Source organism: Streptomyces sp. AMJ-169 (assembly GCF_055597585.1).
The window spans coordinates 992702-1048623 of record NZ_JBVLTJ010000001.1; the positions used below are offsets into that span (position 1 = coordinate 992702).

A 55922-nucleotide genomic window follows, 5' to 3' on the forward strand; every position below is an offset into this window, starting at 1 on the left:
GCCACCCGCATCATGTTCGAGTTCAGCCAGATCTACCGGCGCCTGGAGAGCGCCATGACCGAGTCCGCCCAGTTCACCGAGCTCCTGTTGGAGCAGCCGACCGTGGTCGACGCCCCGGCCCCGAAGGAGCTGGAGCGCGGCCGGGCCGACGTCCGCTTCGAGAACGTCAACTTCTCGCACGGCGGCGGGAAGAAGCCCCTCTTCGAAGGGCTCGACCTCGATGTGCCGGGCGGCACCAAGGTCGGGCTCGTCGGCAGGTCCGGCGGCGGGAAGACCACCCTCACCCGGCTGCTGCTGCGGATGACCGACCTGCACGGCGGGCGCATCCTGCTCGGCGGCCAGGACATCAGCGGGCTGCGCCAGCGCGACCTGCGCGGGCAGATCGCCTACGTCCCGCAGGACCCGGCCATGTTCCACCGCAGCCTGCGCGACAACATCGCCTTCGCCCGCCCGGGCGCGAGCGACGCGGAGATCCGCCGGGCCGCCGAAGCCGCCCATGTCACCGAGTTCGCCGACGGCCTCCCCGACGGCTTCGACACCATGGTCGGCGAACGCGGCATCAAACTCTCCGGCGGCCAGCGCCAGCGCGTCGCCCTCGCCCGCGCGATCCTGCGGGACGCGCCGATCCTCCTGCTCGACGAGGCGACCAGCGCCCTCGACTCCGAGAGCGAACTCCTCGTCCAGGACGCCCTCTGGCGGCTCATGGACGGCCGCACCGCCCTGGTCGTCGCCCACCGGCTCAGCACCGTCGCCGGCATGGACCGGCTGATCGTCCTCGACCGGGGCCGCATCCTCGAACAGGGCACCCACCAGGAACTCCTCGACACCGGGGGCGCCTACGCCAAGCTGTGGCAGCACCAGTCGGGCGGGTTCCTGAAGGAAGACCCCCTGGGCGCTCAGGAGGAGGCGGACGTGCGCTGAACCGATGCGCCGGCTGTGGATTCCTGAGCGTTCCCTGAACCCGGGGGCGCCCCGCGCGGGCGCGCGCCAGGATCTGACCCCATGGACCACCCGCCCAGGAGACACACCAAGAACCGCCTCCCGCCGAAGACGGACCACCGGAAACGACGGCCCGGCCGCCCCGACGACTCGGTCACGACCGCCCTGGCGCTCGCCGCCCGCGACGGCGACCGGGCCGCCGGGGAGGCCTGGGCCCGCACCCTCTACCGTGACGTCCTGCGCTACGTCACCCACCTCGGCGCCGACCCCCAGACCGCCGCCGACCTCACCCAGGACACCTTCCTGCGAGCCCTCGGCGCCCTGCCCAGCTTCGAGGCCCGCTCCTCCTCCCGTACCTGGCTGCTCGCGATCGCCCGGCACGCCGTCCAGGACACCTACCGCCGGCCGTCCCCGCCTCTCGGCGAGGCCCGCCCCGAACCCGGCTTCGAGGAGAGGGTCGCCCTCACCGCGCTCCTCGACCGCCTCCCCGCCGACCGCCGCGAGGCCTTCGTCCTCACCCAGCTCGCGGGCTGGACCTACGCGGAGGCGGCGACCCGCGCGGGCTGTCCCGTCGGGACCATCCGCTCCCGGGTCGCCCGCGCTCGCGCCACTCTCGCGGAACTGGTCGGCTAGCGCCGCGTGTTGGTGAGCTGGCGCCGTGCGTTGGTGAGCCAGCGCCGCGCGTTGGTGAACTAGCGCCGCGAACGCACCCGTTCGCCCCGAGGCGGCTTGATGAACTGCAACTCCAGGGCCGCCGGAGCCGGGGCCACCCCCGGCCCGCCCGCCTCGGCCCAGCCGATCAGCTCCTCGGTGCCGTCGTCGTCCATGTTGAACCCCACCCACACCGCCCGCGCCCCGGCCAGCCGGGCTGTGGAGGACGGCTGCACGACGATCACGTTCGCCTGGTCGCAAGGGCCCAGGCAGTCCGTCGTGCGGACCGCGAAACCGCCCCCGGCGGCTGCCGCGCGCAGGCGGTCGAGCTGCCAGGCGTGGTCGAAGCCGGGGTGCTTGCGGCGGTCGCCGCAGCAGCAGCCCCTGCACACCACGAGCGTGCAGGGGGCGCCACGCTGGAACGGCAACGGCATCAGGAGGCCGACAGGCCGACGTGGGCGAGGGCCTGACGCAGCAGGAAGCCGTGACCGCCGGGCATCTCGCTCTGCACGGCCGGGGACGCCGCCTCCTGCGGCTCGAACCAGACCAGGTCGAGCGCGTCCTGCCGGGGCTGGCAGTCACCGGTCACCGGCACGATGTACGCGAGCGACACCGCGTGCTGACGCGGGTCGTGGTACGGGGTGAGACCCTGCGTGGGGAAGTACTCCGCCACCGTGAACGGCTGGAGCGCGGCCGGCAGCCGGGGCAGCGCCACCGGGCCGAGGTCCTTCTCCAGGTGGCGCAGGAGCGCGTCGCGCACCCGCTCGTGGTGCAGGACCCGGCCCGAGACCAGAGTGCGGCTGACATCGCCGTCCGGTCCGATGCGCAGGAGCAGGCCGATGCTGATCACTTCGCCCCGGTCGTCGACGCGGACCGGGACGGCTTCGACGTACAGGATGGGCATCCGGGCGCGGGCCAGTTCGAGCTCGTCCTGGCTCAGCCAACCGGGCGTGGTCTCGGTCATGTCTGACATTGCTTGATCATACTTTCAAAAGCGGGTCGGACGGCCTGTAGACCTCGCGGGAGTTCTCCACGGCCGGTCGCGGGACGAGTGGAACTCACCATAAGCGCCCGGGGTGTACAGAAGCCTGTCGAATGATGTGATCTCCGGCGCGCTGCCTCAGTAGACCCACCGGTAGGCGGCGGCCACCTGCTCGTCGTCCAGCCCGCGCACCGCGTCCGACTCGCCCCGCCGGACCGCCAGCACCGCGTCCGCGAGGACCGGGCCGAGGGCCTGGCGCAGCACCTTGTCCTCGCGGAACGCCGCGACCGCCTCCGGGAGCGAGGCCGGCAGCCGCCGGTCCGCGGCCCCGGGCAGCCGGGCCGGGTCGCCGCGCGTCTCCTCCGGCAGCGTCAGGCGCGTGCCGAGCCCGTCGAGCCCGGCCGCGATCAGGCAGGTCAGCGCCAGATACGGGTTCGCGGCCAGGTCCACCGGCTTCACCTCCAGATTGGCCTGCTCGGCCCGGTGCCCCGCCGTTCCCGGCACCAGGCGTACGGCCGCCTCGCGCGTCTCCAGGCCCCAGACGGCGAACACCCCGGCCCACTGCGAGGGCTTCAGCCGCAGATAGCTGGCCGGGCTCGGGGCGGTGACCGCCGTCAGCGCGGGGAGCCGGGCGAGGATGCCGGCCGCGAAGGACTCGGCGTCCGGGGTCAGGCCGTGGCGGTGATCGCCCCCGGTGTGCAGATTGCGGCCGTCGCTCCACGCCGACAGGTGCACGTGCCCGCCGTTGCCGACGCCCTGCGCGGTCACCGCGGGCGAGAAGGAGACCCGCAGCCCGTGCCGCCGGGTCACCGCGCGGATCGTCTGCCGGACCAGCACACTCAGATCGGCCGCCGCGACGGGGTCCGCCGCGGCCACCGAGATCTCGAACTGGCCGGGCGCGTACTCGGGGTGCAACTGGTCGACGTCGATGCCCTGCGCCGCGCAGGCAGCGAGCAAGTCGGCCGTGTAGTCGCCGAGTTCGACGAGCCGGGCCGCCCCGTACGCCGGCCCCGCCGTCGCCGGCACGAACTCGCCGGGCGGCGCGGAGTCCAGGCCCAGCACCCACTCGACCTCGATCCCGGCCCGGAACACCAGACCGTGCTCCCGCTCCGCCCGCTCCACCGTGCGGCGCAGCGCGGTGCGCGAGCAGCCCGGGTGCGGGTCGCCGTCCTGCGTGATCCGGTCGACCGGCGCCCACGCCCAGCCGGGCTGCGCGGCCAGCACCGTGAACCGGTCGAGGTCGGGGTAGAGCCGCAGATCGCCGTCCGGGCCGCCCAGGACGTCCGTCGTGACGATGTGATCGTCGGCCAGGAACGTGTCGAACACCGGGGACATCCCCACGCCCCAGGCCGCGGCCGACGCCAGCTTCGCCGCCGGGACCGCCTTGACCCGGTGCACGCCGGCCGTGTCGACGTACGCGAGGACCACCCCGTGCACCCGCTCCTCGGCCAGCCGCTCCGCCAGCGCGGCGGCCCGCTCGACATCGCCCGGACGGCCGCCGGGGCGGGGGTCGGCGAGAGTGGTCATAGGGGGTCCTCCTCGGACAGAAGGGGCTGTCGGGGGGAAGGGTTTCATGGGGGGAGGGGGGAACTGGGGGAGTGGGGTTGGTGTGTTGGGGGGTGTCGGGGGCGTGCGGGGCGGGGGCCAGGGCCCTTGATCGGGTGGCCGGTAGGCTGACAATCGGATCGCTCCCGTACATGAAGGCAGGACATGCCCCATTCCGCCGACCCCGCCGCCGACATACGCCTCGTCGTCACCGACATGGACGGCACCCTGCTCGACGACCACAAGCGGACACCCCCCGGCCTCAAGGAACTCCTGGTCCGCCTCCAGGACCGCGGCATCCTCTTCACCCCGGCCAGCGGACGCCAGTACGCCACCCTGGAACGGGACTTCACCGGTCTCGCCGACGGCATGGTCTTCATCGCGGAGAACGGTGCCTACGTCGTCCAGGACGGCCGCGAACTCAGCTCCGCCCCGCTGGAGCGGGCCGACGTGGTCCGCGTGGTCGAAGCGGTACGGCGGCTCACCGCGGGCGGGGCGGACGCCGGAGTCGTCGTCTGCGGCAAGCGCGCCGCGTACACCGAGCGCGCCGACGAGGCGTTCCTCGCCGAGGTCCGCCGCTACTACCTGCGCCATGAATCCGTCGCGGACGTCACCGCCGTCGACGACGACATCATCAAAGTCGCCGTCTACGCCTTCACCTCCGCCGAGGAGACGGTCGCCCCCGCGCTCGCCGGGTTCCGGGCGAGCCATCAGGTCGTCGTCTCCGGCCAGCACTGGGTCGACATTATGAACCCCGAGGCCAACAAGGGAGCCGCACTGCGCCGGCTCCAGCGCGAACTCGGGATCACCCCGGCCCAGACCATGGTCTTCGGCGACTATCTCAACGACCTGGAGATGCTGGACGCCGCCGAGTGGTCGTTCGCCATGGAGGGGGCACATCCGGAGGTGATCGAACGGGCGCGGTACATGGCGCCGTCGAACAACGAGAACGGGGTGCTGCGGACGGTCGCGCGGGTGGTGGGGGTGGAACTGGAGGGCTGAGGGGGATACGACGGCGCGGGCGCGGGAGTTTCGCGGCGGACTCGGTCGGCCCCGGCTCGCGGCGAGGTCAGTCCGGCCGCCGCACCTTCTCGTTCTGCCACGCCCACGCCGCGATCTCCACCCGGTTACGGCTGCCCAACTTGGCCTGTGTGCTGGCGAGATGAGTCTTCACGGTGGAGAGGGAGACGTACAGCTCGGCCGCGATCTCGGCATTGGTACGGCCGAGGGCGACAAGCCGTACGACCTCCAGCTCGCGCTCGGTCAGAGGGTCGGCCGGGGCGGGGGCCTGGGGCCGGCTGACGGGGCCCTCCTCCTTCTCCTTCAGATGCTCCAGCAGACGGACCGTGACCGACGGGGAGACCAGCGAGTCACCGGCCGCCGCCGCGCGCACCGCCTCCGCGAGCAGGGTCGGCCCGGAGTCCTTGAGCAGGAAGCCGCAGGCGCCGCCACGCAGGGCTCCGTACACGTATTCGTCGAGGTCGAAGGTGGTCACGACGACGACGCGCAGCGGATCGGCGACATCCGGGCCCGCCAGCAGCCGGGTCGCCTCCAGGCCGTCCAGCTTCGGCATCCGGATGTCCAGCAGGCACACGTCCGGCCGCAGCCGCCGCGCCAGCGCCACCGCCTCTTCCCCGTCGGCCGCCTCCGCGACGACCGTCATGTCCGGCTGCGCGTCCAGGAAGAACCGGAAGCCCGTACGGACCATGTCCTGATCGTCCGCGATCAGCACACGGATGGGAGCGGCGGAAGGGGAGGGGGAGACGGTCATGGGTCGCATCTTGCCTCAGCTGGGAGAGGGGTCAGGGACACGGGAGGACCCGTGGCCGCCGGGCCGGCCGAGGAGGTGGCCGGGCCCGGCGGGCGGGGGAGGCCCGCACTATTGAGGTACGGGCTTCCGGACCGGGCTGGTGCGGTAGCCCGGGGTCTGGATCACTCGGCGCCGCGGGCCGCCTCCGCCGTCACCCTGCGCAGCAGCGGTCTGCTCGCCGCCACCGCCGCCAGCATCACGGCCGCGCCGATCGCTATGCAGACCACCAGCTCGATCGCACCGGAGGCGTTGATCGTGGCACCGGCCGTCTTGTTGAGCTGGTAGCTGCCGTAGGCGCCCATCGCGGTGGTGCCGCCGGCCAGGGTCACCAAGGGGAGGACCGTCTCTCTGGTCCGCGCCTTGTCCAGGACCCGCAGCGGGGTGCCGGCCAGCCGCAGGAGGCCGTAGACACGGCGGCGGTCCAGGACGTTCGCGGCGGCGGTCAGGCCGGCCGAGGCGGCGGCGACCACGAAACTCAGGGCCAGGGTCGCGGTGCTGACGGCCGACAGCCGGTCACCGATGGCCTTGTCGCTGGAACCGGTGTAGTTCTCGCCGTAAGGGAGTCGGCCGTCACCCAGAGGGGTCAACACCGTTGCCGCCTTGTCCAGTTGGCCGGACTCCGTGACATGGACGACGATGCCCGCGGCGCCGCCCAGGAGGCTGTCGTAGTCGTCCTCGCGGCCCACAGTGACCGTCGCTTTCACGCCTGCCTCGGTGAGGAGGGTGCGCGCCTGGGTCGCCGTGGCCCTCGCGTCCGCGCTCATCACCGCCAACTGGTCGTGGTACTGGGCGCTGTTCGAACCCAGCAGGCTGATGGAGAAGAAACCGGCGGCGAAGCCGGCCAGGACGAGGCCGCTGACCGTGCGCCAGGCACCACGCGGATCGTCGCTCAGCCTGCGGCCGGCGAGGAGAGTGGCGGGACGGCGCGCCCGGCGGCTCACGGTCCGGCCCAGCCGGTCCACCACCCACGGCCCGACCAGCCAGAACCCCGCGTAGAACAGCACCAGCATCGCCAGCGCCTCTTTCGGCTTGACGCCGCCCTCCTGCCCGGTGCCCTGGTAGATGTAGCCGAGCACCACCACGAAGAACACCAGCCGCAGCAGCCGCGTACGACGGGGGTTCGCCTGCTGCGCCACCCCGAGCGGCGCCCCGGCGACCTGCCGCAGCATCGACACGGCGCTCACGGTGATCAGCGCCGTCACGGCCGCCACCACCGCCGCGAGCCATCCGGCCCCGACCCACAGATCCCCCGTGTACCAGCCCCCCACCCCGAACGGCACCTTGGCGAGCGCCGGCAGCAGCAGGACGTACCCGAGCGCGCCGGCCAGCGCGCCGCCCGCGCCCAGTACAGCCGTCTCGGCGGCGGTCATCGCGACGATCTGCCGGGGTGTCGCCCCCGCCAGCCGCAGCGCCGCGAGCCGCTGCTCACGCCGGGCCGCGCCGAGCCGCCCCGCCGCCGCGGCCAGCACCACCACGGGCATCGCCAGCAGTACCACCCCGGTGATCGTGGTGCCCTGGTCGTCCGCGGTGAACAGGCTCTTCTCGGTGCCGGAGAAGCCGGCCACCTCCGCCCGCGCGACCTGGCCGATGTCGAACCAGTTCACCGAGTCCGCCGCCTTCGCCGAGAGGGCGGGGTCGGTGGGGGTCCGTCCGACGACGGCCACCAGCTCGTCCGGTGACGCCAGGCCCTCCGATGTGATCGTCCCGTACGCCGTCGGCCTCGGGAACCGGTCCGCGAGCTGGTCGGCGGGGAGTTGGCGGACCAGCTTGGCGAGGGCGGGGGAGAGGTAGACCTCGCCGGGGCCGGGGAACGTTCTCACGCCGGGTGGCGCGGAGGTCTGCCGTTTGCCGGGCAACTGGGCCAGGGAGACCACCGTGACCGGTTCGCCGCGTACATATGTCGTGGCCAGGGCCTGTACCGCCGTGGGCTGCTTGGAGGCTTCCGGGGTGCGCCAGGTCGTCCGGTCCGCGCGGGTCCCCGAGCCCAGGGCCGCCGCGATCATCACGAGCAGGACGAACGCACCGACCGCGGCGGCACCCGCGGCAAGCGCGTGGCTCTGAAGCCCACGGCGACCGGAGGCCCGGGTGAGATGCCAGGTCAGGGGGAGAACGGGGGAACGCATGGGGGCTCCAGGGGGCTTGGGCTTGGACTTCGGCTTGGGTTTCGGCTGAGGCTGAGGGGGAGGGGGAGGCCGAGGCTGGGGGCGAGGCCGAGGGGCGAAGGCGCCGGCTCGGTCGGCGGTCGCGTAGCTCCGGTCAGGCGACCGTGTACTGCGTGTGGCCCGCTATACGGCCGTCGCGTACCTGGAGGACGCGGTCGCAGTGGGCGGCGATGTCCGGGTCGTGGGTGACCATCACCAGCGCCGCGCCCTGGGTCCGCGTCACCGACGTCAGCAGGCCGATGACCTCCGTGCTCGTGCGCTGGTCGAGAGCGCCGGTCGGCTCGTCCGCGAAGATGATGTCCGGTTCGATCACCAACGCCCTCGCGATCGCGACCCGTTGGGCCTGGCCGCCGGAGAGGCCGCCGGGGCGGCGGGTCTCCATGCCCTCCAGGCCGAGCGGCGCGAACCAGCGGCGGGCGCGCTCGACGGCCTCCTTGCGGGGGACGCCCTCCAGCATCAGCGGCAGCGCCACGTTCTCCTCGGCGGGCAGCTCGGGCAGCAGCTGGCCGAACTGGAAGACGAAGCCGAAGCGTCTGCGGCGCAGGGCGCTGAGCCGGTTCTCGTTCAGGCCCTCTATCGACTTGCCGTGCAGGAGGACGCTGCCGGCGTCGGGGCGGACGATCCCGGCGAGGACGTGCAGCAGCGTCGACTTGCCGGAGCCCGAGGGGCCCATGACAGCCAGCGACTCGCGCTCGCGGACCTGGACGTCCACGCCGTCGAGGGCGGTGGTGTCGCCGTACTTCTTCACCAGGCCGAGTCCGGCCAGAACGGGGATCATGAGATGGGGCCTTTCTTGGCGTCGCGCGGTGTTTCTTGGGGGGTCTTGGGGGGCTCAGCCGTCTCAGCGCTCGAACGTCCACGTCACGGAATCGGCGCTCGCCTTCACGACGTGCACCGGTATCTCCACGCTCCCGCCGCCGTCCTTCTGCCCCGTGCAGACCACGCTCGCCCCGGCCACCGCCTTCAGCCCCGTCGGGCAGGACACGTCGGTCAGCTTCACGCCGACCCATGGCAGCGGGTGGTACTTGCTCTGGATCCGGCCCTGCGCGATGTTCTTCGCCAGCGCCGGGACGCCGTCCACCTCGACCTTGCTATATACGTCGAGTCCGGTCGTGGACTCCGTGCCCGAGAGGAGGTGGGTGCCGAGCATGCCCACCGCGACGACGGCGGTGGCGCCGCCCACGAGGCCGATCACGAATTTCTTGCGTTCCATCACATGCTCCAGGCAAGGGAATCGGGACATCAGGGTCGGAGGAGCGAAAGGCCGGTCGGCCGCCGCTGTTCCGTGCCTCCACTCTCGCCCGCGCCCACCCACGCCCGCCTCGGCCGGACGGCCAGGAAACGGCGCGTGATCGCGGCGTCCGATCGGTCATTCGGCCGATCCGCCGCACGTGCCCGCCCGGCTACCGTGATCGGCATGTCAACCGTCACCGGCCGAGGCCGTGGCTGTGCCAGGGGGTTCGCCGCCGGCTTCCTCCTCGCCGCCGTCGTCCTCGATGCGCTCAACGCCGGGTCCGCGCAGGACCCGGTCTGGCCGGTGGCCGTCATGGGCGCGGTCGGACTGGCCGCCGTACTGTGTCCGGCCGCCGGCCGTCCCGACCTGCTCACTCCGCAAGCGCGGGCGGCGGTCCCCGCCGTCCTCTCTCTTCTGTACACGGGCGCGGCCCTCGCCCTCGACCGCGCCTGGCTGTTCGGCCCGGGCGAGGCAGCAATCCTGCTGTGTCTGCTGTTCGTCGTCGTACGGCACGCCCCCGCGCCCTGGGCCGTCGGCGGTGCCCTGCTGGCCGGCGCCGCGTTGCTGACCCTGCCGCTGCGCTACTCGCACTCCTTCCGCGACGGCGCTGTTCTCGCCGCGCTGCTGATAGGGCTGCTCCTCGCCGGGATGGCCGGCGGATTCGCCGCCTACCTGCGCGGCCTCGACTACCGGCGCACCGTCGCCGTCGGCGAGACCAGACGCGCGGAACGCCTCGCGATGGCGGCGGACCTGCACGACTTCGTGGCGCATCACGTGACCGGCATCCTGGTCCAGACGCAGATGGCCCGCATGATGGCCGCCGAGCGCGCGGCGGGCTGGTGCACCGCCGACGCCGCCGACGCCGCCGCCGACGGTGGCGACGGTGGCGGCGACCGCTCGACGGACCGCCGCACCGGCCCCGCTGCCGACTGGTCCGGTGCCGACTGGTCCGGTGCCGCCCCCGACAGCCGCCCCACCAACCGTCCCCCCGACCTCGATCCCGTCCTGCGCGACATCGAACGCGCCGCCACCGAAGCCCTCGCCTCCATGCGGCGTACCGTCGGAGTCCTGCGCGACACCGGCCCCGAAGCCGCCGGGCGCCGCCCCGTCGGTGACCTCGACGGCATCAGCGACCTCGTCGACCGCTTCGCCGGCCCCGGCCAGCGAGCCCTTCTCCGCCGGGACCCCGCGCTCCCGGCCGACCTTCCGCACGAGGTCCAGTCCGCCGCCTTCCGAGTCGTCCAGGAATCCCTCACCAACATCCGCCGCCATGCCGCCGACGCCACGGAGATCACTGTCCACCTCCTCCCCGAGGACGGCGGACTCGCCGTCCGCGTCGAGAACGACGGCCTGGGCGGTACGAGCCTCCCGGACGCGGCGCACGGGGGCGGGTTCGGGCTGGTCGGGCTGAGAGAGCGGGTCACGGCGCTCGGCGGCGAGCTTTTCGCCGGGCCGCCGAAAGGGGACGAGAGGTACGGATGGGAGGTAAGAGCGGTGTTCCCCGTCGGATAGCGTGCGGGTGGCACCCTTTGCGAACCTTTGTGTGAATCGTGCTCCTGTGAACCGCCCTGCTACGAAACCCTCTTCTACGAACCGCTCTTCCGTGAACCCCTTGGGGAACCTTCGAGAGGCAAGGCCCATGACCGACCCCACCGACCCCGTAACCCGCCTCACCCAAGACCTCACCGCCGCCCTGAAACAGAGCGAACTGGAAGACTTCTACCGGGACTTGCACCGTCACCCCGAGCTCGCCTTCCAGGAACACCGCACGGCCGCGAAACTCGCCGCCCGCCTCACGGCCGCCGGGTACGAGGTGACGGAGGGCGTCGGCGGCACCGGAGTGGTCGGTGTGCTGCGCAACGGGGAGGGACCGGTCGTGTGGCTGCGCGCCGACATGGACGCGCTGCCCGTCCCGGAGGCGTCCGGGCTGTCGTACGCGTCGGTGGTCGACGGGGTCATGCACGCCTGTGGGCATGACCTGCATGTCACCTGGCTCGCGGCTGCCGCTGAAGTGCTCGCCGGCGGGCGGGAGTTGTGGGAGGGGACGGTCGTCGTGGTGGGGCAGCCTGCCGAGGAGGCCGGGGGCGGGGCGGCGGCGATGGTCGCGGACGGGGTGCATGAGCGGTTCCCGCGCCCTGACGTGCTGTTCGGACAGCACACCGCTCCCGGGCTCGCCGGGTTCTATTCGCACACCCCGGGGCTGACCATGTCGGCCGCCGACGACATCGACGTTGTCATCCACGGACTCGGCGGGCACGGCTCGCGTCCCGAGGCCGCCGTCGACCCGGTCGTGACGGCCGCTTACATCGTCACCCGGCTCCAGACCGTCGTCGCCCGTGAGCTGCCCGCGAGCGAATCCGCGGTGCTCACCGTCGGTGCCTTCCATGCCGGGACCACCCACAACATCATCCCCGCCGAGGCCCGCCTCGCCCTCAACCTCCGTACGCAGAACGGCCGTACGCGTGCCAAGGTGCTCGATGTGATCCGGCGGATCGTCGACGGGGAGTGCGCGGCGGCCGGCTGTCCCGCCCCGGCGGACATCGAGATCTCCTCCAGCTTCCCGACGACCGTCAACGATCCCGCGCTCGACGGCCGGGTGGCCGAGGCGCACCGCCGGCTCTTCGGCGCCGGAACCGTGTTCGACTTCGGCGCGGTCATGGGCAGCGAGGACTTCTCCCTGCTGGCGCCGGAAGGGGTGCCGTACGACTACTGGTACGTCACCTGCACCCCGGCCGATGTCTGGGAGGCTGCGGCGGGTGAGGAGTTGGGTGAGAAACTCGCCAACGCGCCTGCGAACCACAGCCCGTTGTTCGCCCCCGACCTCTCGGTGCTCGTACCAGGCGTAGGGACCCTCGTGTCGGCCGCGCTCACCGCACTCCGCCCAGCAGAAGCGCTCGCCGGACCCCGCTCAAGAGACGCGCTCGCCTGACCCCGCCCAGGAAACCCAGGAGACGTACAGGAGACGTATTTGCCGAACCCCGCCCAGCGGACTCCCTCACACCACCCCGTCCAGGAAACGGATGACCTCCCCGAACACCTCGTCCCGATTGGTCTCCGCGAACACCTCGTGCCGCGCCCCCGCATAGATCCGCTCGGTCAGCGAGCCCCTGTTCAGGGAGCCCTCGCTCAGCGGCCCCCCGCTCAACCGCTCCACCCCAGGGCGGGAGCCGGAGAGAGGGACGAGGCGGTCCTCCGCGCCGTGCAGCCACAGCACCGGCGCCCGGATCGCCCCGCCCTTCTCGACGCTCTCCAGGGTCGCCGCGAACGCCTCCAGCGTCGGCCGCTTCATCCCCCGGTGCCAGACCAGCGGATCCGCGAGATACGCCGCCCCGACCGCCGGATCCCGCGACAGCGCGCCGGGGCTGATCGGGACGTCCGGGATCTCGTCGTACGCCAGCAGCTTCGCCGGTGTCTCCCACGCGCCGATCACCGGCGCGGACAGGACGAGCGCGGCGAGCGGGCCGTCGTAGCGCTGGGCGAGGCGGGACGCGATCAGGCCACCCATGGAGTGGCCCACGACCACCAGCGGGAGGCCGGGGTGGGCGGTGCGGGCCTGGGCGGTGACCGTCTCGACGTCCGTGACGATGTCCTCGAAGTCCTCGACCAGGACCCGTTCGCCGTCGGAGCGGCCGTGGCCGGCGTGGTCGGGGCCGGTGACCCACGCGCCGTGGGCGTGCAGAAGCTCCGCGAGAGGGGCGTAGCGGCCGAGGTGCTCGGCGTAGCCGTGGATCAGGAGGGCGAGATAGCGGGGGGACGGGTGCGGCCAGTCGTACACCGCGATCCGGCCGTGGGTGCCGGGAATGTGGTGGACGTCGGCCATATGTCCTCCTGGAGTGCGGTGGGCGAAAGCTTTCGGTCGCGTTCTCACGCGCCGAGACGCTCCTTACCTACCCCAGATGCGTGCGCATAGCATCGGTCAACGCGATGAACACCATGACTCTCTGGCACATCACCGGCTGGGAATTCGCCGCCCTCGCCCTCGCCGCGCTGCTCGTCGGCTTCTCCAAGACGGCCGTCAGCGGCGCCAACACCGTCAGCCTCGCCGTCTTCGCGGCCGTCCTGCCGGCCCGCGCCTCGACCGGCGTCCTGCTGCCCATCCTCATCGCCGGGGATGTCCTGGCCGTCCTCACCTACCGGCGCCACGCCCACTGGCCCACGCTGTGGCGGCTGTTCCCGGCGGTCGCCGGCGGGGTGGTCGTCGGGACGGTGTTCCTGGTGTGGGCCGACGACCAGGTGGTGCGGACCTCGATCGGGGCGATCCTGCTGATGATGGCGGGGGTGACGGTGTGGCGGCGGCGCAGGTCAGAGGCGCCCGCCGACCCGGACGCGGTCGCCACCCGGGCGGGGCGGATCAAGGCCGGCTCGTACGGGGTGCTGGGCGGGTTCACGACGATGGTCGCCAACGCCGGGGGGCCGGTCATGTCGATGTACCTGCTGTCGGCGGGGTTCCGGAAGCTGGGGTTCCTGGGGACGTCGGCGTTCTTCTTCCTGATCGTCAATGTGACGAAGGTGCCGTTCAGCGCAGGGCTCGGGCTGATCGACGGGAGTTCGCTGCTGCTGGATCTGGCGCTGGTGGGGTTCGTGATACCGGGGGCCGTGCTGGGGCGGTGGGCGGTGGACCGGATCAATCAGCGGTTGTTCGAGCAGTTGGTGATCGCGGCGACGGTCATCGGGGGGTTGCAGCTGCTGCTGCGATGAGGGGGCGGGGCCTTCCGGAAAACCTTCCGCACAGCTTCACCGGCCCCCTGCACGACTACCGGCCCCCTTCACAGCTACCGGCCCCCTTCACAGTTGCCGCCCCCTTTACGGCGAGCGGCCTCCTTCACAGCTGCCGGTACGCCTTACCGCCGCCGTTCCCCGAACTCCGCCAGCCACTCCGACGTCGCCCCCACCCCGCCGAACGTATAGAAGTGCACCCCCACCTCCCCGTGCCGCCCCGCCGAGTACCCCTCGTCCAGCGCGCGCAGGAAGCGGTCCGGGCCCGCCGTGCCCATCAGGTGGGTCAGCGAGAAACCGTACTTCCGGACGATGGACGCGCTCGTCCCCACCCCGAACCGCTTCGCGTACGTCACCAGCCGCCGCACCCCCGCGGGACCCGGCACCCCGACCCGCACCGGCAGCCGCACATCCCGCTCCCGCAGCCGCTCGACCCACTCCAGCACCGGCTCGACGGCGAAACCGAACTGCGTGATCACGCTCCCGGCGAGCCCCTGATCCTCCAGCGCGGCGGCCTTCTCGGTGAGCGCCGACCACAGGACCCGGTCGTCCACCGCCGGGTGACCCTCCGGATAGCCGGTGACGCCGACGCCCCGGACCCCGTACTTCGGCAGCAGCCCTGTGCCGAGGACGTCGAGCGCGTCCTCGTACGGACCGTACGGCGCGGCCGGGTCGCCGGCGACGACGAAGACGTGTTCCGTGGCGTCCTCGGCGTGCAGCGCGGCCAAGAACTCGTCCAGTTCCGCCCGTGAGTGCAGGCGCCGCGCGGATATGTGCGGCACCGGCACGAAGCCCAGCCGCCGCACCGCCCGCGCCGCGCCGACCCGGGTGTCCAGGTCCTCGCTGCCGAGGTGCGTGATGTTGACGCGGGTGCCCGGCGGCAGGAAGGCGCGGGCGGCCTCCAGCGCGGGCAGGTCCTTGCCGGTGATCTCCAAAGAGGCGCCGGTGGACAGGGAACGGGCCGGTGCGGGTGCGGTCATCTGCCGTCCTTGGGATGCCTGATCAACTGGACCCCGCAGGCTAACAATCCACACGCCCGGGGCGCTGTGGCCCTCGTCTCGTAGGCTCGGGTCATGCATGTGCTGATCCTCGGGGGGACGAGCGAGTCGCGGGAGCTGGCTGGGGCGCTGACCGGAGCCCGCGGGCCGGACGCCGCTCCCCGGACCGGCGTTCGGTGTGGGCCGGGCGCCGCTTCCCCGACCGGCACCGGCGTCCGCGTCACCACCTCCCTCGCCGGCCGCGTCTCCCGCCCGGCCGCGCTGCCCGGCGAGGTCCGCGTCGGCGGCTTCGGCGGCGCCGAAGGACTCGCGGACTGGCTGCGCGCGCACCGCGTGGACGCCGTCGTCGACGCCACGCACCCCTTCGCCGCCCGCATCACCGCGAACGCGGCCCGGGCCGCCGCCGCGACGGGCGTCCCGCTGCTGGTGCTGCGCCGCCCGGGCTGGACGGCGGGGGAGGGGGACCGCTGGTACGACACCGGGTCCCTGCCGGAAGCGGCGGCCCTGCTCCCCTCCCTCGGCCGCCGCGCGCTGCTGACCACCGGGCGCCTGGGCCTGTCCGCGTTCGCGGAGGTCTCCGGTGTGCACTGCGTGGTGCGCTCGGTGGAACCGCCCGACCCGCCGCTGCCGCCGGACGCCGAAGTGCTGCTCGCGCGCGGGCCGTTCACGGTCGAGGGGGAGCTGGAGCTGTTGCGGGACCGCCGCATCGAGGTCGTCGTCACGAAGGACAGCGGAGGCGCGGCGACGGCGGCGAAACTGACGGCGGCGAGGGAGCTGGGCCTGCCGGTCGTGATCGTACGACGGCCGCCGGCGCCGGAGGGGGCGGCGGTGGCGGGGGATGTCGTGGACGCGCTGGAGTGGCTCGGGGTCGGGTAGGCCGCCTCAAGCCTCCGCCGGCGCGGCTCCCTCAAGCCTCCGCAGGAGGCCCCCCTCTCCGTCCGCCAAGCCCGCGCCGCCCCCCTCAAGCCCCCGCCGGCACCGCCACCCGCCGCGGCAAGCTCGTGTTCAGATCCTCCACCAGCAGCCGCTTCGCGATGGAGTCGACCGCCGCGTGGAGGTCGGTGCACGCCGGGTGCCCCACGTCCTGCTGGACCCGCGCCTCCAGCCAGGTCCCCCACGCCCGCGTGAGGACCTCGGCTTCGCGGGCGCCCGCCTCCGTATGGGTGAAGAGGCCGCCGTGCCGGGTGAGATAGCCCTCGTCGACCATGCGGTCGAAGACGGGGAGGAGGACCTCCGGGGGGAGGTGGCGGCGGGTCGCCATGAGGCCGAGGCCCGCGTGGCCGACCATCCGCTCGTAGAGGTACACCTGCATGACCGCCCAGGCGCCCGCGATGTCGAGCCGGGTGTCGGAGGTCTGGATGATGTGCCGGGCCGTCTCCAGGTCCGTACCGCCGAGGATCTTCGCCACCGACGCCTCCAGCACCCGCTGGGAGTCGGAGCCGCGCGGGGAGGCGAAGCCCTCGCCCATGTCGGTGGAGCCCATGCGGGCGCTGTCGCGCAGCGGGACCTGTTTGAGGAAGAAGGCGACGACCAGGCCGAGGGCGGCGACCGGGACGGTCCAGAGGAACACCGTCTGGATGGTGTCGGCGTACGCGCCGATGATGGGCGCGGCGGCCCGGGCGGGGAGGTGGTGGACGCCGTCGGGGCTGAGCGCCGCCTTGGCGACGGCCGCCGCGTCCGTCGTCCCCGTCGCCGCCGCTGCCGCGATGCCGTCCTTGAGGTTCGGGGCGAGGGCGTTGGTGTAGATCGTGCCGAAGACGGCCGTGCCGAAGGAGCTGCCCAGGGTGCGGAAGAAGGTGACGCCCGAGGTGGCGGTGCCGAGGTCGGCGTAGGCGACGGTGTTCTGCACGGCGATCGTCAGGACCTGCATGGACAGGCCGATGCCGGTGCCGAGGACGAACATGTACAGCGACTCCAGCCAGACCCCCGTCGACGGCCCCATCAGGGACATCAGGTACAGGCCGACGCCCATGACGAACGAGCCGGCGATGGGGAAGATCCGGTACGTGCCGGTCTTGCTGACGACGTTGCCGCTGGCGATCGACGCGATGAGCAGGCCGATCACCATCGGCAGCGTCCGCACCCCGGAGACGGTCGCCGAATCGCCGTCGACGTACTGGAGATAGCTCGGCAGGTACGTCATCGCGCCGAGCATCGCGAACCCGACGATGAAGCTGAGCACCGAGCAGACCGTGAACACCGGATTGCCGAACAGCCGCATCGGCAGCATGGGCTGCGCGGCCCGCAGCTCCGCCCAGCAGAACAGGCCGAGCGCGATCACCCCGCCGGCGAACAGGCCGATGATGACGCCGGAGCCCCACGCGTACTCGTTGCCGCCCCAGCTCGTCGCCAGGATCAGGGCGCTCGCGCCCGCCGCGACCAGCGCGATGCCGAGATAGTCGATCACCGGGCGGGCCGCCGACTTCACCACCGGGATGGTCCGGGCGGCGGAGACGACGACGGCGATCGCGATCGGCACGTTGACGTAGAACGCCCACCGCCACGACAGATGGTCGGTGAACAGCCCGCCCAGCAGCGGCCCGATGACCGTCGCCACCCCGAACACCGCGCCGATCGCGCCCTGGTACTTGCCGCGCTCGCGCAGCGGGATCACATCGGCGATCAGCGCCATGGCCGTCACCATCAGCCCGCCCGCCCCGATGCCCTGCACCGCCCGCCAGACGATCAGCAGCATCATGTTCGTGGCGAGCCCGCACAGGAACGAGCCGGTGATGAAGACGACCGCCGAGACCTGGAAGACGACCTTGCGGCCGAAGAGGTCACCGAACTTGCCGACCAGCACCGTCGCGACGGTCTCCGCGAGGAGGTAGGCCGTCACCACCCACGACATGTGCGAGGCGCCGCCCAGATCCGACACGATCGTCGGCAGCGCCGTCCCCACGATCGTCTGGTCCAGCGCCGCGAGCAGCATGCCCAGCACGATCGTGACGAACACGACGTTGCGACGGCGCGCGTCCAGCACCGGGGGCTGGGCGGCGGGCGGGGAATCCTGGGTGACGGTCACGAGGTCACCTTCACGCCGGGGGCGGATCCCGGCACTCGGGGTGGGGCCGATCGGGTGAGGCTCAGCGCTCTACGTCTCCTTCGGATTGCGGCGCAGCAGATACGTGTCCATGATCCAGCCCTTGCGCTCCCGGGCCTCGGACCGGACCCGCTCGATACGGGGCGCGGCCTCGGCGATCGGACCGGAGTCGAGGAGCTCGTCAGGGGTGCCTATGTACGCCCCCCAGTAGATGTCGATGTCCTGGTCGGCGTACTCCCGGAACGTCGCGTGCGCGTCCAGCATCACCACGACATCGTCCACCCCCTCCGGGAACCCCTGCGCGAGCCGCCGCCCGGTGGTGATCTGCACCGGCCGCGCGACCCGGTTCAGTCCCGTCCGATGCCGGGCGACCAGCGCCGAGACGCTGCTGACGCCGGGGACGACGTCGTACGAGAAGGCCACGCTCCCGCGCGCGAGGACCTCTTCGAGGATGCCGAGCGTGCTGTCGTACAGCGCTGGATCGCCCCACACCAGGAACGCGCCGCTCTCGCCCTCGGCCAGTTCCTCGGCGATCAGCCGTTCGTAGATCTCCGCGCGGGCGCTGCGCCAGTCGCCCACCGCCGGCGAGTAGGCGGCGCCGCCCGCCGCCCGGTCCCGCTCGGGATCCCGCGCGTGCACCACCCTGTACGACCCCTCCGGCAGATGCGCCGCCAGCAGCTCTCTGCGCAGGCCGGTGAGGTCGCTCTTCGCCTCGCCCTTCTCCAGGACGAAGAACACGTCCGTTGCCCGCATGACCCTGACCGCTTGCAGCGTCAGCTGCTCGGGGTCGCCCGCACCGATACCGATGACATGAATCTCTCGCACGGGTCGAGTCTGCCGTATGGGACTGACAGTGGGGGTGGGGTGAGTGAGGGGGCAGCCGATTATGCGATCAGCTGATGTCATGGCCGGTTCAGCAGCCGAGGCGCCGACCTGCCGGCGTCCACCGACCCCCGGTCCGCCGCGACCTCGTCCGCGAGCCCCCGCGCCCAGCCCACCACCCCCTCCAGATCCATCCCGTACGACGGCCCCGTCCACCCCGCGACGACGTCCGCCCCGCGCCGCAGCAGCCGGGCCCCGCCGGTCGGGTTGCCCCGGGCGGCGTGCGTCAGCCCCACGGCCAGCTGCGCGAGCCCCCGCCACAGGGGCCGCTCCTCCTCGGGGCCGGTCTTCCAGGCGTCCTCGAAGACCTCGTGGGCGTGGAAGGGTTTCCCGGCGTCGAGCAGGGCCTGGGCCTCGGCGACGGTCTCGGCGGGGTCCCGGACCACGCCTTCCGGCTGCCGGGCCACGCCCTGGGCGCCGTACGGCAGGGGGCGCCCCAGCCCGTCGCGGGGCCGCGCGCTGCGGGCCCGCCCCTCCTCGTCCCGGTCCCGTCCCACCGCTGTCTCGCTCATCCCCCGATTCTCCCGCCTCGGCGCCGCTTTCGGCGTACCCGGGAAGGTGGGGTAGAGTCCTGTCTCGCGTGCTTCCACGGGGTTTCGTGGGGCGGTGCATCGGGACGTGGCGCAGCTTGGTAGCGCACTTGACTGGGGGTCAAGGGGTCGCAGGTTCAAATCCTGTCGTCCCGACTTGCTTCGACGCAGGTCAGGGGTCATATCAGAGGAATCTGATGTGACCCCTTGATTGTTTTCGGGGACCAGCCGGCCCCCCGCCCTCATACGCGTTGGTCAGTGCCCGGGAGGAGCTACTGACCAATGTTCCGCTGCTCAAAACTCGGTCCGGATACGGGATACCCGTCGAATCCGGAACCCGGGGAAGAGAGACGTTCGTTGCGGAACAAGCACAGACTGAAACGGCACAGCCGAGGGACGGTGGCGTACGGCACGGCCGCGCTGCTGGCGGTGGCCGGGCTCACCGCCACCGCCGCCCTCACCACGGCGGCACCGAACGCGGCGGCCGAGACACCGGGCAGGGTGACCGGGGCCACCACACACGTCACCCTGGTCACCGGCGACACCGTCGGGGTGGACCGCGACGGGCGGGTCGTCGGAGTGGACCAGGCCAAGGCCCGCAAGGGGATCGGCTACGCGACGCAGCTCATCGGCGGACACACCTACGTCGTCCCGACGGACGCGCTGAAGCTGCTGAGCAGCGGAAGGCTGGACCGCCGGCTGTTCGACGTGACCCAGCTGGTCGCGGACGGGTACGACGACGCCCGCCGCAAGCAGCTGCCGCTGATCGTGTCGTACCAGGGCGGCCAGGACGAGCAGGCCGACGTCAAGAAGGCACTCGTCGCGGCGGACGCCAAGGTGGAGCGCCAGCTGCCCGCCGTGCGCGGCCAGGCGCTGACCGCGCAGAAGCAGGACACCGGGGAGGTCTGGCAGGCGCTCACCGAGACGGAGAGCGCCGACGGCGCCGTGACCACGGCTCCCGGGGTGGACCACATCTGGCTCGACGGCAGGGTGAAGGCCACCCCGCTGCCCGCCGAGGGCGACCCGGGCGCCGACACCGGCACGGTCCAGATCGGCGCGCCCACCGCGTGGAAGGCCGGGTACGACGGCAAGGGCGTCAAGGTCGCCGTCCTGGACAGCGGCGTGGACGCCACCCACCCGGACCTGAAGGGCAGGATCGTCGCCTCCAGGGCCTTCATGGGACCCGGCGGCACCGACGACACGGTGGGGCACGGCACCCATGTGGCGTCCACCATCGCCGGATCGGGAGCCAGGAGCAGCGGGAAGTACAAGGGTGTCGCGCCCGGGGTCCAGCTGCTGATCGGCAAGGTGCTCGACGACCTCGGGGGCAGCGACTCCAGCATCATCGCCGGCATGCAGTGGGCGACGGAGCAGGGCGCCAAGGTCGTCAACATGAGCCTGGGCGGCACCGACACCGCGGGCGTCGACCCGATGGAGAAGGCCGTCAACACGCTGTCGGCGTCCAAGGGTGTGCTGTTCGTCATCGCCGCGGGCAACTCGGGCCCGCGCGACGAGACCATCGGCACGCCCGGCAGCGCCGCCGCCGCGCTCACCGTGGCCGCCGTGGACCACCACGACGCCCTCGCCCCCTTCTCCAGCCGGGGCCCGGCGGTCGACGACGGTATGAAGCCCGACATCTCCGCGCCCGGCGTGGACATCACCGCGGCGGCGGCCAGGAACGCGGGTTCGGCGGCCGAGAGCGGCTACGTCACGATGTCCGGCACTTCGATGGCCACCCCGCATGTCGCCGGGGCCGCCGCGATCCTCGCCCAGGAGCACCCGGACTGGAAGGGCGACCGGCTCAAGGCCGCGCTGATGGGCTCGGTCAAGGCCGACACCAAGCTGACCGCGTACGAACAGGGCTCCGGCCGGGTCGACCTGACCCGGGCCGTCACCCAGAGCGTCGTCGCCGAGCCCGCCTCCCTCGGCTTCGGCACCCAGGCCTGGCCCCACGACGACGACACCGCCGTCACCAAGACCCTCACCTACCGCAACACCGGCACCACCCCGGTCACCCTCGATCTCTCCGCCACCGGCGCCCCGGGCGTCTTCACCGTCTCCCCGGCCACCCTCACCGTCCCCGCGGGCGCCACCGCCACCGCGACCGCCACCGCCGACACCCGCAAAGGCACCAAGGACGGCGTGTACTCCGGCGCGATAACCGCCACTGACGGCAAGACCGTCGTGCGCACCCCCGCGCTCGTCACCCGCGAGATCGAGTCCTACAACCTCACCGTCAAGACCATCGGCAGGAACGGCAAGGCCCCGGACGCGGGCCAGGCCACCGTCGTCTCGAAGGAGAGCGGCAAGGTCTGGTACCCCTACGAGCGGGACACCGACAACGACTTCAAGGCCACGCTGCGGCTGCCCAAGGGGCACTACGTGGTGGACGACGTGATCCAGGACCTCATGGGCCGGGGCACCGTGATGGTCGCGCCCCACCTCTCGCTCACCAAGGACACCACCCTGGTCCTCGACGCGCGCAAGGCCAAGGAGATCAAGGTCACCACACCCGATCCCCAGGCCGCCGCAGTCAATCCGGTGGTCAAGTTCGCCGCCAAGGGCAGCACCGCGGCGAACAATTACGCCAGCGGCTACTACTTCAACGGCGACTCCCCCACCCTCGCCCAGGTCGGGCCGAGCGCGCCCGGCGCCACGTTCCTCGCGCAGGTCGCCGGCGTCTGGGACAGGGGCGGCACCAAGCCGCAGTACCACGTCGTGGTCAGCCGCCGGGGCTCCTTCTTCGACGGACTCACCCACACCGTGCGGGCGTCCTCGCTGGCCAGGATCGACTTCGCGGTCGGCAGCACGGTCAAGGACAGCCAGGCCACACCGGTCGGCACATGGCAGACCCCCGGCTACCCGGAGCTGGACGGCCTTCCCGTCCCCGGCACCACGGGCGCCGTGTGGAGCGTGCCGGCCGACCGGGTCACGGCCTACGTGTCGGCGGACGACGACCTGCGCTGGAGGTTCCAGCTCCAGCTCAACCGCGGTGCGGAGAAGCAGGCGTACACGTACATCGACACGCTGAAGAGCAAGCGCTACCAGCCGGGCGGCACCTACCGCGAGACATGGAACAAGGGGGTGTTCGGTCCCGTCCTCGCCAGTGACATCGGCGTCGGCGGCTACCGGTTCGGCAACAGCTACGTCGTGTGCAACTCGCTGGTCTCCGACGGGCGTTACACCTTCGACTCCTTCGCCCGGATGAAGACCGTGCTCACGGCGGCGGGCAAGACCTACCTCAGCACCACCGAGGACGCCTGCGGCCTGGGCCCGCGCAGCGGCCTGCCGAAGGAGAAGACCCGGTACACGCTGACCGCCACGTCGACCCGCAGCCTGAGCACCTACCAGGTCAGCGACCAGGTCAGCGCGGCCTGGACCTTCAGCTCGGAGTACGTCGCCGAGACCGGCCGCGCGAAGGCGCTCGCACTCTCCGTCGTCCGCTTCGCGCCGGCGCTGAGCCCGACCGCCACCGCCAAGGCCGGGCAGCGGTTCGACGTCCCGGTCGTGGTGCAGGGCGCGGCGGCCGTCAAGGGTCACCTCAAGTCGCTGTCCGTGAAGGTCTCTTACGACGGCGGTCGCACCTGGAAGCCCGTCGAGGTCCGCACGGACGCCTCCGGCGGGCGCCACCTCACCCTCACCCACCCGAAGCAGACCGGCACGGTCTCCTTCAAGGCCGCTCTGGCCGATACCGAGGGCAACACTTATGACGGCACGATCAGTAACGCGTATCGCACCGTGAAGTAGGCGGGATTCTGTGCAGCACGTGTCAGGGGTCGGGAGCTTCCCGGCCCCTGACGCATGCGGCCGGCTCCTGCCGGGCAGCGGGGGAGCCGGGATTCCGTTGCGGTCCTGCGACCCGGTGAGCGCACTGAGCATCAGGAAGAACTGGATCTGGCGCCTGCTCGGAGAGAGACGACGGGGAGGGGCACCCGGTGAACCCCGGATGCCCCTCCCGCCGGCCGTTCGGCCGGACCGCTCGTCAGCTGCTGGAGCTGCCGTCGCCCGAGACGGGCCCCTTCTGCGAGGCGCCGGGCCAGCCGAGGACCTGGCTGAACCCGTGCGCCGGCTTGATGACGCGCGTGCTGTTGAAGGCCGTCACGTTCGGGGAGCCGGCCTCAGGGCAGTGCTGCCTGATCTCGGCGGGGCTCATCGTCCGGTAGTGCAGGTTGATCTCGTCGTAGTTGGGGTTGCCGACCTTGGACGAGTAGTTCTTGTCGTACCAGATGAAGTGGCCGAAGTAGCGGCTGCCGAAGTGCAGCTCCCAATCGCCCGTGATGACCGCCGCGCCGGTACGCCGGGTGACCCACGCCGTGGTGTACGGCGACATCGTCTGCGAGTACGAGTCGGAGACGGTGCTGTTCCTCTCGAAGGTCCTGCCGAACGTGGCGGACACGGAGACGTTGATCGGCTCCCACAGGGCTGAGGCCAGCGAGGCGGAGACGCTGGCGCTGGTCTGCTGGCCGGTGGTCTCCGACCATCCCCAGGTGCGGGTGACGGTGCCGCCGCAGTTGTTCACCGTCGGGCCGACGTTGTGCTCGTCGCCGTAGAAGCCCTCTCCCAGCGAGGTCGCGGTGAACTTGCAGAAGTCCGCCTGGTTGCACCGCGCGAGCAGCTGCTCGTCGGTGGGCAGGGTCGCGGCGCCTGCGCTCATCGGGGTGAGGGCCACGAGCGCGCCGGCCAGCGCCAGCGAGAAGCCTGCCAGCGAGGCCCGCCTGCGGCGGGTCGCTCCGGTGGTGGGGGTGTCAAGCATGCGCTGTTCTCCAGTCGATCTGTCCGCCGGTGTCCCGGCGCGCTGAGAGCGATGTTCCGCGCGCGGCGCATTGTTCAGCAGGGAGGCTGGTCGACTGGTCAATTCATCGGGCGGTTTTGAGGGGGAACTTGCGCGGGTCCCCGCACCGGAGCGTCCGGGTTGCTTGCGCGGGCAGGAAACCGGCCGTGAGCCGGATGACGGGGATGACCTGGCGGCACGTGCCGATGCTCCGGTGATCTGGAGGAGCGGGTCTCCGTGTGACTGCGTGGGGGCGAGGACGCCACCGGTTTGAGGTGGCGGGGGACGCGATGCAGACCGTACCGCGCTGGTCGATGATGCTCTGGGGCCGGCCGGACGCTGGCTGAGCACGGCGAGCGACTCCGCAGAACGGAGAGCGGCCGGTGACGGTCTTCGGGGACATCGGCCTCACCATGATCACCACCAGTGAGGGGCTTTTGTGGCTCTCGGCGATCCGGGGCGCGTTCATACGGTCGAAGACCATCTGTGCGGGATCGGTCGCAAGTTCGGTGAGCGGACTCGGGTTGGTATGGCGCGGACAGCTTGGGAGGCGGGGCTGGAATTCGAGTGGGACGAAACCTCTGTGTAGGGCTGCGGATCTCGGGAACGCTGTCGTGCCCCGTCAGGGGGCCCGAGGTCTCGTCGCCCCTTGCGCGGCTGCAACGTGAGGTCTGATATCCGCCAGATCTGGTTGTCGTCTTGCGGCAGTCTCATGGAGGTGGTCGTGTTCCGGGCCCGGGCGATCCCGCTGATGTCAGCTCTTTTTGAAAGGTTTCTTCATGTCTTCCCGCTTGGACTCGAAGGTTTTTGTCGTCACCGGGGGCTCTTCCGGTATTGGGCTTGCTGTTGCGCGGCGGCTTGCGTCTGAAGGGGCTGCTGTTGTTATCGGGGCCCGGCGTAAGGATGTCGGTGAAGGGGCTGCCGAGAGTATTCGGGCTGCGGGTGGGCGGGCGATTTTTGTTCCCGCCGATGTTTCTGTCGAGGCTGATGCCGCCTCGCTGGTCGCTGCGGCGCTCTCTGAATTCGGTGGTCTGGACGGGGCGTTCAACAATGCCGGGTCCATCAATGCTTCCGGGGCGGTGTCCGATATCGATGGCGCCGACTGGAGTGCTGAGATCACGCAGAACGTCACCAGCGTTTTCAACTGTCTCAAGCATCAGATACCGGAGGTGCTCAAGACTCGTGGGGCGATCGTCAACAACGCCTCCAATATGGGGGTCGTCGCGCTGCCCGGTGTCGCTCCGTATGTTGCCGCCAAGCATGCGGTCGTGGGGCTGACCCGGGCCGTCGCGCTCGAAGTGGCCGAGCAGGGGGTGCGGGTCAACGCCATCACCACCGGGGGTGTCGATACGCCGTTGGCCCGTGGGTCGATGCTGACCAGTGACGAGGCTGTCGCGCAGATCTCGGCCATGCATCCGGTGAACCGCATCGCGCGGCCCGAGGAGATCGCCCCGTTCGTGGCGTTTCTGTTGAGCGACGAGGCCTCGTTCATCACGGGCGCGGCCCTCGCGATCGACGGTGGATTCACCGCTCGCTGATCAGGCGTCAGGTTTCTTGGTGAGCTTGTGTGATCAGCACCGGCGTATCGTGCTGCTCTCGTCGGCGGGTGGGGAACTTCCTTTGGTGGGCTGCTCGTTGCTTGGAGAGATGGGCTCCGGGGCGGTGTATCTCGTCGTGGGCCTAGGGGGCGGGTGTTCGAGAAGGAGGGGGCCGTGGCGGTCATACCTTTCGTCGCGCTCGGCATCTGGATCGGGTTCTCTCTTCTCGGGTTCTGGAAGTTCGAGGATCCCCGGCGGCAAGTGATCGTCTCGGGGAGCCTGGTGCTCTTCGCGGTGGCGGTCAGCGTTCTGCTGCGCAGTGCCTCCATCGGCGCGGGTCTCTTCGGTATCGGTGTCATCGCGGCGCTGGTCCGGATCCGCTGGGCGTGGCCGCAGTTGTCTGGTGGGCGGGTGCGGTGACGTCGGGTGTGTACGAACAAGGGCCCCGTCAAGTTGAGTTGACGGGGCCCTTGTCGTGTTCGGAGGTGTTCAGCCGCCCTGGCCCGCGCTGCCGATCGGGCCTACGGTGACGTCGGCGCCGCCGCCGTTCTCGGTGACGGGGAGGCTGGCCCTGCCGGGCCAGGCGAGGGTGACCGTCTTGGTCTCGTCGGGCGGGGTCACGAGGAGGCCGGTGATGCGGATGCCGGAGCCGCCGGTCTTGTTGAAGGGGTAGTTGATGCCGAAGGAGACCGACTGGCCGGGCTTGAGGGTGGCGGAGGCGGGTTCCTGGCCGGTGCGCTTGGCGGAGATCGTGCCCGCGTTGGTCTTGAGGTCCACGCCCGCGTAGCCGGAGACCGTGCAGGTGCTGGTGCCGCTGTTCTTGAGGGTCACGGCGACGCTGGCGGTGGGGTCGCCGTCGATGGTGGTGTCCAGGGCGGTGATGGTCAGGCCGTTGGTGCGGCACTTGGAGGTCTTGGTGCCTTGCTGGGAGCCGGTGCCGGTTTCGGGGGCCTTGCCGTTGGAGGTCTGTGCGGAGTTCTGGGTGCCGCCCTCGGGGGTGGCGTTCGAGCCGCCGGCCGTCGTCGAGCCAGTTGTCGTCGTGCCGTCCGTCGTCGAGCTCTCCGAGGCAGCGGATCCGGCGGGCGTCGACGACGTGGAGCTCTTGCTGTCACTGCCGCTCTGGCATGCCGTCAGGGAGAGGCTTGCGGCGAGGGCGAGGGCGGCGAAGGTGGCCTTGTGAACGCGCATCGGATTCCTCAGTCTCGGTATTGGTCGTTGCTGTCGGTGCTGCCTTTCAGGAGTGACCGGTTCGGGGCCGCGTTCCGGTCGGTCTGGCGCTAATACGTTGCTGTTACACGCGTAGCGAGGGTGTGACGGAGGATCAGGGGGGAACCCTTGGCGGTCTTGCCGGGTGTGGCTGGAGGGCCGGCCCGGGGTTTCGGGGCGGCCCTCCAGCTTGTGGGGGGAGAGGTGCGGTCTAGGGCCTGTCCGGCGGATCCTGCTGGGGTCGCGGGCCCTGGCACGCACATCTGCGGCGTTGTCGTCGGTCGCCGACGCTCCGCGTCGACTCCCTCCTCCGCCTTGCAGCTGCACGCACCAGACCCCGCTCGGGTAAGCCGGTCAGACACCGTTCGCTGTCGGCCAGCCTGATCCGCCGGACAGGCCCTAGTGGGGCATGTCGTCCAGGGCCGTGGAGAGCGTGGCTACGGACGGGGGTTCGGCCGCGTACAGGATCACCGTGGTGCCGCCGGGCAGGTCCGCCTCCGTGATCCTGCGGAAGCCCGCCGTTTCCAGGGCCTCCTGTGCCGGGGTGTCGTCCTCGGCGGGGGCGGCGACGATTCTGCGGCAGCGGGGCTCGGCGGTGAAGAGGGCTGGGGTCAGCGCGCGGAGCAGATCGGCGGCCGGTGCTGTGCTCGTACCGGTCGGCAGCGTGATCTCTACGGCCAGGTCGTGTGCGCCGAACGGGTAGCACAGGCATATCGGGTGGCGCGGTACGCGGTGGATCTCCAGCAGTACGTCCGGCCCGCCGTCCCGGATGGCTGTATAGACACGGGCGCCCCGTGCGGGGGCGCTGCCGCTGGGGGGTACGGCGCTGGAAGAGGGGGCATTGCCGGCGGACGCCTCCCCGGAGGAAGCGCCGCCGACGGGATCGTCGTTGCCGGAGTCGCCGGCAGGCCGCAGCGTCCACCCGTCGCCCAGGGACGGCACGGGCGGGAGCGAAGCGGTATCGAGGAGGAGGGCCATGGTTCGGGCTCCACGGGTGAGTGCGGCCCGGCCCCGTGCGGACACGGGGGTGGGGACGAGGGGTGGGGGTGGGTCTGGAGGGGGCCGAGGGACGGGGACCGGGAACTGGGGGCGAGGGGCGGCGGCGTCAGCGGCCCGCCGGCCTCGGCGAACCGAACGGCCGGACCATATCGGCGACTTCAGCGAAGCGATCGACCTCGGCGGACCGGACGACTGGCGCGCATCGCCGGCTTCAGCGAAGCAAGCCACCTCACCCCACCGAACGCTTCCAGCGAAGCAAGCGCGACTTCAGCGAACCGAACAGCCGACACTCACCGGCAAATTCAGCGAACCGAGCCACCTCAGCAGACCGAACAGCCAGTCCACATCCGCGACTTCAGCACACCGACCCGCTTCAGTACGTCATCGACTCAGCGAGCCGAACCGCCCCAGCACACCAAGCCCCCGCCAACCTCACCCAACCCCCACCCCCTGCCCATCCACCCACCTCCGCAGCTCCCCCTTCGCCAGCTTCCCGCTCCCATTGCGCGGCAGCTCCTCCGCGATCAGCACCCGAGTAGGCAGCTTGTAGCGGGCCAGATGCCGGCCGGTGAACTCCCGCACCTCCTCCAGCGTCAGCCGAGTCCCCGCCGCGCACGTCAGCACCGCCAGTACCGTCTCGCCCCACTTCGGGTCGGGGACGCCGAGCACCGCCGCCTCCAGGATCTCCGGATGCGCCGCCAGCACCCTCTCCACCTCGGCCGGATACACATTCTCCCCGCCCGAGATGATCATGTCCTTGAGGCGGTCGACGATGTAGTAGTGGCCGTCGGCGTCGCGGTGGGCGATGTCGCCGGTGTGGAACCAGCCGGCGTCGTCGAACGCGGAGCGCGTCGCGTCGGGGTTGTTCCAGTAGCCGGAGGTGACGTTGGGGCCGCGGACGCACATCTCGCCGCGGGCGTCGGTGTCGTGGACGCGGGCGCCGGTGCCGGGGTGGGTGAGGCAGACCTCGGTGTAGGGCATGGGGGCGCCGGCGGAACCGGTTTTTTCGCGGGTCAGGCCCGCAGGGAGGTACGTCGCGAAGGGCGCCGTCTCCGTGAGGCCCCACGCCTGCTGGAGGAGGACGCCCTGTTCGGCGTAGTCCTTGATCAGCTGGGGCGGGACGGGGGCGCCGGCGACGATCGCGGCGCGCAGACCGCTGAGGTCGGCGGCGGTGAAACCGGGGACGCGGGACAGGGCCGCGTACATCGCCGGCACCGCGAAGAAACTCGTCACCCGGTGCCGTACCAGGTCCTCCAGGCACTGCTCGGGGTGGTAGCCGCGGCGCAGGACGACCGTGCCGCCGCGCAGCAGGGTGCGCAGGGTCAGGGCGTTGAGGCCGCCGATGTGGAAGAGGGGGGCGTTGGCGAGGTTCACGTCGTCGGAGCGGGTGTCGACGACGCTGTCGACGTTGACCGCGTTCCACCAGATGTTGCCGTGGGTCAGCATCACGCCCTTGGGGCGGCCCGTCGTCCCCGAGGTGTACATGAGGATCGCGAGGTCGTCGTCGTACAGGGGGGTGCGGTTGCCCGCGGGGCGGCCGGAGCCGAGCAAGGTCGACAGCGGAGTCCACGTGTCCGGCGGGGTGTCGGTGGCGGGGCAGGACGGGTCCGTGTCGACCAGCAGCAGGTCCCGCACGGGGGTGGCCGCCAGGATCGGCTCGACGAGTTCGCGGTGGCCCTCCTCCACCACCAGCGTGTGGGCGCCGCTGTCGACGAGGATGTGCCGCACCTCCTCGGCCGCCAGCCGGAAGTTGACCGGTACGAAGACCGCCCCTAGGTGCGCCGCCGCCAGGAATGTCTCGAAGAAGGTCACGCTGTTGAGGCCGAGATAGGCGATCCGGTCGCCCCTGCGCAGCCCCCGTTCGGTCAGCCCGGTGGCCAACTCCGATGCGGTGGCGGCGAGTTCGGCGGCGGATATCTCCCGGCCCTCGTAGACGAGGGCGGCGGCGGTGGACGACCGGGCTCTGCGGTGCAGCGCCGTGGCGGGGCTGATGTCGACGGCGGCCATTGGCGTCGGCTCCTTCAAAGGGGCTCTCGTACGGGGAAGTTCAGGAGTGCGGTAATTTTCAACAACTTTTGGGGTGCGTCAACAGCGGCAACGGCAGTAGCTACAGCAGCAGCGTCAACAACCCGACGGCGTAAGGAAAATAAGGAAATCAACGACGCTTCGCTCAAAGCGCCGCTCCCCCCGCCGCCGTCCGGAACCCCCGCACCGCGATCCCCCCGTCCGCCGGAATCACCGCCCCCGTCACCGTCCCGCTGTTGACCCGCGAGGCCAGCAGGACGTACGGACCGGTGAAGTCCTCCGGCTCGACGCTGGAGTCGTACAGCGGGATCAGCGGTTCCGGCGCGAGGCCCGCCGCCTCGTTGCGGGCGAAGGACTCCGCCAGCGTGCGGTTCTCCAGGCCGAGGCTCGCGGGGCCGCGCAGCTGGGTGCGCATGCCGCCGACGGCGACGCCGTTGACGCGGACCTTCGGTGCCAGCTCGTACGCGAACTGCCGGACCAGGCCCAGGCAGGCGTGCTTGCTCGCGGTGTAGAGGGCGCCGCCGCCGTCGGTGTGGAAGGAGGCGTTGGAGAGGGTCATGACGATGTTGCCGCCGGAGGCGATCAGCTCGCGCCAGGCCGCCTCCACCGTCAGGACGTAGCCCTTGACGTTGACCGCGAACAACTCGTCGAAGGTGTCCGCGAGCTGCTTGCCGTCGAGGCGGGTCACGCTGCGGTGGTAGTCCCAGATCCCGGCGTTCGGGACGAGCACGTCGAGCCGGCCGAAGCGCTCCACGGTCGCCGCCACCGCGCGGTGCAGGTCGTCGGGTTCGCGTACGTCCCCGGAGATCGTCAGCATCCGCTCGCCGAGGTCGCCGGCCGCCTCGACGACGTCCTGGAGCTGCTCCGCGTTGCGGCCGAAGATCGCGACCCGCGCGCCCTCGTCGAGGAAGCGCAGGGCGACCGCGCGCCCGATGCCCGATCCGCCGCCGGTGATGAGCGCGACGTCGCCGTCCAGCCAGCTCATGAGTCAGCTCTCCTTGAGGAAGTCGGTGACCAGGCGCTCGAACTCGGCCTGCCGCTCCACCTGCACCCAGTGGCCGCAGCCGCCGAAGACGTGCAGCTGGACGTCGCGGATCTGCTTGAGCATCAGCTGCGCGCCGTCGAGGGTGATCGTGCGGTCGTCGCGGCCCCACAGCAGCAGTGTCGGCGCCTTGATCTTGTGCACGCGCTGCCAGAGCGGGTCCATGCCGTGCCGCTTGGCGAAGGACGCGTTGTAGCGGTGGTAGAAGGCGATGTGCGACTCGTCGAGGGACGCCTCGTAGCGGGCCTGCGCGGTGTCCGCCCAGCGCTTGGGTTCGGCCGTCATCACGCCGATGAAGTCCCGCATCTTCTTCAGCGTCGGCCCCTCCCCGTTGTAGTACCGGAACATGGCCTTCTGGCCCTCGGTCGGGGTCGGCCCGAACGGCAGCCAGCCGCCGCCCGGCGCCATCAGCACCAACTTCCGCACCCGGTCCGGGACTTCGAGGGCCGTCGCGATCGCCGCCGCGCCGCCGAGGCTGTTGCCCAGCAGGTCGAAGCGGTCCACCCCGAGCGCGTCCAGCGTCTGGAGCAGCGCGTCCACGGTGATCTCGGTGATCGAGCGGGCGTCCAGCTCCTCCTCGGTGGGCCGGTAACTCCCGCCGAAACCGGGCTGGTCGGGCAGGATCACCCGGAACCGGCGGGTCAGCTCCGGGAGGTTCTGGTGGTAGTTGGCGACCGCGCTCGCGCCGGGGCCGCCGCCGTGCAGCATCACCAGCGCGGGCCCCGCGCCGGCCTCGCTCACCGCGATCGTCCCGAGCGTGGTGCGCACGGTGTGCTCGACGAGCTTCACCTCGGTGGTTTCTTCAGTCACGAACGGGCTCCGGTTCACAGGAAGGTGCTGATGTTCTTGGCGAGCAGGACGTTCTGGTCGAGCAGGATCGTGCGGCGGGCGATCAGCAGCCGGCCGTCCCCGGCGCGCCGCAGCACGTCCGTACGGCCGCCCGCGTACAGGTCCACCTCGCGCTCCAGCCGGTTGCGGTAGCACAGGAAGTCGGAGGTCGCCGTGTAGGTGTCCGGCTCCTCGCCGGGTTCGACGAGGACGTTGGTGATCAGGTGCCGGGTGCGTGAGGGCGGGTCCTCGGCCCAGGCCATCCCCGAGTCGAAGCGGCGGATGCGCCAGGCCAGGCTCGCCTTCGTCTCGTCGAAGATGGCCACCTCGCCCGGTGCCCCGTCGGCGAGCGCCTGCTGCCGGCGCAGCCGGTTGGTGCGCACCGGCGCCCAGTAGTGCAGATCCTCGGCGAGCAGCTCCAGCCAGTCGGCGTACCGGTGCTGGTCGAGCAGCCGCGCCTCGACGGCGTACAGACGCTGCACCTCGAAGTGGAGCCGGAGTTCGGTGTCGGACACCGTCTCGATGCTCATCGTTGAGTCCTCCTGAGGGCCGCGCCGGGAGCTATTCCAGCGCGGCGGGGGGTGGTTCGGGGAGTGCGTGTGCCGGTGTGCGGCACGTCGGGGTGTGGACAAGGGGTGGAGAAAGTTCTCCGGCGTACGGGGCCCGTGGCGCCGGGAACTGCGGTGCCACGCAGGGCGATCCGGAGATCCTCACCGTTTCAGCAGCCCCCGCAGATCCGCCCCCTCGTCCGCGAGCGTCCCCGCGTCGACGGCCACCCCCCGGTCCACGATCCGCCGGGCCGCCTTCACGTCCTTCGGCCGGTCGACGGCCGCCGCCGCCACCAGCCGCTCCCCGAGCAGCCCGAACACCGTGAACGCCCCGCTCTCGACGCTCCCGCGCACCACCGTCCGCTCGGCGTCCGCCATGCTCCCCACGGCTTCGAGCCGCGAGCCGTGCCGGTCGGACCAGAACCACGAGGCGCCGGCAGAAGGCGCCGGCAGCCCGAGGAGGCCGTACGCGGCGGCCTGCCCGCTGTGCTGGGCGGCCTCCCAGTGCTCGTGCCGGCGCGGGCCCCGGCGGGCCACGTCGCCGATGGCGTGGACGTGCGGATGCGAGGTGCGCTGTCCGGCGCCGACGACGACCCCGTCGTCCACCCGCAGCCCCGCCGCCTCGGCGAGCCCGGTCGCCGGGCGGATGCCGATGCCGGCCACCACCACATCGGCGACGACCGTCCCGGCGCCCCCGGTCAGGTGCAGCGAGAGTCCGTCCCAGCGCTCGACGCGCTCCACGCCCGCCGTGATGACCTCGATGCCCTCGGCGGTGTGCCGGCCGTGCAGCACCCCGGCGAGGAGTTCCCCGACGGCCGGCGCCAGCGGCACCGCGACCGGGTCGATCAGCGTGACCTCGCAGCCCAGCGCCCGCGCGACGGCGGCCGTCTCGGCGCCGATCAGCCCGGCCCCGACCACCGCGACCCGGGTCCCCGGCAGCAGCCGCGCCCGCAGCCGCTCGGCGTCCTCCCAGGTGCGCAGGGTGTGCACGTCCGGGTCGTCGCCGCCGGGCACGGGCAGCGCGCGGGGGGTGCCGCCGGTGGCGAGGACGACGGTGGCGGCGCCGGCCAGGGTCCCGTCGGCGAGTTCCACGGCGGCCTCGGCCGGGCGGATCGCCCGCACCGGGGTGCCCGCGCGCAGGGTGACGCGCTGCTCCTCGTACCACGGCTCGGGGCGCAGCAGGACGTCCGTGCGGGCGGCCTTGCCGAGCAGCACGTCCTTGCTCAACGGGGGCCGGTCGTAAGGGAGTCCGGGTTCGGCGGAGTAGAGGGTCAGCTCGCCGTCGTAGCCCTGGGCGCGCAGGGTGTCGCAGAAGGAGACGGCGGCGAGGCCCGCGCCGATCACCGCGACGGGGCCGGTCATTCGGCGTTCCCGGGGTGCAGCCAGATGCCGCCGTCGCGGACCTCGACGCGGTGGGTGCGCTGGGCGAGGGTGGCCGGCATGCACTGGGGTTCACCGGTGCGCAGGCAGAAGCGGGCGCTGTGCAGGGGGCACTCCACCTCGCCGTTCTCGATCCAGCCGTCGGCGAGGGAGGCCGCGCCGTGGGTGCAGGTGTCGTCGAGGGCGTAGTAGGCGCCGTCGTCGTGGAAGACGGCGATCGCGTCGGTGTGGCCGGCCGTCTCGGCGGGGACCTGGAGCGCCTCGCCCTCCTCGATGTCGCCCACCTCGGCGACCCGGATACCGGTGCTGGTCGTGCTCATCAGGATTCCTTCTCGTGCCAGGCGGGCGTGTTCATCAGGTCGCGCCAGCGGGCGTAGAAGCCGCGCGCCGCGCCGTCGCTGTAGAGGCGTCCGGTGGTGCCGGGGTGGACGCCGTCCTCGGTCTCGAGTCCGATGCCCATCTGGTAGTTGAGGGTCATCCCGCCGGACACGAAGCCGTGCGCGGTGGCCTGCACCTCGCTCCAGTTCTCGCCGTCGTCCTGCTCGAAGATCCCGGAGGGTCCGAACGTGCGCAGGTTGTACAGCCGTTGGGCGTTCTTCACCTCGTCGGGCATCGACCGGTCGACGATCGTCCAGGCCCAGACCTCCATCTTGTCGGGGCCCTTGGGGTGCCAGACGCGGATGGAGCCGTTGACGGGGAGGTAGGAGAAGTTCGGGAAGACCGTGCCGTGCCCGGTCGTCATCGGGCCCTCGACGCGGGGGTCGCCGAGGCGTTCGCGCAGCGCCTCGTAGTCGTACCAGTCGTGCACGAGCCGGTCGTCGAAGCGGCTCTTGGGGTGGGTCGGGAAGCCGTGGCCGTGGCCGAGCGGGTCGCTGTACTGGCGGCCCGGGGTCTGCACGATCTCCGTCTTGGGGCCCTTGCCGGTGGGGGACATGACCATCAGCGCGGAGGCGTGCGAGATGTTGACGTGGTACCAGTCGGAGGCGAACTGCTCGGCGGCGAGCTTCCAGTTGCCCTCCAGGACCCACTTGTGGACCCCGCCGACGACCTCGGTGCCCGCCGGGTCGCGGTCCAGCATCGCGTCCAGGTACCAGGTCAGCCCGCCGAGCGCCGTGGGCAGCGGCGGCGCCTCGGGGTTCCAGGTCGCGAAGACCAGACCGTGGTACGTGTCGAGCTGCGCGACCTCGATCAGGCCCCACTTGTCCTGCTCGAAGTGGCCGGGGTAGTCCTCCCCGTTGGGGACGTTGATCAGCTTGCCGGCGGTGTCGTAGGACCAGCCGTGGTAGCTGCACGTGAACGCCTTGGTGGCGCCCGCGTCGGCGCGGCAGACCCGCATGCCGCGGTGCCGGCAGGCGTTGAGGAAGGCCCGCAGCTTTCTGTCCTTGCCCAGGGTGACGATGACCGGGTCCTCGCCCATGTACGTGGTGAAGAAGTCGCCGGGCTTGCTGAACTGGCTCTCGTGCGCGAGGAACAGCCAGCTCGGCGCGTAGACGCGGCGCAGCTCCTGCCGGTAGAGGGCGGGGTCGCTGAAGATCGTCCGGTCGACGAGCCCGTGGTCGAGGTCGAAGCGGTCACTGACGTCGACGGCGGGCTCGGGGATCCGGGCGAGGCGGTCCGTCACGGCCTGCTCCCCTCGGACCCGGTGGTGTCGTGTTGCTGCATGGGCCCAGCACACGGCACCTGCCGGGAACCGGCCAGCGACTGTTCCGGGATGCGGCACGACGGCCGGATCCTGGGTATTCGTCCCGGACTGCCCGGGAGCGGGGCGGCCGGTTCCGGATCGGCCGGAAATCGCGGTCGCGGATCTGGGGGGCGCCCCGTATTGCGTTTGTCTTGCCTCTTTTGGTAGCGCGCGAGGGACCTCCGAGGCCTCGTGTACCCGTCGGTAGGGTGGGGTGACCCGTCAGATCCGGCCAGTTGGCTTTGCCTGAACGATGACCAGACGTTTACAAGGACCGGCCAGTCTCCTATGTTGGACGTGCGTCCATTTAAATGGTCGTCAGGTAGCCGTCTTCCCCCGGAGCCCCCCATGCCTGTTGCCGCTTCGCTCGCCCCGCCCGCCGACCCGCCCGCCGGGCCGAGCGCCGCGCCCGACCAGCAGACCGCGGTCGACAAGGCACTCGTCCTGCTCAAATCGCTGGCCGAGGAGGACCGCGACATCGGCGTCAGCGAACTCGCCCGCCGCGCCCGGCTCACCAAGTCGACCGCGTTCCGCCTCCTCGGCATCCTCCAGCGCCAGGAACTCGTCGAGCGCGTCGGCAGCAACTACCGTCTGGGTACCCAGCTCTTCGACATCGGCAACCGTGTATACGGCCCGACTCCGCTGCTGCTCCAGGAACGGCTCCTGCCCTACCTCGCCGACCTGTACGAACTCACCCACGAGACCGTGCACCTGGCCGTCCTGCGCGGCACCGAGATCGTCTACGTCAACAAGATCCACGGCCACCGCGCCGCCCGCTCCCCCTCCCGGATCGGCGCCCGCCAGCCCGCGTACTGCACCGGAGTCGGCAAGGCCCTCCTCGCCTTCGACCACGACGCGAGCGAGGAGGCGGTCGCGACCGGGCTGCCCGCGCGCACCGAGTACACCCTCACCGACCCCGCCCGCTTCCGCGCCGACCTGCGCCGCGTCCGCCAGGAAGGCATCGCCTACGACCGCCAGGAAGCCGTCCTCGGCCTGTCCTGCGTCGCCGTGCCGATCCTCGGCCCGGCCGGGCAGCCGGTCGCCGCGCTCTCCGTCGCCGTCGCCGACCACCGCTTCGATCCCGCCCGCTTCGCCCCCGCGCTGCGCCGCGTCGCCTGCGCCGCCGCCCGCGTCGTCGCCGCCCCCCGCCCCCGCCCCACCGCGGGACAGGGCGACCTCCCGGCGGCCTGAGAACCTCCCCCCACGGGTCCGACCGGGGGCGTACGGCCGACAGTTCAGTGCCGTACGCCCCCATGCGTACGCGCGACCGCCGACGCCCCCGTGCCCGGCTGCACCCGCGGCACACTCACCACGACGTGCACCACGCTCTCCTCGCCGTCCAGCGACTCGTACACATGCGGCCGGTCCCCCGGGTAGCGCACGAAGTCGCCCGCCGCCAGCTCCACCGGGCTGTCCGCCGGGCCCACCCGCACCCGGCCGCTGATCACGTACAGATGCTCCAGCGTGCCCACCGGATGCGGATCCGAACGGCCGTCGGGGCGGTGGAAGCGGACCAGGTAGTTCTCGATGACACCCGAGCCGTACACATGGTCCAGCGTGCGCGCCTCGTACCCGTCGCACTGCTCCCACGCCACGTCACCGCCGCGCTGCACGGTCATCACCTGCTCCCGCTCGGCGACCAGCCGGGTCACCGGCACCCCGAGCGCGGCGGCGATGGAGAACAGCGTGTCCACCGTCGGATTGCCCGTACCCTGCTCCAGCTTCGACAGCGTCTGTTTCGCGAGCCCCGCCTGCCGGGCCAGCTCGGCAAGGGACAGTCCGCGCTGCTCCCTGAGCAGTCGGATGTTGCGCGCCACCACGCCATTTCCTGAGGACACAGGCACCACTCTATGCACGAGCGGGGGCCCGGGAAGCCCGGACCCGTCCTGTGTGCTGCCCAGCGGAACACGCGCTGGGCGCCGGGCCCGCCGCGGGCCAACGTGACTACGTGCTTGCTGCAACCGCCATCTCCCAGAGCGCCGCCGACCCGCTGTCGGGCCTGGTGCTGCGCGACGTCCCCGAGCCCGTGCCCGCCACCGGCTGGTCCAAGGTCCGCGTCGTCGCCTCCTCGCTCAACATGCACGACCTCTGGACGCTCAGAGGCGTCGGCCATCCACCCGACCGGCTGCCGATCGTCCTGGGCTGCGACGCGGCCGGCTACGACGAGCACGGCAACGAGGTCATCGTCCACCCCGTCCTCGGCGACCCCGACGCGGGCCGCGGCGACGAGACGCTGGACCCGGACCGGGCGCTGCTGTCCGAGCGGCACGACGGGGCCTTCGCCGAGTACCTCACCGTCCCGACCCGCAACCTCGTGCCCAAACCGGCATGGCTCTCCTTCGACGAGGCCGCCTGCCTGCCCGTCGCCTGGACCACCGCCTACCGCATGCTCTTCACCCAGGCCCGCATCACCGCCGGGGACCGCGTGCTGGTGCAGGGCGCAGGCGGCGGCGTCGCCTCCGCCGCGATCCGCCTCGCCGTCGCCGCCGGCGCCGTCGTCTACGCCACCAGCCGCAGCGAGGCCAAGCGCGCCGAAGCGCTCGGCTGGGGCGCGCGGGCCGCCGTCGCGAGCGGTGAGCGGCTCCCCGAACGCGTCGACGTCGTCATCGAGACCGTCGGCGAGGCCACCTGGTCGCACTCCCTCAAGGCGCTGCGCCCCGGCGGGACGGTCGTCATCGCGGGCGCCACCAGCGGCACCAACCCGCCGGCCGACCTCGGCCGCGTCTTCTACCTCCAGCAGCGCATCATCGGCTCCACCGGCTGCACCCGCGCCGAACTCGTCGCCATGCTGCGGATGATGGAGGCCACCGGCACCCGCCCCGTCATCGACCGGGCCCTGCCGCTGTCGGACATCCACAAGGGATTCCAGCTCATGATCGACGGCGGCCTCACCGGAAAGCTCGTCATCAACCCGCCGGCCCCCGGCAGTGAAGGACCCTCGTCATGACCGCAGCCGCCGTGGGGCTGTCCCACTCACCGCTCATCGGCAAGAACGACCCCGCGCCGGACGTCCTCGCCCGCGTCGCGCGGGCCGTCTCCAACGCCCGTGACTTCATCAGGGAGTTCGACCCCGAGCTGGTCGTGCTGTACGCGCCCGACCACTACAACGGCTTCTTCTACAAGGAGATGCCGCCGTTCTGCCTCGCCACCGAGGCCCACGCGGTCGGCGACTTCGGCACCGCGGCGGGACCCCTCTCCGTCGACACCGCCGCCGCCAGACACATCGCCCAGGGCGTCCTCGACCGGGGCGTCGACCTCACCGTCTCCGCCCGCATGACCGTCGACCACGGTTTCGCCCAGCCCCTCGAAGTCCTCTTCGGCGGCATCGACCGCGTCCCCGTCGTCCCCGTCTTCGTCAACGGCGTGGCGACCCCGCTCGGCCCGGTCAGCCGCATCCGCGCGCTGGGCACGGCAGTTGGAGAAGCAGTGGCGAGTCTCGACAAGCGCGTGCTGTACCTGGCCTCCGGCGGACTCTCCCACGACCCCCCGGTCCCCGTCCTCGACGGCGCCCCGCCCCGCGTCGCCGACGCCCTCATCGAGGGCCGCCCCCCGACGCCCGAGCAGCGCGCCAAGGGCGAGGAGCGGGTGGTCCAGGCGGGCCGCGACTATGCCGCCGGCGCCTCGAGGATGACCCCCATCAACCCCGAGTGGGACAACCGCCTCCTCGACCACCTGGAGAAGGGCGAGCTGTCCGCGTTCGACGCGTGGACCGTCCAGGGCATGGCGCAGGAGGGCGGCGGCTCGGCCCACGAGGTCCGCGCGTGGATCGCGTCCTTCGCGTCCCTGGCGGCGACCGGGGAGTACGAGGTCACGTCCCGGTTCTACGAGGCGATCCCGGCGTGGATCGCAGGGTTCGCGGTCGCCACGGCGGAAGGGAAGTGAGCGGCGAAATGACTTCTGAAGCAGGGCAGTCGGCCGGAGTGACAGGTGAAGCGGCATCCGGGGCAGGCCAGTTGGCGGCACCGGAGCTGATCCAGCAGGCCGCCGACCGCATCGCCCGCGCCTACGACGAGCTGGCCGCCGTACCCCCCGTCCGCGACCTCCTCGGCCGCGACGACGTCGACTCCGCCTACGCCGTCCAGCGCGAGCTGACCCGGCGCAGGCTGGAGCAGGGAGCCGTGGTCGTCGGCCGCAAGATCGGGCTCACCTCGCCGGCCGTGCAGAAGCAACTCGGCGTGGACCAGCCCGACTTCGGGGTCCTCTTCGCCGACCTGGACGTCTCGGCGCTGGCCGAGATCCCCTCCGGGCGGCTCATCCAGCCCAAGGCGGAGGCCGAGATCGCGTTCGTCCTGAAGGCGGACCTCACCGACCCGGACCCCGCGAGCGTGCGCGCCGCCGTCGACTACGCCGTCGCCGCCCTGGAGATCGTCGACAGCCGCATCGCCGACTGGGACATCTCCTTCGCCGACACGGTCGCCGACAACGGCTCCAGCGGACTGTACGTGCTGGCCGGACACCGGCTCACGCTCGACGAGTTCGAGCCCAGGGACGTCGAGATGCGGATGTACGCCGACGACGTCCTCGTCTCCGAGGGCAACGGCGCCGCCTGCCTCGGCGACCCGCTCAACGCGCTCGCCTGGCTGGCCCGTACGGCCGCGAAGTACGGGGAGCCGCTGCGGGCCGGGCAGGTCGTCCTGTCGGGGGCGCTCGGTCCGATGGTCCCGGCGCCGCCCGGGACGCGGATCCGCGCCGAGATCGGTCCGCTGGGCGAGGTGCGCGCCGCGTTCTCCGAGAAGGGGCAGTCATGAGCAAGACCAAGGTCGCCATCATCGGGTCGGGGAACATCGGCACCGACCTGATGATCAAGATCCTGCGGCTTTCGGAGACGCTGGAGGTCGGGGCGCTGGTCGGGATCGACCCGGAGTCCGACGGCCTCGCGCGGGCCGAGCGGCTCAAGGTGCCCACCACGCACGAGGGCGTGGACGGGCTGATCGCGCTGCCGGGGTTCGCGGACATCGAGATCGTCTTCGACGCGACGTCGGCGAAGGCGCATGTGGCGAACGCGGAGCGGCTGGCTCCGTACGGCAAGAAGCTCATCGACCTGACGCCGGCCGCGATCGGGCCGTTCGTCGTCCCGCCCGTCAACCTCGACGAGCACCTGGCCGCCGGCAACGTCAACATGGTCACCTGCGGCGGCCAGGCCACCATCCCGATGGTCGCCGCGATCTCCGCCGTCACCCCGGTCCACTACGGCGAGATCGTCGCCTCCATCGCCTCCAAGTCGGCCGGGCCCGGCACGCGGGCGAACATCGACGAGTTCACCGAGACGACCTCGCACGCGATCGAGACCGTCGGTGGCGCCGCGCGCGGCAAGGCCGTCATCGTCCTCAACCCGGCCGAACCGCCCATGATCATGCGGGACACGGTGTTCTGCCTGACCGGGGACGTCGACGAGGACGCCGTGCGCGCCTCGGTGAAGGAGATGGCCGAGCGGGTCGCGCAGTACGTGCCGGGCTACCGCCTCAAGCAGGAGGTCCAGTTCACGCCGGTCCCCGCCGGCGAGCCGGTGCACACCCTCGTCCCCGAGGGCGCCGGGCCGGTGACGACGAAGGTGTCGGTGTTCCTCGAGGTCGAGGGCGCCGCCCACTACCTGCCCGCCTACGCGGGCAACCTCGACATCATGACGTCGGCCGCCCTGCGGGTCGCCGAGACGATCGCGAAGGCCCGCCGATGAGCCCTGACCTGTACATCCAGGACGTCACCCTGCGCGACGGCATGCACGCCATCCGGCACCGCATCGACCCCGCCGACGTCGCCCGCATCGCCGCCGCCCTCGACGCGGCCGGCGTCGACGCCATCGAGGTCGCCCACGGCGACGGCCTCGCCGGCGGCTCCCTCAACTACGGCCCCGGCAGCCACACCGACTGGGAGTGGATCGAGGCCGCCGCCGACGCGATCACCGACGCGGTCCTCACGACGCTGCTCCTCCCCGGCATCGGCACCATCGCCGAACTGGAGCGCGCCTACGCCCTGGGCGTCCGCTCGGTCCGCGTGGCGACCCACTGCACCGAGGCGGACATCGCCGCCCAGCACATCGCCAAGGCCCGCGAACTCGGCATGGACGTCTCCGGGTTCCTCATGATGAGCCACATGGCCCCGGCCGAGAAGCTCGCCGGACAGGCGAAGCTGATGGAGTCCTACGGCGCGCAGTGCGTGTACGTCACCGACTCCGGCGGCCGGCTCACCCTGGACGGCGTCCGCGACCGGGTCCGCGCCTACCGCGAGGTCCTGGACCCCGGTACCCAGATCGGCATCCACGCGCACGAGAACCTCTCCCTGTCGGTGGCCAACAGCATCGTCGCCGTGGAGGAGGGCGTGACCCGCGTCGACGCCTCCCTGGCCGGACAGGGCGCGGGCGCCGGCAACTGCCCCATCGAGGCGTTCGTGGCGGTGGCCAACTTGCAGGGCTGGAAGCACGGTTGCGACCTGTTCGCGCTCCAGGACGCGGCCGACGACCTCGTCCGCCCGCTGCGCGACCGCCCGGTCCAGGTCGACCGCGAGACCCTGACCCTCGGCTACGCCGGCGCCTACTCCTCCTTCCTGCGGCACGCCGAACTCGCCGCCGAGCGGTACGGGGTCGACGCCCGGACGCTGCTGCTGGAGGTCGGGCGGCGGGGGCTGGCCGGCGGGCAGGAGGACATGATCGTCGACATCGCGCTCGACCTGGCGGGCTGAGCGAAGCCGCCGCGGCGGGATTTTTCGGCTGACTGTTCGTCAGCACCCGTTTTTTCAACGGCCTGTTCCACCCCAAGTGACGGGACGACACATGGACGAGATCATCGGCGCTCTCCTCTCCGAGGACGTCACCGCGCAGGACGTGGCGGGGCTGCGTCTGCCGGACCACTACCGGGGCAACGTGGTGCGCAGAGAAGACACCGCGATGTTCGAGGGGATCGCCTCGAAGGACAAGGACCCCCGCAAATCACTCCAGTCGCAGGACGTCCCGACCCCCGAGCCGGGCCCGGGGGAGGCCCTGGTCGCGGTGATGGCGAGCGCCATCAACTACAACACGGTCTGGTCCTCGATCTTCGAACCCCTGCCGACCTTCGGCTTCCTGGAGCGCTACGGCCGCACCGGCGCCCAGGCGAAGCGGCACGACCTGCCTTACCACGTGCTCGGCTCCGACCTCGCCGGCGTCGTCCTGCGCACCGGCCCCGGCGTCAACCGCTGGCAGGCCGGCGACCGGGTCGTCGCCCACTGCCTCTCCGTCGAGCTGGAGAGCCCAGACGGCCATGGCGACACGATGCTCGACCCCGAGCAGCGGATCTGGGGCTTCGAGACCAACTTCGGCGGGCTCGCGCAGATCGCGCTGGTCAAGTCGAACCAGCTCATGCCCAAGCCCGAGCACTTGACGTGGGAGGAGGCCGCCTCCCCGGGCCTGGTCAACTCCACCGCCTACCGCCAGCTCGTCTCGCGCAACGGCGCCGGGATGAAGCAGGGCGACAACGTCCTCATCTGGGGCGCGAGCGGCGGACTCGGCTCGTACGCCACGCAGTTGGCGCTGGCCGGGGGAGCGAACCCGGTGTGCGTGGTGTCGTCCCCGCAGAAGGCGGAGATCTGCCGGCGGATGGGCGCCGAGGCGGTCATCGACCGCTGCGCCGAGGGGTACCGCTTCTGGAAGGACGAGCGCACCCAGGACCCGCGCGAGTGGAAGCGGTTCGGCAAGCGCATCCGGGAGCTGACCGGCGGCGAGGACGTCGACATCGTCTTCGAGCACCCGGGGCGTGAGACGTTCGGGGCGTCGGTGTACGTCACCCGCAAGGGCGGCACGATCGTCAGCTGCGCCTCGACCTCCGGTTATCTGCACGAGTTCGACAACCGGTACCTGTGGATGTCCCTCAAGCGGATCGTCGGCACCCACTTCGCCAACTACCGCGAGGCGTGGGAGGCCAACCGGCTGGTCTGCAAGGGGAAGATCCACCCGACGCTGTCCAAGGTCTACCCGCTGGAGCAGGCCGGGCAGGCCGCGTACGAGGTGCACGCCAACCTCCACCAGGGCAAGGTCGGCATCCTCTGCCTGGCGCCCGAGGAAGGGCTCGGCGTGCGCGACCCCGAGCTGCGGGCCAAGCACATCGGCGCCATCAACCGTTTCCGCGAGGTGAGTTGATTGCTCGGCATCGTAGGGCTCGGCACGGTCGGGGAGGCGTTCCTGCGGCTCGCCCGGGACGCGGGGCACGCGGTCGTGGGCGTGGACACGGACCCCGGGGTGCTCGCCCGGGTGGGGGCGCGCTTCGGTGAAGGGGCCGTGCTCAGCGGGGAGTTGACGGCGCTCGCGGAGGCGACGGTCGTCGTCGAGGCCGTCCCGGACGACCTGGCCGTCAAGACGGACGTCCTGCGCGCCGTCGCGGCGGTCACGGACGCCCCGGTCCTCACCACGACCTCCGCGCTCTCCCTCCCGCACCTCGCCATCGCCTCCGGCCGCCCCGAACTCCTCGCGGGCCTGCGCTTCTTGATCCCGCCGGGCCCCGGCGGCCGGGTGGAGCCCGCCCCAACCGCCTTGACCTCAGCGGCCGTCACGGCGGTCATGGACAAGCTGATCGACGAACTCGGCCTGACCCGCGTCGAGATCGGCGCGGGCCCGGCCCAGGACGCGACCGCGCTCGTCCTGGCCTACCTCAACCGGGCGGTGTCCTTCCTCGACTCCGGCGAGGCCACCCGCGACGGCATCGACACCGCGATGCGCCTGGGCTGCGGCCTCCCCGAAGGCCCGCTCCAACTCCTCGACACCATCGGCCTGGACACGGCCCACGCGACCCTGACGAGACTGCGCGCCGAGACAGGCGACGACTCCTACACCCCGGCCCCCCTCCTGACCCGCCTCCTGGCCGAGGGCCATCTGGGCCGCAAGACGGGTGAGGGGTTCTACGCGTACGAGGGCCAGGGCGCGACGCCTGAAGCGGGCTCCCCGGACGACGCGCGCCCGCTGCGCACCGTCGCCGTCATCGGCTCCGGCGTCATGGCCCGGGGCATCGCGGAGACCACGGCCAGGGCAGGTCACCCCACGGTCCTGATCGCGCGCTCAATGGACAAGGCGCAGGCGGCACTTGAGGCGATCGCCGGTTCCCTGACCCGCGCGGTCCGGCGCGGGAAGGCGACGCCGGAGCAGAAGGACGCGGCGCTCGCGCTGCTCACCCCGGCCGCCGCACTCGAAGAGGCCGCCGGCTGCGACCTGTTCGTGGAGGCGGTCGCCGAAGACCCGGACGTCAAGCGGGAGTTGTTCGCCCGGCTCGGTAAGGTCGCCAAGGCGGACGCCGTGCTCGCGACGACCACGTCCAGCCTCTCCGTGACCGACTGCGCCGAGGCGAGCGGACGGCCCGGCGACGTCGTGGGGCTGCACTTCTTCAATCCGGCGCCGGTGCTGCGGCTCGTCGAGCTGGTGCGTACGGACGTGGTGTCCGAGGCCGCGTTCGGCGCGGCGCGGGCCTTCGCCGCCGGGCTCGGCAAGACGACGGTGACCTGTCCCGACCGGGCCGGGTTCATCGTCAACCGGCTGCTGTTCCCTTATCTGGGCGCGGCGGTGGGCCTGCTGGAGCGGCCCGGCACGGATCTCGCCGCCGTCGACCGGGCCGTGCAGAACGGGTACGGCTATCCGATGGGGCCGTTCGCGCTGCTCGACACGATCGGGCTGGATGTGTCGCTGGCCATTCAGCACCGGCTGTACCGGCAGCTGGGGGATCAGGAGCAGCGGCCGGCGCCCCTGCTGGCCGGGCTGGTGGCCAGCGGGGCGCTGGGGCGGAAGAACCGGAGGGGGTTCAGGGCGGGGGAGGCGGGGTGAGGGAGGGGGCTGGAGCGGCGGGCGCTGGAGCGGCGAGCGCCTTCTTCAAGTGGCCGCTGCCCAGGCCGAGTTGGAGACGCCAGCCGCCGCCCAGGCTCACTTGGTGACGACCAGCACCTGAATCGCCGTATGCTCCAACACCCCCTCCACCCCGTTCTCCACCCCGATCCCGGACGACTTCAGCCCCCCGAAGGGCACGTCCGGGGTCGGGATCGCGTCGGTGTTGACCCAGACCGTGCCGGCCTCGATCCGCGCGGCCACCGCCTCCGCCGCCGCGAGGTCACGGCCCCAGACGGTCCCGGCGAGCCCGTAGTCGGTGTCGTTGGCGCGCCGCACGACCTCGTCGACGTCCCGCCACCGCAGCAGCGGCACCACCGGGCCGAAGGGCTCGCCGACGACGACCGCCGAGTCGTCGGCCGGGTCGTCCACGACCGTCGGATGCACGAAGTAGCCCGGCCCGTCCGGGACTTCGCCGCGCACGAGGAGTTTCGCGCCGGAGCGCACGGTCTCCTCGATCAGCGCGACGACCTTCTCGTACTGCGCCCGGTTCTGGACCGGCCCCAGCTGCACGCCTTCTGACGTTCCCTCACCTACCTTGACGGTCCTGGCGAGTTCGGCGAACCGCGTGGCGAAGGCGTCGTACACGTCCTCGTGGACGTAGATCCGCTTGGCGGAGATGCACAGCTGGCCGCTGTTGGCGAAGGCGGCCCAGAAGACGCGCGGGGCGACCTCGTCGACGTCGACGTCCGGGAGCACGACCGCCGCGTCGTTGCCGCCCAACTCCAGGGTGACGCGGGCGAGATGGGCGGCGGCGGAGGTCATGACGGCGCGGCCGGTCGCGGTGGAGCCGACGAAGCCGACCTTGCGGATCCCGGGGTGCGCGGTGAGCCTCGGCCCGAGGCTGTCGCCGCCGCTGATCACGTTGAACACCCCGGCCGGGACCACGTGTCGGAGCAGTTCGCCGATGCGCAGGGTGGTCAGCGGGGTGTAGGGGGAGGGCTTCACGACGACCGTGTTGCCGGCCAGCAGCGCCGGGGCGATCTTCTTGGCGGCGATGACGACCGGGTAGTTCCACGGCACGATCGCGGCGACGACCCCGAGGGGGACACGGAGCTTGCGGACACGGCGAGTCGGAGTCTCGGTGACCTCCTCGACCGGGTACTCCAGCGCCGCGTGCGCGTCGAACCAGTCGGCGAACGCGCCGATCTCGATCCGCGCGTCGGCGAGCGGCTTGCCCTGTTCGGCGGTGAGCAGTGCGGCCAGTTCCTCCAGGTGTGCGCGGACGGTCGCCGCGATCGCGGAGAGCACCGGCCGGCGTTCGTCGACGGTCGTGAACCCCCAGCTGGAGAAGGCCTGTTGGGCCGCCTCGACCGCGTCGTCCAACTGGTCGTCGGTCGCGTCGGGGGCGTGTCCCGCAGCGGTCTCGGTGGCGGGGTTGAGAACGGTCAGCGGTTCGCCTTCGGCGTCGGCCAGCCGGCCGCCGATGAGCATGCGGTAGGTCATGTCGGGTCACTTCCCTCGAGAAAGACGGCAGGGCCTCCGCTCGGTCGAGCGAAGGCCCTTGACAACAAAGGGGGTTCAGCGGATGCAGGCCTTCGTCCGCATCAGGAACGTGTCCAGGTAGTCGTCGTGCGGGATGCCCGGCGGCAGCCAGTACGTGGGGTGGTCGCCGAGGTAGACGTTCGCGATGCTCGGCTCCGCGAACAGCCGGTCGACCAGCTGCTCGTCGTCGGTGACGGCCGTCAGCACGACGGTGTCCTTCAGCGGCCCGACACCGTCCCCGGGGCTCCAGGGAGCGACCCACACGCAGGGGAAGCGCAGTTCGATCCGGGTCTGCGGCGAGTCGGCGGTGGGCACCTGGTGGACGGCGGGCCGCAGCACGGCCGTGCCGTCGCCGAGGTCGTCGACGACGCCGGCGCCGCCCAGCCACGCCTTCGTACCGGTCGCGTGCCCGAGCAGCTGCTGCGACAACTGCTCCGCTTCCGCAAGGGACTTGACCGGCAGGACCGCCTTCGGGTCCTGCGCGGGCAGGCTCGGCAGGGCGGCGAGGCGTTCGGCGATCGCCTCGGCGAGCGGGGCCGGGTCGCCCTCGACGAAGACGGCCGAGGTGTTGATGCAGGCGGCGCCGCCGTGCGCGCTGATCGAGGAGACGATCGTGTCCAGGTGCTCGCGCCAGTCGACGCCCTTGCCGAGGAAGAACTTCGAGCGGCCAGGACCCTGCGGCAAAACCGTGCGCGAGGCGCCGTACTTGCGTACGACCTCGTCGCCGCCGTACACCATCGCGAGGTCGGCGCCGTTGATGACGTCGTCGGCCGTGGTGTGGTCGGTGGGCAGCAGGGCCACCCGGCCGGGGCCGAAGCCGGCCTCGCGCAGGGCGGTGACCCAGCGGTGGGCGCTGAACGGCTCGCGGCTGGAGGGGCGGACCGCGACCCGGTAGCCGAGGGTGAGGGCCTGGAGCCAAAGGGTGTGCGCGCTCGGGGTGTTGCCGGGGGCGTGCACGGTGAAGACGTGGCCGCGCCGGGCCCAGACGCCGCTGCCGTGCCGGGTGCGCGGATCGCGCCAGTCGTCCACCGCGCCGCTGGGGCGGGCGAGTTGGGAGCTGAGGTAGGCGCGGTCGGTGTACTCCACGGTGTACTTCAGCGCCCACTCGGTGGTGATCCACGGCAGCCCGGCGACCTTGCACACCGCGTGCTGGTACTCGGTGGGGCTGAGCCCGCCGACCGTCTCCGTGGCGAACGCCCGGCCCGCCCGCGCGATCGCGTCGAGCCGCTCCTCCAGCGGCAGCGGGTCGGCCTTGCGCAGCGCCGCCATCGTCCGGGCCACGAACAGCGGTGGCACTAAGCTGAGTTCGGCGAACGGCTTGCCCTGGACGTCGGGCACGGTCTGGATGTCGCGCGACCGGTAGGCCCCGTTCGGGCCCAGCGCGTCCAGCTGGATCAGGCTCATCAGTAGACCCCTTCGATGACGGCCTCGCCGCCGAAGACCCGCACGGGGGAGACGTCCGCGACCGAGTCGCCGACCTGCCCGGGCCGCCCCTGGACCCGCGTAGCGATGTCCCGGTCGAGGTTGTTGGGCAGCAGGAAACTCCGGCTGACATGGGAGAACACGACCTGCCCGCGCTCCCCGTAGGCGACCTGTTCACCGCTGTCGGGGTCGACGACCCGGTAGGTGACGTACGGCGCCGGCGGGTCGAACACGCACGAGTCGCCGTCGCCGCCCGCGCGCTGGCCGCTGCTGTGCAGGACCATCGTGCTGCCGAAGAAGCCGACCAGCGGCACCCCGGGGAACACCTCGTCGCTCAGCAACTCCCGTGTGCTGGCGTCCATATGGGCGCCGGCCCAGATGACCGCCTGCACCTTCTCGCGCACCAGCTCCGTCAACTCCTCGTCCACCGCGAGGCGTTCGAGGACCGGCGGGGTGATCGCGAGGACGCCGACGTCCTGGCTGCGCAGGATGTGCCGGGCCTGCTCCAGGAGATGGCCCGAGTAGGCGCGGGCGTCGTCCGCGCGGCCCGCGGCGATGAGCTGCTTGACCCAGCGCGGGTCCATGTCGATCGTGAAGACCCGCCCGCCCCGGTCCTTCGCCAGCCGCGCGTAGGCGTAGCCGCCGACGTGCGGGCCGGTCGGGATCAGGGTCAGCCAGTTGACGCCCTTCGGCACCCCGTGCTCGTCCAGATTGGCGCCGAACCAGGCCTGGGACTTGTCGAACCAGTCCCGCAGCAGCACGACCCGCTTGGGCCGGCCGGTCGTACCGCCGCTCTCGAAGATGCCGCAGACGTCCGCCTTCCCGCCGTAGCCGAGGGGGATCAGGTCGTCGACGGGGACGTCGCGCAGCTCGTCGCAGACGTTCGGGAACAGCGTCAGGTCGTCGAAGGACTTGACGTCCGTCAGCGGGTCGAAGTCGAGGGTCTTCGCCCGTGCCAGCCAGAACGGCGAGCCGGTCGCGGGGTCGAAGTGCCAGCGCATCGCCGCTCTGACGAACTCGCCGGGATCGGGGTCGGCCCCGATCGGCGTGTCCAGGACGGGGTCGATGACATCGGCGTCGGCCATGCTGCCTCCGGGGTCTCGCGGCTCTGCGGGGGTGGCGGTGCGGTCATTCCAGCGGCGCCGCACGGGGGCCCGGAAGGCCGCGTGCCGGTGGACGGCACGCGGCTCGCTGCGCCGGGTGAGCGCGGCACTACAGTCCCGCGCCGTACGCCCCGGACTCTTCGGAAGCGAGCCGTCCCCATGCCGCACACCGCCGTTTTAGAGAAACGCGCCACCGCCTCCCGCGTCGCCGCCGCCAGCCTCGTCGGCACCGTCATCGAGTACTACGACTTCGCCGTGTACGGCACCGCCGCCGCCCTCGTCCTCGGCCCCGCCTTCTTCCCCTCGGGCAACCCCACCGTCTCCACCCTCGCCGCGTTCCTCACCGTCGCCGCCGCCTTCGTGGCCCGCCCGGCCGGCGTGATCGTGTTCGGCTCGATCGGCGACCGCTCGGGCCGCAAACGCGCCCTCTTCCTGTCCCTGCTGGTCATGGGCGTCGCGACCGTCGGCGTCGGCCTGCTCCCGACGTACGACACCGCCGGGATCGCCGCGCCCGTCCTGCTGGTCACGCTCCGGCTGCTCCAGGGCGTCAGCATGGGCGGCGAGTGGGGCGGGGCCGTGCTGCTGGCCGCCGAGCACGCGCCGCCCGGCCGGCGCGCGCTGTACGCGGCGATCCCGCAGGCCGGGCCCGCGCTCGGGTTCCTGCTGTCCAGCGCGGTCATCCTGCCGACCCTCGCGGTCTTCGGGAAGGACGGCTTCGCCGACTGGGCCTGGCGCATCCCGTTCCTGCTCAGCGCCGTCCTGATCGGCGTCGGCCTGTGGGTGCGCTCCCGCGTCACCGAGTCCCCGCTCTTCGCCGACCGCGCCGCCTCCCCCAAGGTCCGCTTCCCGCTCGCCGCGCTGATCAGGGAGTACCCCGTCCGCCTGGTCCTCGGCATGGGCGCGGCGCTCGGCGGCTCGGCCGTCTACTACCTGGCGACCGTGTACAGCCTCTCCTACGGTACGAAGGTCCTCGGCATCCCCCAGTCGACGATGCTGACGGCCGCCAGCGTCGCCGCCGCGGCGGATGTCGTCGTGACCGTGCCCGTCGCCCTCCTCGCCGACCGGATCGGCCGGCGGCCGGTGATGATCGCGGGGGCGGTCGGGTGCGCGGTGTGGGCGCTGCCGATGTTCGCGGCGCTGGAGACCCGCGACGGGCTGCTCATCACCGGGGCGTTCACGGTCGGGCTCGCCCTGTCCGTGATGATGTTCGCGCCGGTCGCGGCCTTCCTGCCGGAGCTGTTCCCGGCGCGGCTGCGGTACACGGGGACGTCGGCGACGTTCATCCTGGCGGTGACCCTGGGCGCCGGGTTCGCGCCGCTGATCGCGACCTGGCTCAACTCGCACTGGGAGTCGCCGGTCGTGCTCGGGGTGTACGCCGGGGCGCTGTGCCTCGTCAGCCTGGGGTGTGTGCTCGCGCTGCCGGAGACGCGGGACAAGGACTTCAGCATCTGAGACTCGGGTGTGGGGTCAGGTCGTGCGGGGCAGCACCTCGTCGTACACCAGCTCAAGCCGCTTGAACCGGCGCAGTACCGCGCCGCCTTGGATCTCCGGCTCGAACCCGGGCCGGATCCGCAGCCCCGGCAGCCTGCTGTACAGCTTCGCGGCGGCGACCTGGATCTGGAGCTTGGCGAGGTTCATGCCGACGCAGAAGTGGATGCCCTGGCCGAAGGGGAGGTCGACGGGGACCTTCGTCCAGTCGCGGTCGATGAGGAACTCGTCGGGGCGGTCGTACACGGCCGGGTCGTGCATCCCCGAGCTGATCGACGCGAACACCTTGTCGCCCCACTCGACCTCGATGCCGCCGAGGTTCGCAGCCGCCGAACAGGTGCGCCACAGGCCCGAGATGGGCGGCTCGAAGCGCAGCGCCTCCGAGGCCACCGCCCGCGACCAGCCGTCGGTGTCGGAGAGGAACAGGGCCTTCTGCTCGGGGTAACGGTCCAGCAGATACGTGGTGTTGCCGATCGCGCCGATCGTCGTGCCGATGCCGGCCGCGTTCAGCAGCTGGAGGCAGCGGGCGATCTCGTCGGCCTCGAAGTAGTCGCCGTCGACCTGCGCGAAGCACAGCTGCGTGATCAGGTCGTCGCTGCCCGGGCCCGCCTCCCGCTTCTTGCGGATCATCGCGCCGAGGTAGCCCAGCCACTCGTTCAGCTCGTCGCTGTACCCGGGCTCGGCCTCGCCGTCGATGCTCGCCGTCATCAGCTCTTCCATCCGGCGGGCCGAACGCTCGTACTCCTCGCGCTCGTCGTCGGGGATGCCGAACAGCTCGGTGAGATGACCGGACGCCATCCGGGCGCCGAAGTCGTCGTACACCTCGAACGGCCCTTGCGGGCCCGCCGACTTGGTGATGTCGTCGATGAGGTCGTCGGCGTACGACTCGCTGAACTCGCGCATCTTCTCGATGCGGGACGCCGAGAGGGCCTTCACCAGGAGTTTGCGCTGGCGGGTGTGGCGGGGCGGGTCGGCCCAGCCGAGGGCCTGGTGCTCCGGCGGCAGCGGCTCCTTCAGCGGCCAGATGTTGCCCCAGGCGTTGGAGAACGTCTGATGCCCGGCCAGCACCTCCTTGACCCCCTCGTAGGTGGAGACCTGCACCGCCTCCAGCTCGGCGTTGCGCACGTACGGGCAGCGGGCCCGGTCGTGCGCCAACTCCTCCCAGGGCTCAACCGCCTTGGCCGTGTACGGCCTGAACCGCGGCTGGACGTCTTCGGCCTGGGCGTCCGTGGGACCGGTCGTCATAGGCTCTTCCTCTCAGCGTTCGAGGCTGCCGGAATTTGCTCGGCCCAAGAGTGCCCCCGCCGGCCCCCGTGACCTCCCCGGCGTGACGCGTGAATGTTCAAGGTCATCTCCTAGTGACGGTCCGGTGACATGTCTCCCTTCGAAGGCGCAGGAGATCTGATGCGGTACGAGAAGTTCGTCCCCCTTCTTTCCCGTGACGGGGACGCCTGATGGGGCGCCCGACCGTGACCGTCGGCACAGGTCCGCTCACCTTCGCCGACATCGCGACCGTCGCCCGCGACGGCGCGGGAGTCCGCCTCGGCCCCGACGCCTACGCCGCCCTGGAGAAGGGCCGCGCGGTCGTCGAGGAACTGGCCGGCGCGCGCACCCCCGCGTACGGCATCTCGACCGGCTTCGGCGCGCTCGCCACCCAGCACATCGCACCGCCCCAACGGGCCCTGCTCCAGCAGTCGTTGATCCGCTCGCACGCGGCCGGCACCGGCGCCGAGGTCGAACCCGAGGTGGTCCGCGGCATGATGCTGCTGCGGCTGTCCACGCTGGCCACCGGCCACACCGGCGTCCGCGCCGAGACCGCCGAACGCCTCGCCGACCTGCTGACGGCCCACATCACCCCCGTCGTACGGGAGTACGGCTCCCTCGGCTGCTCCGGCGACCTCGCCCCGCTCGCCCACTGCGCGCTCGCCCTCATGGGGGAGGGCGAGGTCCGCGACGCCTCCGGCCGGCTGCTCCCGGCCGGAGAGGCGCTGACCGCCGCCGGCCTCAGGCCCGTCGAGCCGCGCGAGAAGGAAGGCCTCGCGCTCATCAACGGCACCGACGGGATGCTCGCCCAACTCGTCCTCGCCATCAGCGACCTGCGGCGGCTGCTGAAGACGCTGGACATCGCCGCCGCGATGTCCGCCGAAGCCATCCTCGGCACCGACCGCGCCTTCGCCCCCGACCTCCAGGCGCTGCGCCCGCACCCCGGCCAGGCCGCTTCCGCCGCCAACCTCGTTGCGGTGATGGCCGGTTCGGGTGTCGTCGACTCCCACCGCGGCCCCGAGTGCACCCGCGTCCAGGACGCCTACTCGATCCGCTGCTCGCCCCAGGTGCACGGCGCCGCCCGCGACACCGTCGAGCACGCCGCCGCCGTCGCCGGCCGCGAACTCTGCGCCGCCGTCGACAATCCGGCCGTCCTCTTCAGCGACGGCCGCGTCGAGTCCAACGGCAACTTCCACGGCGCGCCCGTCGCCTACACCCTCGACTTCCTCGCCATCGTCGCCGCCGACGTCGCCTCCATCAGCGAACGCCGCACCGACCGCTTCCTCGACCCGGCCCGCAACCACGGACTGCCCGCGTTCCTCGCCGACAGCCCCGGCGTCGACAGCGGCTACATGATCGCCCAGTACACGCAGGCCGCGATCGTCTCCGAACTCAAACGGCTCGCCACCCCGGCCTCGGTGGACTCCATCCCGTCCAGCGCGATGTTCGAGGACCACGTCTCCATGGGCTGGGGCGGGGCGCGCAAACTGCGGCGTGCCGTCGACGGGCTGACACGGGTCGTCGCCATCGAACTCCTCACCGCCGCACGGGCGTTGGACCTGCGCGCGCCGCTGACTCCGGCCCCGGCGACGGGGGCGGTGCTGGAGCTGCTGCGGTCCTCGGGGGTGCCCGGGCCCGGGCCCGACCGGTATCTGGCGCCGGAGATCGACGGCGCGGTCGCGCTCGTCGGCTCGGGGGCGGTACTGGAGGCGGTCGAGGGTGTCACGGGAGCGCTCTCATGAGGTCTTCTTCGGAAGGGGCGTCGGTGTCCATCGCAGGGGCAGGGGTGTCCGAGCTGATCCGCCCGCTGCATGAACTCCTCCTCGGTCACGCCGAGTCGCGCGGCGACAAGGTCGCCTACTCCGACGTGCGCCGCTCGGTCACGTACGCCGGCCTGGAGCGTCGCACGGCCCGCCTCGGCGGCCACCTCGTCGGCCTCGGGCTGCCCCGGGGCGCCCGGGTGGCGATCGTGCTCGGCAACAGGGTGGAAATGGTGGAGAGTTACCTCGCCGTCCACCGCGCGGGCGGCATCGGCGTCCCGGTCAACCCGCACTCCTCCGACGCCGAGCTGCGCCACGTCCTGACCGACAGCGACGCCTACGCCGTCATCACCGACCCCGCGCACGTCAAGCAGGTCCGCGCCCAACACCCCACCGGCGCCCGCTACTTGGTCGTCACCGGAGATGTGCCGGGCACCCTGGCGTACGAGCACCTCGTCACCCACACGCCCCGGACGCCCGCCCGCGACGACCTGACCGTCGACGAACCGGCGTTCCTGCTCTACACCTCCGGGACGACCGGCCGCCCCAAGGGCGTGCTGTCGACGCTGGGCGCCGCGCTGTGGAACACCGCCAACTGCTATGTCCCCATGGTGGAGTTGTCCGCCGCGGACGCGCTGCTGTTCCCGCTGCCGCTGTTCCACACGCTCGGCCACCACCTGTGCGTGGTCGGCGTCACCGCCGTCGGCGCGTCCGCACATCTGATGCCGGGCCTGTCCGCCGCCGAGGTCCTCGACGAACTGCGCGCCCGCCCCTACACGTTCCTCGTCGGCGTGCCCACGATCTACCACAACCTCGTCCACGCGGCGGGCACCGACGGACTCACCCTGCCCGGGCTGCGGGTCTGCTTCATCGCGGGCGCGGTCAGCACCCCCGCGCTCGCCGACGCCTTCGAGGCCGCCTTCGGCGTCCGGCTCAGCGACAGCTACGGCAGCACCGAGACCAGCGGCACGATGACCGCGACCCGCCCCGGCGGGGAGCGGCTGCCCGGCTGCTGCGGACAGCCCGTGCCCGGCCTCGACCTGCGCGTCATGGACCCGGAGACCGGCACGGAAGTGCCCGCCGGCGAAGAGGGCGAGATCTGGGTCAACGGGCCCAACGTCATGCTGGGTTACCACAATCTGCCCGACGCCACCGCCGAGGTGCTGCGCGACGGCTGGTACCGCACCGGGGACCTCGGCCGGCAGAACGACGCCGGGTACCTCTGGATCACCGGTCGCCGCAACGACGTCATCATCCGGGGCGGGGAGAACGTCCACCCGACCGAGATCGAGGCCGTCCTCGACAAGGTGCCCGGCGTCCGGGAGGTCGCCGTCACGGCCGCCGCGCACGAGGAGTTCGGGGAGGTCCCGGTCGCGCTGGTCGTACCGGACCAAGACGGCCTGGACTGCGGGGAGTTGTTCGCCCGCGCCCGGCGCGATCTCGCGTACTTCAAGGTGCCGGTGGAGGTGCGGGCGGTGAGCGCCGTGCCGAGGACGGCCACCGGGAAGATCGCGCGCAAGGCACTGACGGCGCTGCCCGGACGGCTGCTCGCCGTGGCCGGTGCTCATGAGGGGCTGCATCTCATGGGGACGGGCGGGGAATTGGTGCCGGTCCAGGGCGGCGAGCTGCAAAGCGGCCTCGCGGGGCGGGAGTTCACGGTCTCGGGGGAGGGGCACGCGGAGCTGATCGCCGCGCATCTGGCGGACGCGCACGGCGCTGTCCGTGTCAAGGAATGTGCTGGGATCGGTGTCGCTGTCAACGGCAACACGGTGACGATCACCGGGGAGGCCGCCCCCACCACGCTGGTCCTGGCCGACGGCCTGTCAACTCACCAGGTCCGCAACGCCATTGACACAGCCCTCACCCACCCCGGCGCGACCTTGGTAGCAGGCGTCCGCCCCGCGCAGCCCGCCGCCCCGGACCGCCTCCCGGCCAAGGCCGACCTGGCGGGACCCGACCTGCACCGCAGGCTCACCGACCTCGTCACCGTCGAAGTCACCTCGGTCCTCGGCGACTTGGGCCCCCTCGAACCCGACCGAGCCCTGCGCGAGTACGGCCT

The 55922-nt window shown here is 71.8% G+C and carries 48 protein-coding genes and 1 tRNA gene (2 of these 49 running past the window's edge); 22 read left to right on the forward strand and 27 right to left on the reverse strand.

Annotation, left to right across the window (positions count from 1 at the left end):
- A protein-coding gene (locus ACYUD3_RS04095; RefSeq protein WP_470963563.1) for an ABC transporter ATP-binding protein crosses the window boundary here: on the forward strand, positions 1-921 show its 3' portion. It extends 909 nt beyond the left edge of the window; only the last 921 of its 1830 coding nucleotides appear in the window; its start codon lies beyond the left edge, outside the window; the stop codon is at positions 919-921.
- Positions 922-1002: 81 nt separating this feature from the next.
- Positions 1003-1572 (forward strand): sigma-70 family RNA polymerase sigma factor, encoded by a 570-nt coding sequence (locus ACYUD3_RS04100; RefSeq protein ID WP_470963566.1) that lies wholly within the window; start codon positions 1003-1005, stop codon positions 1570-1572.
- 59 nt (positions 1573-1631) lie between these two features.
- Here the strand turns inward: ACYUD3_RS04100 and ACYUD3_RS04105 are convergent, their stop codons facing one another.
- The 3 genes from ACYUD3_RS04105 to ACYUD3_RS04115 all read right to left on the reverse strand — a co-directional run bounded on the left by ACYUD3_RS04105 (position 1632) and on the right by ACYUD3_RS04115 (position 4099).
- Positions 1632-2024 (reverse strand): (2Fe-2S) ferredoxin domain-containing protein, encoded by a 393-nt coding sequence (locus tag ACYUD3_RS04105; protein ID WP_470963569.1) that lies wholly within the window; start codon positions 2022-2024, stop codon positions 1632-1634.
- On the reverse strand, positions 2024-2563 hold the full coding sequence (locus ACYUD3_RS04110) for an NUDIX hydrolase family protein (protein WP_470963572.1): 540 nt from the start codon (positions 2561-2563) through the stop codon (positions 2024-2026). The genes ACYUD3_RS04105 and ACYUD3_RS04110 overlap by 1 nt, the downstream gene beginning before the upstream one ends.
- Positions 2564-2710: 147 nt before the next feature.
- The gene (locus ACYUD3_RS04115) at positions 2711-4099 is read right to left on the reverse strand and encodes a type I glutamate--ammonia ligase (RefSeq protein ID WP_470963575.1); all 1389 of its coding nucleotides are present in this window, start codon (positions 4097-4099) and stop codon (positions 2711-2713) included.
- A gap of 183 nt (positions 4100-4282) precedes the next feature.
- Here ACYUD3_RS04115 and ACYUD3_RS04120 point away from each other — a divergent pair, with 183 nt between their 5' ends.
- A complete protein-coding gene (locus ACYUD3_RS04120) occupies positions 4283-5119 on the forward strand; it encodes a Cof-type HAD-IIB family hydrolase (protein ID WP_470963578.1) in 837 nt (278 codons plus the stop codon).
- A gap of 67 nt (positions 5120-5186) precedes the next feature.
- Here ACYUD3_RS04120 and ACYUD3_RS04125 read toward each other — a convergent pair whose 3' ends face one another.
- The 4 genes from ACYUD3_RS04125 to ACYUD3_RS04140 all read right to left on the reverse strand — a co-directional run bounded on the left by ACYUD3_RS04125 (position 5187) and on the right by ACYUD3_RS04140 (position 9302).
- Positions 5187-5888, reverse strand: a complete 702-nt coding sequence (locus ACYUD3_RS04125) for a response regulator (RefSeq protein WP_470963581.1) — start codon at positions 5886-5888, stop codon at positions 5187-5189.
- Positions 5889-6049: 161 nt separating this feature from the next.
- Positions 6050-8050, reverse strand: a complete 2001-nt coding sequence (locus tag ACYUD3_RS04130; protein WP_470963584.1) for an FtsX-like permease family protein — start codon at positions 8048-8050, stop codon at positions 6050-6052.
- A 133-nt stretch (positions 8051-8183) separates the two neighbouring features.
- Positions 8184-8867, reverse strand: a complete 684-nt coding sequence (locus tag ACYUD3_RS04135; protein ID WP_470963587.1) for an ABC transporter ATP-binding protein — start codon at positions 8865-8867, stop codon at positions 8184-8186.
- A gap of 63 nt (positions 8868-8930) precedes the next feature.
- Complete coding sequence (locus tag ACYUD3_RS04140; protein WP_470963590.1) at positions 8931-9302, reverse strand: DUF4333 domain-containing protein; 372 nt, start codon at positions 9300-9302, stop codon at positions 8931-8933.
- Positions 9303-9506: 204 nt separating this feature from the next.
- Between ACYUD3_RS04140 and ACYUD3_RS04145 the strand changes: the two genes are divergently transcribed.
- Positions 9507-10835 (forward strand): sensor histidine kinase, encoded by a 1329-nt coding sequence (locus ACYUD3_RS04145; RefSeq protein ID WP_470963593.1) that lies wholly within the window; start codon positions 9507-9509, stop codon positions 10833-10835.
- Between the two features lie 127 nt (positions 10836-10962).
- Positions 10963-12252: an amidohydrolase gene (locus tag ACYUD3_RS04150; protein ID WP_470963596.1), complete on the forward strand. Its 1290-nt coding sequence runs from the start codon at positions 10963-10965 to the stop codon at positions 12250-12252.
- 66 nt (positions 12253-12318) lie between these two features.
- Here the strand turns inward: ACYUD3_RS04150 and ACYUD3_RS04155 are convergent, their stop codons facing one another.
- Positions 12319-13143, reverse strand: a complete 825-nt coding sequence (locus tag ACYUD3_RS04155; protein ID WP_470963599.1) for an alpha/beta fold hydrolase — start codon at positions 13141-13143, stop codon at positions 12319-12321.
- 104 nt (positions 13144-13247) lie between these two features.
- Between ACYUD3_RS04155 and ACYUD3_RS04160 the strand changes: the two genes are divergently transcribed.
- Complete coding sequence (locus ACYUD3_RS04160; RefSeq protein ID WP_470963980.1) at positions 13248-14021, forward strand: sulfite exporter TauE/SafE family protein; 774 nt, start codon at positions 13248-13250, stop codon at positions 14019-14021.
- A gap of 143 nt (positions 14022-14164) precedes the next feature.
- On the opposite strand, the gene ACYUD3_RS04165 is transcribed toward ACYUD3_RS04160, so the two are convergent.
- Entirely contained in the window at positions 14165-15019 is an 855-nt protein-coding gene (locus ACYUD3_RS04165) for a methylenetetrahydrofolate reductase (protein WP_470963602.1), read from the reverse strand.
- A gap of 93 nt (positions 15020-15112) precedes the next feature.
- On the opposite strand from ACYUD3_RS04165, the gene ACYUD3_RS04170 reads away from it, so the two are divergent.
- Positions 15113-15913, forward strand: a complete 801-nt coding sequence (locus ACYUD3_RS04170) for a cobalt-precorrin-6A reductase (RefSeq protein WP_470963605.1) — start codon at positions 15113-15115, stop codon at positions 15911-15913.
- 85 nt (positions 15914-15998) lie between these two features.
- Here the strand turns inward: ACYUD3_RS04170 and ACYUD3_RS04175 are convergent, their stop codons facing one another.
- The 3 genes from ACYUD3_RS04175 to ACYUD3_RS04185 form a co-directional block, all read right to left on the reverse strand.
- The gene (locus tag ACYUD3_RS04175) at positions 15999-18062 is read right to left on the reverse strand and encodes an MDR family MFS transporter (RefSeq protein WP_470963608.1); all 2064 of its coding nucleotides are present in this window, start codon (positions 18060-18062) and stop codon (positions 15999-16001) included.
- A 69-nt stretch (positions 18063-18131) separates the two neighbouring features.
- Complete coding sequence (cobF, locus tag ACYUD3_RS04180; RefSeq protein WP_470963611.1) at positions 18132-18905, reverse strand: precorrin-6A synthase (deacetylating); 774 nt, start codon at positions 18903-18905, stop codon at positions 18132-18134.
- A 77-nt stretch (positions 18906-18982) separates the two neighbouring features.
- Positions 18983-19474 (reverse strand): DUF309 domain-containing protein, encoded by a 492-nt coding sequence (locus tag ACYUD3_RS04185; RefSeq protein ID WP_470963614.1) that lies wholly within the window; start codon positions 19472-19474, stop codon positions 18983-18985.
- 100 nt (positions 19475-19574) lie between these two features.
- On the opposite strand from ACYUD3_RS04185, the gene ACYUD3_RS04190 reads away from it, so the two are divergent.
- Both ACYUD3_RS04190 and ACYUD3_RS04195 read left to right on the forward strand, forming a co-directional pair.
- Positions 19575-19648: transfer RNA gene (locus tag ACYUD3_RS04190), tRNA-Pro, on the forward strand.
- Positions 19649-19891: 243 nt separating this feature from the next.
- On the forward strand, positions 19892-23239 hold the full coding sequence (locus ACYUD3_RS04195) for a S8 family peptidase (RefSeq protein WP_470963617.1): 3348 nt from the start codon (positions 19892-19894) through the stop codon (positions 23237-23239).
- 235 nt (positions 23240-23474) lie between these two features.
- Here the strand turns inward: ACYUD3_RS04195 and ACYUD3_RS04200 are convergent, their stop codons facing one another.
- Positions 23475-24245 (reverse strand): hypothetical protein, encoded by a 771-nt coding sequence (locus ACYUD3_RS04200; RefSeq protein WP_470963620.1) that lies wholly within the window; start codon positions 24243-24245, stop codon positions 23475-23477.
- Positions 24246-25042: 797 nt separating this feature from the next.
- Here ACYUD3_RS04200 and ACYUD3_RS04205 point away from each other — a divergent pair.
- A complete protein-coding gene (locus tag ACYUD3_RS04205) occupies positions 25043-25801 on the forward strand; it encodes an SDR family NAD(P)-dependent oxidoreductase (RefSeq protein ID WP_470963623.1) in 759 nt (252 codons plus the stop codon).
- A gap of 174 nt (positions 25802-25975) precedes the next feature.
- The gene (locus ACYUD3_RS04210; RefSeq protein ID WP_470963626.1) at positions 25976-26221 is read left to right on the forward strand and encodes a hypothetical protein; all 246 of its coding nucleotides are present in this window, start codon (positions 25976-25978) and stop codon (positions 26219-26221) included.
- A gap of 69 nt (positions 26222-26290) precedes the next feature.
- Here the strand turns inward: ACYUD3_RS04210 and ACYUD3_RS04215 are convergent, their stop codons facing one another.
- The 9 genes from ACYUD3_RS04215 to ACYUD3_RS04255 all read right to left on the reverse strand — a co-directional run bounded on the left by ACYUD3_RS04215 (position 26291) and on the right by ACYUD3_RS04255 (position 35450).
- On the reverse strand, positions 26291-26989 hold the full coding sequence (locus ACYUD3_RS04215; RefSeq protein WP_470963628.1) for a DUF4232 domain-containing protein: 699 nt from the start codon (positions 26987-26989) through the stop codon (positions 26291-26293).
- A gap of 417 nt (positions 26990-27406) precedes the next feature.
- Positions 27407-27985 carry a GNAT family N-acetyltransferase gene (locus tag ACYUD3_RS04220; protein ID WP_470963631.1) on the reverse strand — a complete coding sequence of 193 codons (579 nt, stop codon included), beginning with the start codon at positions 27983-27985 and terminating at the stop codon, positions 27407-27409.
- A 453-nt stretch (positions 27986-28438) separates the two neighbouring features.
- Positions 28439-30013: an acyl-CoA synthetase gene (locus ACYUD3_RS04225; protein WP_470963634.1), complete on the reverse strand. Its 1575-nt coding sequence runs from the start codon at positions 30011-30013 to the stop codon at positions 28439-28441.
- A 163-nt stretch (positions 30014-30176) separates the two neighbouring features.
- The gene (locus ACYUD3_RS04230; RefSeq protein WP_470963637.1) at positions 30177-31016 is read right to left on the reverse strand and encodes an SDR family NAD(P)-dependent oxidoreductase; all 840 of its coding nucleotides are present in this window, start codon (positions 31014-31016) and stop codon (positions 30177-30179) included.
- Positions 31017-31019: 3 nt separating this feature from the next.
- The gene (locus tag ACYUD3_RS04235; protein ID WP_470963640.1) at positions 31020-31883 is read right to left on the reverse strand and encodes an alpha/beta fold hydrolase; all 864 of its coding nucleotides are present in this window, start codon (positions 31881-31883) and stop codon (positions 31020-31022) included.
- Positions 31884-31897: 14 nt separating this feature from the next.
- Positions 31898-32431, reverse strand: a complete 534-nt coding sequence (locus ACYUD3_RS04240; protein ID WP_470963643.1) for a 3-phenylpropionate/cinnamic acid dioxygenase subunit beta — start codon at positions 32429-32431, stop codon at positions 31898-31900.
- A gap of 180 nt (positions 32432-32611) precedes the next feature.
- A complete protein-coding gene (locus ACYUD3_RS04245; protein WP_470963646.1) occupies positions 32612-33811 on the reverse strand; it encodes an NAD(P)/FAD-dependent oxidoreductase in 1200 nt (399 codons plus the stop codon).
- Positions 33808-34149 carry a bifunctional 3-phenylpropionate/cinnamic acid dioxygenase ferredoxin subunit gene (locus tag ACYUD3_RS04250; RefSeq protein ID WP_470963649.1) on the reverse strand — a complete coding sequence of 114 codons (342 nt, stop codon included), beginning with the start codon at positions 34147-34149 and terminating at the stop codon, positions 33808-33810. Before ACYUD3_RS04250 ends, ACYUD3_RS04245 begins: the two co-directional genes overlap by 4 nt.
- Complete coding sequence (locus ACYUD3_RS04255; protein WP_470963652.1) at positions 34149-35450, reverse strand: aromatic ring-hydroxylating dioxygenase subunit alpha; 1302 nt, start codon at positions 35448-35450, stop codon at positions 34149-34151. Before ACYUD3_RS04255 ends, ACYUD3_RS04250 begins: the two co-directional genes overlap by 1 nt.
- Before the next feature lie 408 nt (positions 35451-35858).
- Here ACYUD3_RS04255 and ACYUD3_RS04260 point away from each other — a divergent pair, with 408 nt between their 5' ends.
- Positions 35859-36701 carry an IclR family transcriptional regulator gene (locus ACYUD3_RS04260; RefSeq protein WP_470963655.1) on the forward strand — a complete coding sequence of 281 codons (843 nt, stop codon included), beginning with the start codon at positions 35859-35861 and terminating at the stop codon, positions 36699-36701.
- Between the two features lie 44 nt (positions 36702-36745).
- Here the strand turns inward: ACYUD3_RS04260 and ACYUD3_RS04265 are convergent, their stop codons facing one another.
- A complete protein-coding gene (locus ACYUD3_RS04265) occupies positions 36746-37348 on the reverse strand; it encodes a helix-turn-helix domain-containing protein (RefSeq protein WP_470963658.1) in 603 nt (200 codons plus the stop codon).
- A gap of 110 nt (positions 37349-37458) precedes the next feature.
- On the opposite strand from ACYUD3_RS04265, the gene ACYUD3_RS04270 reads away from it, so the two are divergent.
- The 7 genes from ACYUD3_RS04270 to ACYUD3_RS04300 all read left to right on the forward strand — a co-directional run bounded on the left by ACYUD3_RS04270 (position 37459) and on the right by ACYUD3_RS04300 (position 45285).
- On the forward strand, positions 37459-38457 hold the full coding sequence (locus ACYUD3_RS04270; protein WP_470963661.1) for a zinc-binding dehydrogenase: 999 nt from the start codon (positions 37459-37461) through the stop codon (positions 38455-38457).
- Positions 38454-39392: a 3-carboxyethylcatechol 2,3-dioxygenase gene (locus ACYUD3_RS04275; protein ID WP_470963664.1), complete on the forward strand. Its 939-nt coding sequence runs from the start codon at positions 38454-38456 to the stop codon at positions 39390-39392. The genes ACYUD3_RS04270 and ACYUD3_RS04275 overlap by 4 nt, the downstream gene beginning before the upstream one ends.
- 8 nt (positions 39393-39400) lie before the next feature.
- Positions 39401-40258, forward strand: a complete 858-nt coding sequence (locus tag ACYUD3_RS04280; RefSeq protein WP_470963667.1) for a 2-keto-4-pentenoate hydratase — start codon at positions 39401-39403, stop codon at positions 40256-40258.
- Positions 40255-41184 (forward strand): acetaldehyde dehydrogenase (acetylating), encoded by a 930-nt coding sequence (locus ACYUD3_RS04285; RefSeq protein WP_470963670.1) that lies wholly within the window; start codon positions 40255-40257, stop codon positions 41182-41184. Before ACYUD3_RS04280 ends, ACYUD3_RS04285 begins: the two co-directional genes overlap by 4 nt.
- Positions 41181-42185, forward strand: a complete 1005-nt coding sequence (dmpG, locus tag ACYUD3_RS04290) for a 4-hydroxy-2-oxovalerate aldolase (RefSeq protein ID WP_470963673.1) — start codon at positions 41181-41183, stop codon at positions 42183-42185. The genes ACYUD3_RS04285 and dmpG overlap by 4 nt, the downstream gene beginning before the upstream one ends.
- A 91-nt stretch (positions 42186-42276) precedes the next feature.
- A complete protein-coding gene (gene ccrA, locus ACYUD3_RS04295; RefSeq protein ID WP_470963676.1) occupies positions 42277-43617 on the forward strand; it encodes a crotonyl-CoA carboxylase/reductase in 1341 nt (446 codons plus the stop codon).
- Positions 43618-45285 carry a 3-hydroxyacyl-CoA dehydrogenase family protein gene (locus tag ACYUD3_RS04300; RefSeq protein ID WP_470963679.1) on the forward strand — a complete coding sequence of 556 codons (1668 nt, stop codon included), beginning with the start codon at positions 43618-43620 and terminating at the stop codon, positions 45283-45285.
- 96 nt (positions 45286-45381) lie between these two features.
- Here ACYUD3_RS04300 and ACYUD3_RS04305 read toward each other — a convergent pair whose 3' ends face one another.
- The 3 genes from ACYUD3_RS04305 to ACYUD3_RS04315 form a co-directional block, all read right to left on the reverse strand.
- Positions 45382-46788 carry an aldehyde dehydrogenase family protein gene (locus tag ACYUD3_RS04305; protein WP_470963682.1) on the reverse strand — a complete coding sequence of 469 codons (1407 nt, stop codon included), beginning with the start codon at positions 46786-46788 and terminating at the stop codon, positions 45382-45384.
- Positions 46789-46863: 75 nt separating this feature from the next.
- Entirely contained in the window at positions 46864-48231 is a 1368-nt protein-coding gene (locus tag ACYUD3_RS04310) for an aldehyde dehydrogenase family protein (protein WP_470963684.1), read from the reverse strand.
- Positions 48231-49334: an acyl-CoA synthetase family protein gene (locus ACYUD3_RS04315; RefSeq protein WP_470963687.1), complete on the reverse strand. Its 1104-nt coding sequence runs from the start codon at positions 49332-49334 to the stop codon at positions 48231-48233. The genes ACYUD3_RS04310 and ACYUD3_RS04315 overlap by 1 nt, the downstream gene beginning before the upstream one ends.
- 177 nt (positions 49335-49511) lie before the next feature.
- Between ACYUD3_RS04315 and ACYUD3_RS04320 the strand changes: the two genes are divergently transcribed.
- A complete protein-coding gene (locus ACYUD3_RS04320) occupies positions 49512-50804 on the forward strand; it encodes an MFS transporter (RefSeq protein ID WP_470963690.1) in 1293 nt (430 codons plus the stop codon).
- 15 nt (positions 50805-50819) lie between these two features.
- Here ACYUD3_RS04320 and ACYUD3_RS04325 read toward each other — a convergent pair whose 3' ends face one another.
- Entirely contained in the window at positions 50820-52085 is a 1266-nt protein-coding gene (locus ACYUD3_RS04325; protein ID WP_470963693.1) for a cytochrome P450, read from the reverse strand.
- A gap of 209 nt (positions 52086-52294) precedes the next feature.
- Here ACYUD3_RS04325 and hutH point away from each other — a divergent pair, with 209 nt between their 5' ends.
- The gene (gene hutH, locus ACYUD3_RS04330; RefSeq protein ID WP_470963696.1) at positions 52295-53845 is read left to right on the forward strand and encodes a histidine ammonia-lyase; all 1551 of its coding nucleotides are present in this window, start codon (positions 52295-52297) and stop codon (positions 53843-53845) included.
- A gap of 23 nt (positions 53846-53868) precedes the next feature.
- Positions 53869-55922, forward strand: partial view of an SDR family NAD(P)-dependent oxidoreductase gene (locus ACYUD3_RS04335; protein ID WP_470963699.1) — the start only. 5101 nt of this gene lie beyond the right edge of the window; only the first 2054 of its 7155 coding nucleotides appear in the window; it begins with the start codon at positions 53869-53871; its stop codon lies off the right edge, out of view.

Excerpts from the sequence above, each read along its gene's own strand:
- ACYUD3_RS04100 (WP_470963566.1), top strand. The coding sequence starts at position 1,003 with ATGGACCACCCGCCCAGGAGACACACCAAGAACCGCCTCCCGCCGAAG.
- ACYUD3_RS04105 (WP_470963569.1), bottom strand. The coding sequence starts at position 2,024 with ATGCCGTTGCCGTTCCAGCGTGGCGCCCCCTGCACGCTCGTGGTGTGC.
- ACYUD3_RS04110 (WP_470963572.1), bottom strand. The coding sequence starts at position 2,563 with ATGTCAGACATGACCGAGACCACGCCCGGTTGGCTGAGCCAGGACGAG.
- ACYUD3_RS04115 (WP_470963575.1), bottom strand. The coding sequence starts at position 4,099 with ATGACCACTCTCGCCGACCCCCGCCCCGGCGGCCGTCCGGGCGATGTC.
- ACYUD3_RS04120 (WP_470963578.1), top strand. The coding sequence starts at position 4,283 with ATGCCCCATTCCGCCGACCCCGCCGCCGACATACGCCTCGTCGTCACC.
- ACYUD3_RS04125 (WP_470963581.1), bottom strand. The coding sequence starts at position 5,888 with ATGACCGTCTCCCCCTCCCCTTCCGCCGCTCCCATCCGTGTGCTGATC.
- ACYUD3_RS04130 (WP_470963584.1), bottom strand. The coding sequence starts at position 8,050 with ATGCGTTCCCCCGTTCTCCCCCTGACCTGGCATCTCACCCGGGCCTCC.
- ACYUD3_RS04135 (WP_470963587.1), bottom strand. The coding sequence starts at position 8,867 with ATGATCCCCGTTCTGGCCGGACTCGGCCTGGTGAAGAAGTACGGCGAC.
- ACYUD3_RS04140 (WP_470963590.1), bottom strand. The coding sequence starts at position 9,302 with ATGGAACGCAAGAAATTCGTGATCGGCCTCGTGGGCGGCGCCACCGCC.
- ACYUD3_RS04145 (WP_470963593.1), top strand. The coding sequence starts at position 9,507 with ATGTCAACCGTCACCGGCCGAGGCCGTGGCTGTGCCAGGGGGTTCGCC.
- ACYUD3_RS04150 (WP_470963596.1), top strand. The coding sequence starts at position 10,963 with ATGACCGACCCCACCGACCCCGTAACCCGCCTCACCCAAGACCTCACC.
- ACYUD3_RS04155 (WP_470963599.1), bottom strand. The coding sequence starts at position 13,143 with ATGGCCGACGTCCACCACATTCCCGGCACCCACGGCCGGATCGCGGTG.
- ACYUD3_RS04160 (WP_470963980.1), top strand. The coding sequence starts at position 13,248 with ATGAACACCATGACTCTCTGGCACATCACCGGCTGGGAATTCGCCGCC.
- ACYUD3_RS04165 (WP_470963602.1), bottom strand. The coding sequence starts at position 15,019 with ATGACCGCACCCGCACCGGCCCGTTCCCTGTCCACCGGCGCCTCTTTG.
- ACYUD3_RS04170 (WP_470963605.1), top strand. The coding sequence starts at position 15,113 with ATGCATGTGCTGATCCTCGGGGGGACGAGCGAGTCGCGGGAGCTGGCT.
- ACYUD3_RS04185 (WP_470963614.1), bottom strand. The coding sequence starts at position 19,474 with ATGAGCGAGACAGCGGTGGGACGGGACCGGGACGAGGAGGGGCGGGCC.
- ACYUD3_RS04200 (WP_470963620.1), bottom strand. The coding sequence starts at position 24,245 with ATGCTTGACACCCCCACCACCGGAGCGACCCGCCGCAGGCGGGCCTCG.
- ACYUD3_RS04205 (WP_470963623.1), top strand. The coding sequence starts at position 25,043 with ATGTCTTCCCGCTTGGACTCGAAGGTTTTTGTCGTCACCGGGGGCTCT.
- ACYUD3_RS04215 (WP_470963628.1), bottom strand. The coding sequence starts at position 26,989 with ATGCGCGTTCACAAGGCCACCTTCGCCGCCCTCGCCCTCGCCGCAAGC.
- ACYUD3_RS04220 (WP_470963631.1), bottom strand. The coding sequence starts at position 27,985 with ATGGCCCTCCTCCTCGATACCGCTTCGCTCCCGCCCGTGCCGTCCCTG.
- ACYUD3_RS04225 (WP_470963634.1), bottom strand. The coding sequence starts at position 30,013 with ATGGCCGCCGTCGACATCAGCCCCGCCACGGCGCTGCACCGCAGAGCC.
- ACYUD3_RS04230 (WP_470963637.1), bottom strand. The coding sequence starts at position 31,016 with ATGAGCTGGCTGGACGGCGACGTCGCGCTCATCACCGGCGGCGGATCG.
- ACYUD3_RS04240 (WP_470963643.1), bottom strand. The coding sequence starts at position 32,431 with ATGAGCATCGAGACGGTGTCCGACACCGAACTCCGGCTCCACTTCGAG.
- ACYUD3_RS04245 (WP_470963646.1), bottom strand. The coding sequence starts at position 33,811 with ATGACCGGCCCCGTCGCGGTGATCGGCGCGGGCCTCGCCGCCGTCTCC.
- ACYUD3_RS04250 (WP_470963649.1), bottom strand. The coding sequence starts at position 34,149 with ATGAGCACGACCAGCACCGGTATCCGGGTCGCCGAGGTGGGCGACATC.
- ACYUD3_RS04260 (WP_470963655.1), top strand. The coding sequence starts at position 35,859 with ATGCCTGTTGCCGCTTCGCTCGCCCCGCCCGCCGACCCGCCCGCCGGG.
- ACYUD3_RS04275 (WP_470963664.1), top strand. The coding sequence starts at position 38,454 with ATGACCGCAGCCGCCGTGGGGCTGTCCCACTCACCGCTCATCGGCAAG.
- ACYUD3_RS04280 (WP_470963667.1), top strand. The coding sequence starts at position 39,401 with ATGACTTCTGAAGCAGGGCAGTCGGCCGGAGTGACAGGTGAAGCGGCA.
- ACYUD3_RS04285 (WP_470963670.1), top strand. The coding sequence starts at position 40,255 with ATGAGCAAGACCAAGGTCGCCATCATCGGGTCGGGGAACATCGGCACC.
- dmpG (WP_470963673.1), top strand. The coding sequence starts at position 41,181 with ATGAGCCCTGACCTGTACATCCAGGACGTCACCCTGCGCGACGGCATG.
- ccrA (WP_470963676.1), top strand. The coding sequence starts at position 42,277 with ATGGACGAGATCATCGGCGCTCTCCTCTCCGAGGACGTCACCGCGCAG.
- ACYUD3_RS04305 (WP_470963682.1), bottom strand. The coding sequence starts at position 46,788 with ATGACCTACCGCATGCTCATCGGCGGCCGGCTGGCCGACGCCGAAGGC.
- ACYUD3_RS04310 (WP_470963684.1), bottom strand. The coding sequence starts at position 48,231 with ATGAGCCTGATCCAGCTGGACGCGCTGGGCCCGAACGGGGCCTACCGG.
- ACYUD3_RS04315 (WP_470963687.1), bottom strand. The coding sequence starts at position 49,334 with ATGGCCGACGCCGATGTCATCGACCCCGTCCTGGACACGCCGATCGGG.
- ACYUD3_RS04320 (WP_470963690.1), top strand. The coding sequence starts at position 49,512 with ATGCCGCACACCGCCGTTTTAGAGAAACGCGCCACCGCCTCCCGCGTC.
- ACYUD3_RS04325 (WP_470963693.1), bottom strand. The coding sequence starts at position 52,085 with ATGACGACCGGTCCCACGGACGCCCAGGCCGAAGACGTCCAGCCGCGG.
- hutH (WP_470963696.1), top strand. The coding sequence starts at position 52,295 with ATGGGGCGCCCGACCGTGACCGTCGGCACAGGTCCGCTCACCTTCGCC.